Below are 46,844 nucleotides of genomic sequence, written 5' to 3'. Positions count from 1 at the left end.
GTTCTACAGGCCGCAGATGCGTCGCTATGCGACGCAGCGAAATTGGACTCTGACCCCAATTTTTATTCCCGGCGGAACTCACTTCGCGTTTGCAAAGCAAACGCTGCGTTCAGACAGCCGCCGTGAGTCAGTCAACGAAGCGCGCTGCGCGCGCCTGCCACCCGGCCAATCACCTCAGGCGCCCTGTCCAACTGCGCGCCACGGCCCGCCCGCGTGCGGCTTTGCAATGACGATGGCAGCGCGCCACCGCTGGAGTGCTGACAGGGTGGTTGTCGCGGCAGGGCACCGCCTGCCGCGACGCGCGGCGCAGAAGCGAAGACGCAACTGAACACTTCCGCCCCACACCCGACCCCCTATAATCCCGCTTTACCACCTCCACGGAAGCCACCTTCCGTACCTGACATGACCAAATTCGTCTTCGTCACCGGCGGTGTGGTGTCCTCCCTGGGCAAGGGAATCGCCTCAGCCTCCCTCGCTGCGATCCTGGAATCGCGAGGCCTCAAAGTCACTCTCATCAAGCTCGATCCGTACATCAACGTCGATCCGGGCACGATGTCGCCGTTCCAGCACGGCGAGGTGTTCGTCACCGACGACGGGGCGGAAACCGACCTGGACCTGGGCCACTACGAGCGCTTCGTCACCACGCGCATGCGCAAGGCCAACAACTTCACCACCGGCCAGATCTACAAGAGCGTTCTGGAAAAAGAACGCCGCGGCGACTACCTGGGCAAGACGGTGCAGGTCATTCCGCACGTCACCAATGAAATCCAGGAATACATCCGGCGCGGCGCCGGCCTGGCGACGCCGAACGAAGTGGACGTGGCCATCGTGGAAATCGGCGGCACGGTGGGCGACATCGAGTCCCTGCCCTTCCTGGAAGCCGTGCGCCAGATGGCCCTGAAGCTCGGGCCGAACAACTCGGCGTTCGTGCACCTGACCTACGTGCCGTTCATCACGGCGGCCGGCGAACTCAAGACCAAGCCCACGCAGCACACGGTGCAGAAAATGCGCGAGATCGGCATCCAGCCCGACGCGCTGCTGTGCCGGGCCGACCGCATCATTCCCGAGGACGAGGCCGAGAAGATCAGCCTGTTCACCAACGTGCCGCGCTGGGGCGTGATCAGCATGCCGGACGTGGACATCATCTACAAGGTGCCGCGCGTGCTGCACGAGCAGGGCCTGGACGGCCTGATCTGCGACAAGCTGCGCCTGAACACGCCGCCGGCCAACTTGAAGCGCTGGGACGACCTGGTGCACGACGTGCAGAACCCGCAGGGCGAAGTCACCATCGCCATGGTCGGCAAGTACGTGGACCTGTCGGACAGCTACAAGTCGCTCAACGAGGCGCTGCGCCACGCCGGCCTGAAGAACCACGTGCGGGTGAAGATCGACTACATCGACTCCGAAACCATCACGCCCGACCGCGTGCAGCAGTTCGCAAAATACGACGCCATCCTGGTGCCGGGCGGCTTCGGCAAGCGCGGCATCGAAGGCAAGATCGCGGCGGCCCGCTTCGCGCGCGAGAACAAGGTGCCGTACCTGGGCATCTGCCTGGGCATGCAGGTCGCCACCATCGAGTACGCGCGCGACGTGGCCGGCCTGCCCGGCGCCAACAGCACCGAGTTCGAGCCCGACTGCCCGCACCCTGTCATCGCCCTCATCACCGAGTGGCAGGACAAGGACGGCAGCATCCAGAAGCGCACCGAAAGTTCCGACCTGGGCGGCACCATGCGCCTGGGCGCGCAGAGTTCCGACGTGGCCAAGGGCACGCTGGCGCACCAGATCTACGGCGAGGTGGTGACCGAGCGCCACCGCCACCGCTACGAAGCCAACGTGCACTACCTGGACCGCCTGCGCCGTGCCGGCCTGGTGATCTCGGCGCTGACGCAGCGCGAGCACCTGACCGAAATGGTCGAGCTGCCGCGCGACGTGCACCCCTGGTTCATCGGCGTGCAGTTCCACCCCGAGTTCAAGTCCACGCCGTGGGACGGCCATCCGCTGTTCAACTCCTTCATCAAGGCGGCCAGCGAGCACCAGGCGGCAGGCAAGACGACAACCCTGAAGGCCGTGGCCTGACCATGAAACTGTGCGGCTTCGACGTGGGCCTTGACCGGCCCTTTTTTCTGATCGCCGGACCCTGCGTCGTCGAATCCGAACAGCTGCAGCTCGACGTCGCCGGGACGCTGAAGGAGATCACCAGCGCCCTGGGCATCCCGTTCATCTTCAAGAGCAGCTACGACAAGGCCAACCGCTCCTCGGGCACCAGCTTTCGCGGCCCCGGCAGGGCGCGCGGGCTGGCGATCCTGGCCAAGGTCAAGCAGCAGCTGGGCGTGCCCCTGCTCACCGACGTGCATGCCGAAGACGAGATTGCCGAGGTCGCCGCGGTGGTCGACGTGCTGCAGACGCCCGCCTTCCTGTGCCGCCAGACCGACTTCATCCGCGCGGTGGCGCAGTCCGGCAAGCCGGTCAACATCAAGAAGGGCCAGTTCCTCGCGCCGCACGACATGAAGAACGTGATCGACAAGGCTCGGGCCGCCGCGCGTGAAAAAGGCCTGCCCGAAGACAGCTTCATGGCCTGCGAACGCGGCGCCAGCTTCGGCTACAACAACCTGGTGTCGGACATGCGCTCGCTGGCGATCATGCGCGAGACCGGTGCGCCGGTCGTGTTCGACGCCACCCACTCGGTGCAGCTGCCCGGCGGCCAGGGCACCAGCTCGGGCGGCCAGCGCGAGTTCGTGCCGGTGCTGTCGCGCGCCGCGGTGGCGGTGGGCGTGGCCGGCCTGTTCATGGAGACGCATCCCGACCCCGCCAACGCGCTGTCGGACGGGCCGAACGCCGTGCCGCTCAAGCACATGAGGCCGCTGCTGGAAACGCTGCTGGAGCTGGACCGCGTGACCAAGAAGAACGGGTTTTTGGAAAGCCATTTCGCCGCATAGCCCGTTCGGGCTGAGCCTGTCGAAGCCCTTCGACAGGCTCAGGGCGAACGGTGAGTTTGATAACTTCGAGAGAACTGCAGATGAGTGCAATCGTTGACATCGTCGGCCGCGAGATCATGGATTCGCGCGGCAACCCCACCGTGGAATGCGACGTGCTGCTGGAGTCGGGCACCATGGGCCGCGCGGCCGTGCCTTCGGGCGCGTCCACCGGCGCCCGCGAAGCGATCGAACTGCGCGACGGCGACCCCAAGCGCTACGGCGGCAAGGGCGTCCTAAAGGCGGTGGAGCACATCAACACCGAGATCTCCGAGTCCGTGCTGGGCCTGGACGCCTCCGAGCAGGCCTTCCTGGACCGGACGCTGATCGACCTGGACGGCACCGAGAACAAGGGCCGCCTGGGCGCCAACGCCACGCTGGCCGTGTCCATGGCAGTGGCCCGCGCGGCAGCCGAGGAATCCGGCCTGCCGCTGTACCGCTATTTCGGCGGCATGAACGGCTGCCTGCTGCCGGTGCCGATGATGAACGTGGTCAACGGCGGCGCGCATGCCAACAACAACCTGGACCTGCAGGAGCTGATGATCATCCCCGTGGGCGCGCCCAGCTTCCGCGAGGCGGTGCGCTACGGCGCCGAGGTGTTCCATGCGCTCAAGAAGATCATCGACGGCAAGGGCATGAGCGTGGCGGTCGGCGACGAAGGTGGCTTTGCCCCCAACGTGGCCAACCACGAAGCGGCCATCCAGCTGATCCTGCAGGCGATCGAGGAAGCCGGCTACCGCCCCGGCGAGCAAATCGCCCTGGGCCTGGACTGCGCCTCCAGCGAGTTCTACAAGGACGGCCGCTACAACGTGGAGGCCGAGGGCCTGAACCTGGAAGCCGGCGAGTGGGTGGGCGTGCTGGCCAGCTGGGTCGACAAGTACCCGATCATCAGCATCGAGGACGGCATGGCCGAAAACGACTGGGCCGGCTGGAAGCTGCTGACCGAACGCCTGGGCAAGCGCGTGCAGCTGGTGGGCGACGACCTGTTCGTCACCAACACCAAGATCCTGCAGGAAGGCATCGACAAGGGCATCGGCAACTCGATCCTCATCAAGATCAACCAGATCGGCACGCTGACCGAAACCTTCGCCGCCATCGAGATGGCCAAGCGCGCCAACTACACGGCCGTGATCAGCCACCGCTCGGGCGAGACCGAGGATTCGACCATCGCCGACATCGCGGTGGGCACCAACGCGGGACAGATCAAGACCGGCTCGCTCTCGCGTTCGGACCGCATGGCCAAGTACAACCAGTTGCTGCGCATCGAGGAAGACCTCGGCGACGTGGCGCAGTACCCCGGCCGCGCCGCGTTCTACAACCTGCGCGGATGAGTTTTTCGCGCTGAGCGATGTCCAACCGCCTCGTCGCCGCCCTGCTGGTCGCGCTGCTGCTGGTGCTGCATGCCCAGCTGTGGTTCGGCCGCGGCAGCGTGCGCGAGGTGACGAAGATGGAACAGAAGCTCGCGCAGCAGAAAATCCAGAACACCCAGGCCCAGCAGACCAACGAGCGGCTCGGCGCCGAGGTGCGCGACCTGCAGGAGGGCCTGGAGATGGTGGAAGAAAAGGCACGGTCCGAGCTGGGCATGGTCAAGCCCAACGAGATCTACGTGCAGATTTCCAAGTAGGGCCGGCACATGAGGATCGCCCTGCTCGGCGCCGAGAGCACGGGCAAGACCGCCTTGGCCGAGGCGCTGGCCGGGCATTTCAATGCCGCCGGCAGAACCGCTGCCGCCGTGCCCGAAGTGCTGCGCGAATGGTGCGTGCAGCACGGGCGCGAGCCGCGGCCGCAAGAGCAGCTGGCGATCGCGCGCGAACAGGAGCGGCGAGCCGATGCGGCCTCGGCGCGCGCGCAGGTCGTGATCGCCGACACCACGGCCCTCATGGTCGCCATCTACGCGGCGATGCTCTACGAAGACGACCCGCTTTACCGCTTCGCTCTCGAGAGCCAGCGGCGCTACGACGCCACGCTGGTGATGGGACTCGACCTGCCCTGGGTGGCAGACGGCCTGCACCGCCAGGGACCGCAGGTGCGTGAAGACGTGGATGGATGCCTGCGCGCGGAACTGGCCCGCGCCGCCGTGCCGTACCCCGTGATCTACGGCGACGGCACGCAACGGCTGGACAGCGCGCTGGCCGCACTGGATGCGCCCGCGAAAACGAAAACGGCGTCTCCGCGAGGAGACGCCGCCTGGGTCTGGAGCTGCGAGAAGTGCAGCGACCCGGAGTGCGAGCACAAGCTCTTCAGCCGGATGCTGCGGCCGCGCTAACGCGGCCGTGACTTCAGCTGGCCGTCGCCGCAGTCTTCTTCTTGACGACCTTCTTGTGGTGGTGGCTCTTGGCCTTCTTCTTGTGGGTGCTCTTCTTGGCCGGCATCGCGCCGCTGGACGGCATGGCGGGGGTCGAGGCTGCGCCGGTGGTGGCCGGCGTTGCGGGCGTGGCGGGGGTTGCAGGCGTGGCCTGGGCGAACACGCCGGCGGCGGCCAGGGCGACAACGAGCGTCACAACGAGCTTTTTCATGGGGAGACAGTCTTTCGGGGAGGAAGCGGGGCCGCACCGTGCAGCACCGTCTGTGTGAACAACGCGCCAGGCAAGCGCGGGTTTGACGGAATCGAGCCCGCCGCGATGTCGGACAAACCTTCCGTCGAGCAGATTAGCGTGCTACTGCACGGCCGAGCTGACCGGCGGCTGGTCGCCAGGCGCTTTGAAGATCCGCGCGGCGTCCACCGCGTCGAAGCGGTAGTGCAGTCCGCAGAAGTCGCACGCCACATCGATCTCGCCGCGCTCCGCCAGGATGTCGTCGGCTTCCGGTTGGCCGAGCCCGCGGATCATGCCGGCCACGCGCTCGCGGCTGCAGGTGCAGGCGAAGCGCGGCGTCTGCGGCTCGAAACGCAGCAGCTTTTCTTCCCAGAACAGCCGCCGCAGGATGGTGTCGACATCGAGCTCCAGCAGTTCGTCGCGCTTGAGGCTGGCGGCCAGGATGGCGATGCGGTTGAAGTCCTCCATCAGGGCCTCTTCGTCGTAGCCTTCCTTCAGCCCCGCGCGATTGGCCTCGCCATCCAGCGGCAGCCGCTGGATCAGCAGGCCGGCGGCGACCTTTTCGTCGGCCGCCAGCACCAGGCGCGTGTCGAGCTGCTCGGACTGGCGCATGTAGTGCTCCAGCACCGCGCTGAGCTCGTCCACGCGCTCGCCCTCGGGGCCGCGCAGCGGCACCACGCCCTGGTAGGCCTGCTGGCCGGGCCGCCGGTCCTTGGGGTCCAGCGTGATGGCGCAGCGCCCGCCGCCGCCGGTGTTCACCATGTCGGTCAGCCGGGCGTTGGCGTCCACCTCGCCCACCACCTTGGCGGTGACGCGCAGCGCGAGGTCGGGCTGCACTTCGGCCACAGCGACCTTGACCGGCCCTTCGCCAAAGATCTGCATGATCAGCGCGCCGTTGAACTTGATGTTGGACTGCATCAGCGCACCGGCGGCCGCCATTTCGCCCAGCAGCCGCGCCACCGGCTGCGGCCATGCGCCGGTGCTTTCGTTGGCCTGGCGGCGCGCCAGGATGTCGGTCCAGGCGTCGTCCAGGCGCACGATCATGCCGCGCACGGGGATGCCGTCGAACAGGAATTTATGGAGTTCGGACACGGAAACTGCTAACCGATCTTCTTGAAAGTCGCGGCGAACAGCCGCGCGTTGTCCACATAGTGCTGCGCGCTCTCGGCGAGCTTGCGCGCGGACTCGGCGTCCAGCGTGCGCACCACCTTGGCCGGAATGCCCATGATCATCGAGTTGTCCGGAAATTCCTTGCCCTCGGTCACCACGGCGCCGGCCGCCACGATGCAATTGCGGCCGATGCGCGCATTGTTCAAGACCACTGCCTGGATGCCGACCAGCGTGTTGTCGCCGATGGTGCAGCCGTGCAGCGTGACCTGGTGTCCCACCGTGACGTTGTCGCCGATGGTCAGCGGCACGCCGATGTCCGCGTGCAGCATCGACAGATCCTGGATGTTGCTGTTGCGGCCGATGCGGATGGTGTCGCAGTCGCCGCGCACCACGGCGCCGAACCACACGCTGGCGTTCTCGCCAAGTTCCACCTCGCCCATCACCTGTGCCGAGTCCGCCACCCAGGCGCCCGCGCCGAGCTGCGGCGATTTGCCGTCGATTTCGTAAATTGCCATGTAAGTCGGCCGTGGAAGCTGGGGAAATAGAATTGTAGGGATGGACTTGCGCACGCGGGCTCTACAGGTGCTTTGCGAAACCGACCCGGCCGCCAAGGTGGTGCTGGCGCGCGCGCTGGCTGAACAGGCGGCTACGCTCGCCATCGCGCCGCAGGCGCCCGAAGCCGGCGCTCCCCTGCCCGGCCGCCCGGCCACGCCGCAGCTCATTCACCCGGCCAAGGTCCCGCGCCGTTCACCGTTCAAGCCCGAGGGCCTGGCCGCCCTGCTGCACGCCATCGCGCACATCGAGTTCAACGCGATCAATCTGGCGCTCGATGCGGCCTGGCGTTTCGGCGGCATGCCGCGCGCGTATTACCTCGACTGGATCCGCGTCGCGGCCGAAGAGGCATTCCACTTCACGCTGCTGCGCGAGCACCTGGACTCGCTAGGCTACGCGTACGGCGACTTCCCCGGCCACGACAACCTCTGGTCGATGTGCGAGAAGACGAAGGGCGATGTGACCGCGCGCATGGGGCTGGTCCCGCGCACGCTGGAAGCCCGCGGACTCGATGCGACGCCGCAGATCCAGCACAAGCTTCGGCAGGTGAACACCCCGGCCGCGCTGCGCGCCGTGGACATCCTGGACGTGATCCTGCGCGACGAGGTCGGACACGTCGCGATCGGGAATCGCTGGTACCGGTTCCTGTGCGAGCGGGAGGGCCTGGAGCCGGTGGCGCACTACGCCGTGCTGATGCAGCTGTACGCGGGGCCGCGGCTGCACCCGCCGTTCAATACCGAGGCGCGCAGCCGGGCGGGCTTCACGGACGAAGAGATGGCGGCGTTGGCCCGCGAGGCGGATCACAACCGGTAGGCAAGGCCGGCGCTGACGTAGTTGTTCGAACTGCGCTGCGCGAACGGACTGCGCGCAGCATCCCCCCGCAGCTGCCGCCGCTCGACGCTGCCCACCACGACCCACTTCGGGGCGAGGTCGACAGACCAGAGCACCCCGAAACTTGTGTTCAGGAGGCCGCTGCCTGCCTGGTAGGCCGGCAAGTGCGTGGCGGCGGCTTGCTGCGCGTCCACTCCGTAGTACGCCTGCGTCGACTTCGTGTCGGCCCATACGGCCTGGCCGAACACGCCCGCGGAGAAACGCCCGCTCTGGAACGCGCCGGCGCTCAGGCGGAAGTCCACCTGCGTTCCGAGGTCCGCGTCGATGTTCCTGCGGGCGCGCGTGAGAAATGACAAGGGCACCGGGCCCAGCTTCGTGTCCCACTCCAGGTGGACGCCGACGGACGCTCCGCGGTCGATGTCCGCCGCATTGCGCGCCCGCAGGAAGTCGGAATGGCTCGACAGCCGGCCCGGCTCGTAGGCGATCTGCGCGCCGACATTGAGGCCGGGCATCAGCTCCGTGCGGACACCTCCTTCGAGGACGCCTTGCGTCGAGCGCACGAACAAGGGTGCGCCGAGGTAGCGGATCACGGGCACGATTTCGACGCGCTGCGTCTCGGAGCCGTCATATCCCGGCGCGGAGCGCAGGCCCAGGCCGAGCAGCGGCGTGTTTGAAAGTTCGGCGAATGCGCCGAGCGGCAGGGCGCACGCCAACGCCAAGGTGCCCAGGCGAAGAAAGTGAACCGGTCGAAGTCGTTGCGGAATCATGTGTGCCTTTTTTGAAACGCGAACACACGAAGTATGTGCTGGCCCAAGCCCGAATCGCACCTTTCTGTGTAGGATAGGTTCGGCATCCTCGAAATTCCCACTTCTACATTCGTGTCCGTCGCACGAACTTTGGCACGACCATGGCCCCTTTGTTTCGCGAGGCGATCGCCGGTTTATCTTTGCTGCTGGCGTGCAGCGCGTTTGCCCAGGTGGCCGAGGCGCCCGCGCCGGAAAAGCTTCGCGACTGGCGGGTGCCGGCCATGGAGATCATCGGCTTCGACTTCCTGGTGAACCGCGTCAACCACTGCTGCGGCACGGACCGGCAGGACTACGCGGTCAGTGTCGGCTCCATCCGCCGCAACCTGCGCGGCAGCTGGGACGTCGACGCCGACCCCTTCAACGTGAACCAGCTCGGGCACCCGTACCAGGGGTCGATGTATTACGGCTTCGCGCGTTCCTCGGGCTTCGACTTCTGGGAATCGGCCGGCTTCGCCCTGGGCGGTAGCGCCCTCTGGGAAATCGCAGGCGAGCGCACGCCGCCTTCGCGCAACGACATGATCTCCACCGGCATCGGCGGCACGTTCCTGGGCGAGTCGCTGTTTCGCATGGCCCACCTGCTGCTCGAAAAAGGCGGCGGCATGTCGCCCTTCTGGCGCGAGACGGCGGCTGCGGTCGTGTCGCCCTCCACGGCGTTCAACCGGCACCTGCAGGGCCGCGGCCCGGATTCGATCTTCAGCAGCCGCGGCGCCGAGTACTACAGCCGCCTGCAGGTCGGTTTCATGGGCACCGCGGAAAACACCCAGGGAAATTCGGGGGTCAACCTCAAGCGCGGTGAACTGCAGGCGGACTTCGCGCTCGATTACGGCATGCCCGGCAAGGAAGGCTACGTGTACAGCCGCCCCTTCGACCACTTCGCTTTCCAGGCCACCGCGTCGAGCGCGAACGGGGTCGAGAACGTGATGACGCGCGGGCTGCTGGCCGGGCGCGACTACAAGGCCGGCTCCAACTACCGCGGCGTCTGGGGCTTGTACGGAAGCTACGACTACATCTCGCCGCAGATCTTCCGCATCTCGAGCACCGCGCTCTCGCTCGGCACCACGGGGCATTGGCGCGGCGAAGACGTGGTCGTCCAGGGCACGGCGCTGGCGGGACTGGGCTATGCGGCCGTCGGCACTGTCAACAGCATCTCCGCCGCGCTCGACCGCGACTACCACTACGGCTTCGCGCCGCAGGCTTTGGTCTCCGCGCGCGTGATTTTCCGCGACCGCTCGTCGCTCGACCTGACCGTGCGGGACTACTTCGTTTCCGACGTCGCCGCGAACGCGCGCAAGGGCCACGACAACATCGCGCGTGCCGACATCGCCTACACCTGGCGCATCAAGGACCAGCACGCCGTCACCGTCAAGTACCTCTGGAACCGCCGCGACGCCCGCTACCCGGACATCGGCGACCGCAGCCAGAGGCGCGGCACGTTCGGCATCTTCTACACCTTGCTGGGGCAGGAGCGGTTCGGCACGGTCGACTGGAAGTGAATCGATCGGGCCAAGGGCTGCGACTGATCGGGTAAGCTTTTAGCCCCGCCATCCACGCTGCCGTCCGCGATCCACGCGGCACCCCAGGACAAATGCATCTCGGCCATCGCCCCACGACTGCGACCGTTGCACCTGTCGCCGACGCGGCATCGCCCGGGCACGCCGCCGGAGCGTTCATGCTGTCTTCCTTGCAGGCCGGCACCCGCGCACGAAAGTTGGCGCTGGCAGTCGTGTTCGCATCGATCGGAGCGTTTGGGCTGCTGGCGCCCTACGCGACGGTGCCGCTGGTGCAGCTGCCCATGTTCATTCCGATCATCCAGACCGCGATGATCGCCAATGACATCATGACCGCGACGCTCCTGATCGGCCAACTGCGGGTCACCAACAGCCGTGCATTGCTCGTGCTTGCCTGCGGTTACGCGTTTTCGGCGCTGATGGCGCTGGTCCACATGCTGAGCTTTCCGGGCGTCTTCGCCCCGGACGGGCTGTTGCATGCCGGCCCCCAGACCACGGCCTACCTGTTCCTGTTCTGGCATGGCGGCTTTCCGGTTTCGCTCATCGCCTACGCGCTGCTCAAGGAGCGCCCTTGCGCCGCCGCCGCCCCACGCCATGTCTTGCGGGCCATGGGGCTGACCTTCGTCGTGGTCGCGCTGCTGGCCGTGTTGGCCACCGCGGGCAGCAATCTTTTGCCGCCGATCATGGACGGCAACCGGTTTTCGTCCGCTTCCGCCGTCATGCGCTTCCTGCCATGGCTTGTCGTAGCGGCGGCGGCGGCGGTGCTATGGCGGCGCAAGCCGCATTCGATTCTCGATCTGTGGCTGGTCGTCGTGACCGCGGCCCTGTTCTTCGAGATCGGCCTGGCCGCGATTTTCAACGCGGGCCGCTACGACATCGGCTTCTATGCCGGCAGGGTGTACGCCCTGCTTGCATCGACCTTCGTGCTGATCGTGCTGCTCACCGAACAGGCCAAGCTGTACGCCGGCCTGATCACCGCGCAGGAGACCGCGCGGTCGGAATCGGCGCTGCGCGAAAACCAGGAGGTGCTCAGCCTTGCCATGCAGGCCGGCCGAATGGGCGCGTGGAGCCGCGACCTGGTGAACGACACCGTCTGGTGGAGCCGCGAACTCGAGGAGATCTTCGGCCTGCCGGCCACAGCCTTTGCAGGAAACCGGCAAGCCTATCTGGAACTGGTGCACCCCGACGATCGCGCCGCCGTCAGTGACGGCGTGGCGCAGGCGCTGGCGCAGCACCAGGACTACGCGGTCGAGTTCCGCTTCAGGCACGCCTGCGGCGAATGGCGCTGGATGGATGGCCGCGGGCGCCCGGTCTACGACGACGAGGGCCGGGCGCGGATGCTGTTCGGGATCGGCATCGACATCACCGCGCGCAAGCGTGGCGAGGAAGCGGCAAGGGACATCGAGACCCGCTTCCGGGTCATGGCGGACGGCATGCCGCAGCTCGCCTGGATGGCGCGGCCCGACGGATGGATCCATTGGTACAACAACCGCTGGTACGAATACACCGGCACCACACCGCAGGACATGGAAGGCTGGGGCTGGCAGTCGGTCCACGATCCGCAGGTCCTGCCCGCTGTCATGGCCCAGTGGCAGGCGGCGATCTCCACCGGCGAGCAGTTCGAGATGGTGTTTCCGCTGCGCGGCGCCGACGGCCTGTTCCGGCCTTTTCTCACCCGCATCTCGCCGCTCAAGGACGCCGACGGCGCTGTGATCCACTGGTTCGGGACCAACACCGACATCACGGTCCAGCGGCAGGCGGAAGAGGCGCTGCGCATCGCCGACAGGCGCAAGGATGAGTTCCTGGCCACGCTGGCGCACGAGCTGCGCAATCCGCTGGCGCCGATCCGCACTGCGGTGGCGGTGATGTCGAGAGCCTCCGGCCTGCCCGAACGCGCCGCATGGGCGCTGCAGATCATGGACCGCCAGTCGCGGCATCTGACCCGGCTGGTCGACGACCTGCTGGAGGTCTCGCGAATCACGCAGGGCAAGGTCCAGCTTCGCCGGGAACGCGTGTCGCTGCAACAGGCTTTGCGCGATGCGATCGACGCGGTGAATCCGGCCCTGGAAGCCGCGGGTCATGCGCTGATCGTGGCGTTGCCCGGCGAGCCGCTGGAAGTCGATGCCGACCTGACGCGCATCACCCAGGTGTTCTTGAACCTCCTCAACAACGCCGTGAAGTTCACCCCGCGCGGCGGCACGGTGTCGGTGGGCGCGGTTCGCGAAGGCGACACCGCGAAGGCCTGGGTGCGCGACAACGGGATCGGCATCGCGCCGCAGCATGTGGACGGGATTTTCGGGATGTTCTCGCAGGTCGAGGCGGCGATTGAACGCACCCAGGGCGGGCTGGGCATCGGGCTGGCCCTGGTTCGGGGGCTGGTCGAACTGCATGGCGGCACGGTGCAGGCGCGCAGCTTCGGCGTTGGCAAGGGAAGCGAATTCATCGTGTGGCTTCCGCTGCCGCAAGACGCACCCAGCGCCGCGCCGCCGAACAGCCCCATGCCCACTGCGAACGGCTTCGCGCCCAGGCGCGTTCTCATCGTCGACGACAACGTGGACGCCGCGGCCAGCCTGCGGGCGCTGCTGGAGATGGCTGGCCACGAGGTCAGGGAGGCGCACGACGGCGTGGCCGGCGTGCATGCCGCGTCAGACTTCTCTCCGGACCTCGTGCTGCTCGACATCGGCATGCCGAGGATGAACGGCTACGAAGCCGCCTGCGCCATCCGAAAGCAGCCCCACGGCCACCCGGTTTGCATCGTCGCGCTGACGGGTTGGGGCCAGGACAGCGACAAGGCCCTGTCGCGGGGAGCGGGGTTCGACCACCACCTCACCAAGCCGGTGGATTTCCAGGCGCTGGAGGCGTTGCTCGCCGGGACCCCGGCGCCCGGGAATCGGCCTACTATCTTGATTCATGCGTCCTCACCTGAAGCGAACGGAACCAACTGACTGATATCTCCACGGGGTGGCCCCTCGGCTCAGGCGGCATGGCCGCGCGGGTGCGCCACCACGACTGGTCGAACACGCCGCTCGGCGCGATCGCGCAATGGCCGGCGAGCCTGCGGGTTGCCGTCGGCTCCGTGCTGGATTCGCCGCTGCCGATGATCGTTCTGTGGGGTCCGCAGTTGATCCAGGTCTACAACGACGCCTATCAACCGATCCTGGGGAAACGGCACCCGGCCGCGCTGGGGCAGCCGACCCGCGAGTGCTGGCCGGAAGTGTGGGCCTTCAATGAACCGATCTACCGGCGGGTCCAGGACGGTGGCGAACGGGTCCACTTCGAAGACCAGGAATACGTCATCGAACCGTCCGGCGTGCCGGAATCGAGGGTTCTTCACCGTTACCTACACGCCAGCCCGGGATGAGTCGGGACGGGTTCACGGCGTGACCGTGATCGCGATGGAGACGACCCAACGGGTGCGGCTGGAGCGGGAACGCCGCGAAGTGCACCAGGAGCAGCGCCGGCTGAACGCTCAATTGGTCGCCAATGTGCAGCGGCTGCAACTGCTGGATCAGCACCGCGCGTTCCAGCTGGCCTTGGCCGACGGTCTGCGCACGCTCAGCGCCCCCGAGGCCGCGATCGACCTGGCCAGCGCCCTACTTGGCCGCCATCTGGACGTGTCCCGGGTGATGTACGCCGAGGTCGACGAGTCGGCCGGGACCTTCACTATCCGGCGGGATTGGACCGCCCGCGGTCTGGTCAGCATTTCGGGCGAGGCCCGGCAGCTCAACGACTTCGGGCCGGAGATCATCGCTTCGCTGCGCACGGGCCATGCGATGGTGGTCGACAGCATCGCGCTCGATTCGCGAACGGCAGCTTTTGCCAGCGCCTACGAGGCGATCGATGTGCGGGCCAACCTCGCCATTCCGCTGGTCAAGTCCGGCCGAATGCTCGCCATCCTTTCCTTGCAGAACGCGCAGCCCCGGCATTGGACGGCCGAGGAAGTCGAGTTGTCGGCGGAGGTGGCCGAACGCACCTGGGCCACGGCCGAAGCCGCCCGGGCGCAGGCCGACCTGCGCGCCGAACGCGACCAAACCCAAAACGTCTTCGATAGCATGATGGAGGGCTTGGCCATCCTGGATCGAGACTGGACCGTGATTCGAATGAATGCAGAAGGACTGCGGCTCGGCCGGCGCACCAGCGGCCAGGTGATCGGACGCAGCCACTGGGACGTCTGGCCGGAAGCCGTGGGCAGCGACCTCGACCGGTTTTACCACACGGTGATGGAAACGCGAATCGCGGGCGCCATGGAATACCGGCATTCCTTTTCCAGTGAGCTGCACGTCTGGTTCGAGGTCCGCGCGCATCCCACCCCGGAGGGCGGTTTGGCCATTCTCTACCGCGACATCGACGAACGCAGGCGGAGCCATGAAAGGCTGCAAACATCCGACCGCCGCAAGGACGAGTTCCTCGCCATGCTGGCCCACGAGCTGCGCAACCCTCTGGCACCCATCAGCGCGGCAGCGCACTTGCTCAACGTCGGCCAGATCGACGAGGCCCGGGTCCGGCGGACCAGCGAAATCATCGGCCGCCAGGTGCAGCACCTGACCAGTCTGGTGGACGATCTGCTGGACGTTTCGCGCGTCAGCCGGGGCCAGGTTGAACTGGAGCAGGTGCCGCTGGAGATGCGCGCCGTGGTGGTCGATGCGGTCGAACAGGTCACCCCGCTCATCCAGCAGCGCGGTCACCACTTGGTGCTGCACTTGGCGCCGGGGCCGGCGCCGGTGTCGGGCGACGCCAAGCGCCTGGTGCAGGTGATTGCCAATCTCCTGGCCAATGCCGCCAAGTACACGCCCGAAGGGGGCAACATCCGGCTGGCGATGCAGATGGAGCAGGAACAGGTCGTGTTGACCGTCCAGGACGACGGCATCGGCCTGGACGCGGACCTGATCCCGCACATCTTCGAGCTATTCACCCAGGCGGAACGCACCTCCGACCGCTCCTCCGGCGGCTTGGGCTTGGGACTTGCACTGGTGCGCAGCCTGGTGGAACTGCATGGCGGCAAGGCCAGCTGCACCAGCGCCGGCCTGGGCTACGGCAGTGTCTTTACCGTCATGTTGCCGCTGCTGGCCGCCGACGAGGCCGCATCCCATGCCGTGCCGGCAGTTCTCCGGCCGGTGGCTGTGGACAGGCCGCTGCTGATCATGATCGTGGACGACAACGTCGACGCGGCGCTCACGCTGGCAATGCTCCTCGAGGAGCTGGGCCACCGGGTCATCGTGGAGCACGGCTCGCGCGCCGCGCTGGAGCGTGCGCGCACCGAGCATCCTGACGTCTGCCTGCTGGACATCGGCCTGCCGGAGATCGACGGCAACCAGCTGGCCCGGCAACTTCGCGCCCGCAGCGAAACCGCTGCCGCGACCCTGATCGCGGTGACCGGCTACGGCCAGGAGCGGGATCGCAGTAATTCGCTGGCGGCCGGCTTCGACGAGCACATGGTCAAGCCGCTGGACATCGATCGGCTGGAAGCGCTGCTGATGGTGGTCGTTCCGCGCTGAAGCGGCCCGGCGCGCCGGCGGGTCTGGAGCTCGCCACGAGCGAGTGCTTGAATGCAAACCGGGGCGAAATCGCCGACGGCCGCGCCGAGGAGGAGGAGGAGGAGCGCATGAACGCCACGACCGCAGCGCAGGACAAGGGGCTTGCGCGACCTGATACAGGCGGGCGCGCTCTCGCGCTGGGCTTCCATTTCGGGCGCGGAGGCAGCAGCGGGATGGGATCGCAAACCTCGCCCGGGCTGGCGGCGCTGCTGTTCCTCCGGCCTGCAGCTGGGCTACTGGAGCGATCGGGCTGGCCCGGCAGGAGAAGAAGACGATGCTGCGCATCCAGCTGGTCGTCTCGGCGCGCACCTTGCGCGCCTGCTCACGCCGGACAACCTGTCGCTGATGCGCGGCTGGACTTGAGTCCCGCCGCGCAGATCAGCGCTTGCCGCCAACGCGGGCGCCCTGCCCGCCGCTGCGCTTGGCGTAGCCTCCACCGCCGCCTGGGCGATGGTGCGCCGGACGGCCGCCCGGCTTGGCTGCATCGAAGCGCGGCGCGTGGGCCGGGCGATCGCGCGGCTCCAGGCCCGGGATCACTTCGGCCTGGAAGCGCTGGCGGCTGAAGGCCTCGATGTCGCTGATCTTGCGGCGGTCGCGGAATTCGGCGAAGGTGACAGCCAAGCCGTCGCGCCCTGCACGGCCGGTGCGGCCGATGCGGTGCGTGTAGTCCTCGCTCTTCATCGGCAGGCCGAAGTTGAACACGTGCGTGACGGTCGGCACGTCGATGCCGCGCGCGGCCACGTCGGTCGCCACCAGGATCTGCACCTGGCCCTGGCGCAGCGCCATCAGGCGGCGGTTGCGCAGGCCCTGGGGCAGCGCGCCGTGCAGCGCGACGGCCGCGAAGCCTTCCTGCTGCAGGTCGTTGGCGAGCGCGTCGCACTCGATCTGGGTGCTGGCGAACACGATGGCCTGGTCGATGGCGGCGTCGCGCAGCCAGTGGTCCAGCAGCTTGCGCTTGTGCTGCAGGCTGTCGGCCCAGAACAGCACCTGCTTGATGTTGGCATGCTTGTCCTGCGGCGAATCGACCTGCACGCGCTGCGGGTTGCGCATCACGCGCGTGGCCAGCTGCTGGATGCGCGGCGCGATGGTGGCGCTGAACATCATGGTCTGGCGGCGGTCGGCCGTCAGGCGGTGGATTTCGGCCAGGTCGTCGGCAAAGCCCAGATCCAGCATGCGGTCGGCTTCGTCGACCACCAGGAACTGCACGCCTTCCAGGCGGATGGAGCCGGAGCGCTGCAGGTCCAGCAGGCGGCCCGGGGTGGCGACCACCAGGTCGGCGCCCTGCAGGCGCTGGATCTGCATCTGGTAAGGCATGCCGCCCACCACGTTGGCGACGCGCAGGCCCCTGCAATGCTTGACCAGGTCGATGGCGTCGTGCGCCACCTGCTGCGCCAGTTCGCGCGTGGGGCACAGGATCAGGGCGCCCGGCTCGGCCGCCTTGGAGTTGCGTGTGCTCATCGGGTTCTTGCGCACGGGCTTCTTGGCCGGCGCTTCGCCACGGGCGACTGCTTCGGCAGCGGCGCGCTGCTGCGCTTCGACCGCTTTCGCCTGCTGGTCCAGCAGGGTGTGCAGCACGGGCAGCAGGAAAGCGGCGGTCTTGCCGCTGCCGGTCTGGCTGGAGACCATCAGGTCGGTGTAGACGGCGGCGCCGGTGCCTTCAGGCTGGGCCATGGCCAGCGTGACGCAGCGCTCCTGCACGATGGTGGGCTGGGTGAAGCCCAGGTCGGCCACGGCGGCCAGCAGTTCGGGGGCAAGGCCCATGGCGGCGAAGCCGTTGGGCTTGGCGACAACGGTTTCCGTCGCGATGTCCGAGGCGATGTCCGACGCGTCCGAGGTGATGATGTCGGAAGTGGAAAGTTCAGTCATGAATGCTCACAGCAGCGCCTGCGTGGTGCAGCGCCGTCATTGGATGGTTGGAAGACATCAACCATCAAACGACGTCGGGACCGGAAGGCCCCGCGGCTCATTCGTTGAGCCAGTGTGAGAAGGCAGATGCGCGAAACATTGGCCGCGTTGTGCAGCCAAGCCCACGAGTATCGCAGATTGCGGGATAACCCTCAAGCCCCAATTGCGCCGCGCAGCAATTCAGGCTGCGGCGCTTGGCTCATCCGGATGAAATGCTCGCGGTAGTGCGCCAGCTCGTCGATGGACTCCTGCACGTCGGCCAGCGCCGTGTGCTGCTGGCGCTTCTTGAACGACGCGTACACGTCGGGCCGCCAGCGGCGCGCGAGTTCCTTGAGCGTGCTCACGTCCAGGTTGCGGTAGTGGAAAAAGGCTTCCAGCTTCGGCATGTACTTCACCAGGAAGCGCCGGTCCTGGCCGATGCTGTTGCCGCACATCGGGCTGGCCTGCTTGGGCACGTAGCGCGCGAGGAAGTCCAGAATTTCCCTTTCGGCCTGCGCCTCGTCGATGGTGGAGGCGCGCACCTTGTCGGTCAGGCCGCTCTTGCCGTGCGTGCCCTTGTTCCAGTTGTCCATCAGATTGAGCTGTGCCTCGCTCTGGTGGATGGCGAACACGGGACCTTCGATGCGCGGCTGCAGGTCGGGGCCGGTGACGATGACGGCGATCTCGATCAGGCGGTCGCGCTCGGGGTCCAGGCCGGTCATTTCGCAGTCGAGCCAGACCAGGTTCTGGTCGCTCTTGGCCAGCGTGGGCGCAGTGGATGGGGAGGAGTCCACGGGAAGTTCTGACATCTTGGGATTGTCGCCGATGACCTAACATACGCAGGATGCATTCCGCTTCCATCCTGAGCCTGGTATTCGCCGCCGCATTGCTGTGCGGGCTGGTCGTGAAGTTCTGGCTGGCGACCCGGCAGGTGCGGTACGTGGCGGCACACCGCGACGCCGTGCCCGCGCGCTTTCGCGAGTTCGTCAGCCTCGCCGCGCATCAGAAAGCCGCCGCTTACACCATCGCTAAGAGCCGCATCGGCCTGGTCGACGTCGCATTCAATGCAGCCGTGCTTCTGGGCTGGACGCTGCTGGGCGGCCTGGACGCGCTCAACCAGGCGCTGCTCGCATGGCTCGGGCCGGGCATGCTGCAGCAGCTGGCGCTGATCGCCGCCTTCACGGCCGTCGGCGGCCTGCTGGAATTGCCGCTGTCGCTCTACCAGACCTTCGTGCTGGAACAGCGCTTCGGTTTCAACAAGATGACCTGGAAGCTGTGGCTGGCCGACGCGGCGAAGGGCACCGTGCTGGGCGCACTCATCGGCCTGCCCATTGCCGCCCTGGTGCTGTGGCTGATGGGCGCGGCCGGCACGCTGTGGTGGCTGTGGGCCTGGGGCGTGTGGACGGCGTTCAACCTGCTGCTGCTGGTGGTCTACCCGATGTTCATCGCGCCACTGTTCAACAAATTCCAGCCGCTGGAAGACGAGACCTTGAAGGCGCGCGTGACCGAGCTGATGCGCCGCTGCGGCTTCGCGGCCAAGGGCCTGTTCGTCATGGACGGCAGCAAGCGCAGCGCGCACGGCAACGCGTACTTCACCGGCTTCGGTGCCGCCAAGCGGGTGGTGTTCTACGACACGCTGCTGGCCAAGCTCTCGCCCGACGAGGTGGGCGCGGTGCTCGCGCACGAGCTGGGCCATTTCAAGCACAAACACATCACCAAACGCATCGTGCTGATGTTCGCCGTGATGCTGGCCGGCTTTGCATTGCTGGGCTGGCTGGCCACGCGCAGCTGGTTCTACCAGGGCCTGGGCGTGCAGCCCGGCATCGCCGCGCCGAACGATGCGCTGGCGCTGCTGCTGTTCGCCATGGTCGTGCCGCTGTTCAGCTTTTTCGTCTCGCCGCTGCTGGCACAGCTGTCGCGCCGCCACGAATTCGAGGCCGATGCCTTTGCCGTGACGCAGACCAGCGGGCGTGACCTGGAGACCGCCTTGCTCAAGCTCTACGAGGACAATGCATCCACCCTCACCCCCGACCCGGTTTATGTGAAGTTCTACTATTCACATCCGCCAGCCTCGGAACGGCTGGCACGCCTGGGAGCTGCCGCATGACCACTTCGATGCTGAAAACCAGGGACTGGTCGCAAACCAGGCGCCGTGCGCTGACGCCCACCGAAGTGGTGATGCGCCTGGCGGCGGCGCCGGGCTGGAAACTGAGCGGCGACGGTGCCAATGCCGCGATCGAGAAAACATTCAACTTTGCCAACTACCACGAGACCATGGCTTTCGTGAACGCGGTCGCGTTCGTCGCCCACCGGGAAGACCACCACCCTGACCTGTCGGTGCACTACAACCGCTGCGTGGTGCGCTTCAACACCCACGACGTTGGCGGCATCTCGGAAAGCGATTTCGAATGCGCCGCCCGCGTCGACGCGCTGCTGCAATGAGGCAATACCGTTTTGACTGAACCGCAACACCAGGGCCTGGTGGTGGCCGGCCACGGCCGCCACGTGCTGGTGGAAACACCCGAGGGCGAGCGCCTGATCTGCCATCCGCGCGGCAAGAAGGGCGCGGCGGTGGTCGGCGACCGCGTGCAATGGCAGCGCACCGGCGACGAAGGCGTAGTCGAGAAGGTGCTGCCGCGGCGCAACCTGTTCTTCCGCCAGGACGAGGTCCGCACCAAGTCGTTCGCGGCCAATCTCGACCAGGTGCTGATCCTGGTGGCGGCCGACCCGGATTTTTCCGAAAGCCAGCTGGCGCGCGCGCTGATCGCCGCCGAAGCCGAGCGCATCGTGCCCGTCATCGCGCTCAACAAGAGCGACCTGGTCGATGCCTTCGCGCGCGCCTGGGGCCGGCTTGGGCCTTACCAGCGCATGGGGTACGGCGTGCTGCCGCTGTCGCTGCGGCTGTCCAAGGACGTCGATCGCGAGCACCTGCTCGCGCACCTGAAGGGCAAGACCACGCTGGTGCTCGGCCCTTCGGGCGCCGGCAAGAGCACGCTGATCAACCTGCTGGTGCCCGGCGCGCAGGCGCAGACCGGCGAGATCTCGCAGGCACTGAACTCGGGCAAGCACACCACCACCAGCACCAGCTGGTACTGGCTGGACGCCGAGCGCAAGAGCGCGCTGATCGACTCGCCCGGCTTCCAGGAGTTCGGACTGCAGCACATCGAGCCGATGCAACTGGCCGCCTGCATGCCGGACCTGAAGGCGCATGCGACGAACTGCAAGTTCTACAACTGCACCCACCTGCACGAGCCCGGCTGCGGCGTGCTCGCGGCCTTGCAGGCCGGCGGGCCCGATGGCGTGCATCCGAACCGCCACCGCATTTATGCCGAGCTGTTCGCCGAACTGTCGGCCCAACCGAACTACTGAGCCGCGGACCCTCTTGCGAAGCACCCGAGGCAGCCCCAACTTCGGGAGCAAGCCCAGGAGATCTTCACCATGAGCGACACGCTGCACGTCGTCTGCCCCCATTGCCAGGCCACCAACCGGGTGCGCCAGGACGACCTGGGCCGCGCGCCCGATTGCGGCCAGTGCCACCAGGCGCTGTTCACCGGCCATCCCGTGCAGCTGGACGCGCAGGGCTTCGAGCGGCACGTTGGCCGCAGCCAGGTACCGGTGCTGGTGGACTTCTGGGCGCCGTGGTGCGGACCGTGCCGCACGATGGCGCCGGCTTTCGAGCAGGCGGCCGCGGCGCTGGAACCGCGCGTGCGGCTGGCCAAGGTGAATACCGACGAGGCGCAGGCGCTGGGCACGCAGCTGAACATCCGCAGCATCCCGACCCTGGCACTGTTCGTGGACGGCAAGGAGATCGCGCGCCAGCCCGGCGCGATGGGCGCCGCCGACATCGTGCGCTGGACGCAAGCGCAGCTGCAGCGCGCACGCTAGCGCGCGAAGAAGATCAACCGAGCAGGTTGGCCAGCGTCAGCAAGGCCAGCAGCACCATCCACAGCACGACGGAGCGCCACACCAGGCCCACCACGCTGCGCAGGTGCCCGATCTCGGCCTCGCGCCCCGGCGTGCTCTCAGAGTCGGCCACCGCCTCGGCCACGTCGGCGTCGAAGGGTTGCGAGGCACCGCTTGGCGCGAACGCGGGCTTGAGCGCTTCGCCGCCCAGGCGCACGCCAACCGCGCCCGAGGTCGCGGCCAGGATCACGCCGTCGTTGTCGTTGGGAAAGCGCTGCGAGTGGTTGCGCCAGCAGTCGATGGCTTCCTCGAAACTGCCGACCACGGCGAAGGCCATCGCCGTGGTGCGCGCGGGCAGCCAGTCGATCACCGCCCATGCATTGCCCGAGGCGGATTGCAGCGCCTGGCTGGCCGGCTGCAGCTGCGTGTGGCTGCGGTGCTTCCAGTAGCGCACCACGAACTCGCTCATGCGGTAGAGCACCGCGCCGGCCGGCCCCAGCCCCAGGGCCGCCAGCACGCAATACCAGGTGAGCACGCCGAACACGTGGCGGTGCGCGGCCAGCACCGAATACTCGATGACGTGGCGCACGATCTCGCTGCGCGGCAGCTCCGAGGCATCGACCTGCTGCCAGTTGGCGAGCAGCTCGCGCGCACGGACTTCGTCGCCGGCGTCGAGCGCGTCGCGGATGTCGGTGAAGTGGTGGCTGAATTGCCGGAAGCCCAGCGTGACGTACAGCACCGCCACGCTCCACAGCACGGCAGCCACCCAGCCCAGCGTGTGCAGCAGCAGCATGTGCAACCCCAGCACCGCTAGCGCGGGGCCGGCCACGGCCAGGGTCCAGGCCACCCAGCCGTGCTGCGGCTTGCCGGCGTCGAAATTGCCGCTCACCCAGCGCGCCCAGCTGCGCAGGCCGCTGTGGATCGGGTTGCGCGCGCCCAGCGGCCGCACCTGTTCGATCAAGAGCGCGAACAGGATGGCGAAAAAACTCATGCGGGAATGATAGCCGCCCCATCCGCCTCTCCCGCCGCGGGAACGAGGTGGATCAGGCCGCCAGGAACCGGTACAGGTTGCGCAGCATGCCGGCGGTGGCGCCCCAGACGAAGCGCTCGGTGTTGCCGTCCATGTAGGGCATGGAGAACCACTCGCGCCGCCCGCCCGCCAGCTCCATGGCGTGCCGGCGGTGGTGCGCGGGATTCATCAGGAAGTCCAGCGGCACCTCGAAGGCATCGGCCACTTCGCTGGTGCTGAGCGTCATCTGGTAGTCGGGCCGCACCAGCGCCACCACCGGCGTGATGATGAAGCGCGTGCCGGTGGTGTAGGTCGGCAGGGTGCCGATCACCTCGGCCAGCTCGCGCGCCAGGCCGATCTCTTCATGCGCCTCGCGCAGCGCGGTGTCGGGGTCGTCGACGTCGGTGTCGTCGCACTTGCCGCCGGGAAAAGCCACCTGCCCCGAATGCGTGGACAGGTGCGTGGCGCGCTCGGTCAGCAGCACCATCGGCCGCTGGCGTGTCACCACCGGCACCAGCACCGCGGCGCGGGTGGGCTGGCGATCACTGAACTTGGGCTCGGCGCGCACCTCGGGCTCCCAGGCCGGCGGATCGGCGAAGCGCCGGCGCAGCGCGGCCGGCGTCAGCGCCTCGCGCGGCACCGCAGGCAGGTGCGCGTCGGTGCCGACCACCGGCACGGCGCGGGCATCGAAATTCGGCAGCTGCGACAGCGGCGTCTGGGGCGTGGGGTTGATCGGCATGGTGCAAAAAGAAAAACCGCCGCAAGCCTTGCAGGCCGGCGGCGGCGTTCCGGGAACAGGTGCTTATTCGGCGGCCGTTGCTGCCGCCGCGGCAGCTGCTGCAGCAGCAGCTGCGACGTTCTTGGAGGACATGGCCAGCTTTTCCTTGATGCGGGCCGACTTGCCGCTGCGCTCGCGCAGGTAGTACAGCTTGGCGCGGCGCACGTCGCCGCGGCGCTTGACTTCGATGCCGGCGATCAGCGGGCTGTAGGTCTGGAAGGTCCGCTCGACGCCTTCGCCGCTGGAGATCTTGCGCACCGTGAAGGCGCTGTTCAGGCCGCGGTTGCGCTTGGCGATCACAACGCCTTCGTAGGCCTGCGCGCGCTTGCGGGTGCCTTCGACGACGCTGACACTGACGATCACCGTGTCGCCGGGGGCGAATTCGGGGATCTTCTTGCCCAGGCGGGCGATTTCCTCTTCTTCGAGGGTCTGGATCAGGTTCATGCTTACCTCTGGCGATCTTGCCCGCGCGACACTGAAGGTCCTGGCTTCGCATCGCGCGGTGCGCGGCGGCTTGGACGGCCGGGTAGAGGATCGAAAAGCCCTCGATTATAGCAACTCAGCCCAGGGCAGCCAGGAAAGTCTCGTCGCCGCGCGTCAGCCGCCCTGCAGCACGCGCTGCGGCGATCAGGTCCGGCCGGTGCCGCACCGTGAGTTCCAGCCGCTGCCGGCGCCGCCACTGCGCGATCTGCGCATGGTGGCCCGACATCAGTTCAGCCGGCACCCCCTCGCCCTGCCACTCTTCGGGCCGGGTGTAGTGCGGGCAATCCAGCAGGCCGTCCAGCGCCGGGTTGAAGCTGTCTTCCTGGTGGCTGCCGGCGTCGTTCAGCACGCCGGGCTGCAGCCGCGCCACCGCGTCCAGCAGCGCCATCGCCGCGATTTCGCCGCCCGAGAGCACGAAGTCGCCCAGGCTGAGCTGCACGTCCACGTGCTTGTCGATGAAGCGCTGGTCGATGCCCTCGTAGCGGCCGCACAGCAGGATGGCGCCGGCGCTTGCCGACCAGTGCTCCACGCCAGCGTGGTCGATGCGCGTGCCGACAGGGGAGAACAGCACCACCGGTGCGGGCCCTTCGACAGGCTCAGGGCGAACGGGGGTTTCCTCCGCGCGCACGGCGGCGCGGTCGGCGCGCACCGCGGCCAGGCACTGCGCCAGTGGCTCGGCCAGCATCACCATGCCGGGGCCGCCGCCGAACGGGCGGTCGTCCACGCGGCGGTAGTTGCCCCCGGCGAAATCGCGCAGGTTCCACAGGCGCACCGCCACCTGCCCGGACTCGAAGGCGCGGCGGGTGACGCCGGACTTCAGGAACGGCTCGAACAGTTCGGGAAACAGGGTGACGACGTCGAAGCGCATGGCCGGCCTGTCCGCCTAGTAGTCCGGCTGCCAGTCCACCGTGATGCGCCGCGCCGGCAGATCCACCTTGTCGACATAGACGGCGACGAAGGGAATCATGCGTTCCTGCAGCTTGCCGGCCTCTTCGTAGTCGACCACCAGCACCGTCTGCGGACCGGTGGAAATCAGTTCGCGCACGGTGCCCAGCGCGACGCCTTCGCGGTTCACCACGTCCAGGCCGATCAGGTCGATCCAGTAGTACTCGTCTTCGGCGGCCGTGGGAAAGCTGGAACGCGGCACGAACACGCGCGCGCCCTTGAGCGCCTCGGCCCCGGAGCGGTCTTCGATGGCATCGCAACGCGCAACCACGGAGTCGGAATGCTCCTTGGCTTCGCGCACGCGCATCAGCACCGTACCGGCAAAGGTTTTGATGCCTCTGTCGGACGGCTGCAGGTACCAGCGTTTGGAGGAGAACAGCGCCTGCGGGTCGGCGCTGTGGGGCAGGACCTTGAACCAGCCCTTGATGCCCCATGCATCCGCGATGCGCCCGACTTCGATGGCGTCCGCCGGTAGATCGGCGGACTCCAGGCCGGCGGGCAGCGCCGCTGCCGGACGGTCGGGCGGCATGGCTGCTTAAGCCGTCTTGGGCTGGGCTTGCTTGAGAATGCGCTCCACGGTGGGAGACGCCTGCGCGCCCACCGAGCGCCAGTAGGTCAGGCGGTCCTGCGCGATGCGCAGGCCCTCTTCGCCTTCCTTGGCGATCGGGTTGTAGAAACCCAGCCGCTCGATGAAGCGGCCGTCGCGGCGCACGCGCTTGTCGGCAACGACGATGTTGAAGAACGGGCGCGCCTTGGCGCCGCCGCGGGAGAGTCGAATGACGACCATTGATTTATCCTTCGGGTGGACGGGGCGTTGGCCCCGGAATTCTCCCAGCGTTGAGACACGCAACATGGCCACCCGGCCAGCGACACGCTGAAAAGCCTTCGATTATAACGTTTGCCGCCATGCCTACCATTCGCGCCAGCCAAGAGCACGACATTCCCGCCATCGCGGCCATCTACGGCCACCATGTCCTGCACGGCACGGGCACCTTCGAAACCGTGCCGCCCACCGAGGAGGACATGGCCGCGCGCCGCGCCGACGTGCTCGGCAAAGGCCTGCCCTACCTGGTCCTCGAGGAAGACGCAAACGTGCTGGGCTTCGCCTACTGCCAGTGGTTCAAGCCGCGCCCGGCTTACCGCTTCTCGGCCGAGGATTCGATCTACCTGCACCCCGATGCCGCCGGCAAAGGCCTGGGCCGCCAGCTGCTGGACGCGCTGTGCGCGCAGGCCGAGGCGCTGGGCCTGCGCAAGCTGATCGCGGTGATCGGCGATTCGGGCAACGCCGGCTCCATCGGCGTGCACCACGCGGCCGGCTTCACCCCCGCCGGCACCCTGACCTCCTGCGGCTGGAAGTTCGGCCGCTGGCTGGACATCGTGATCATGGAGCGTACCGTCGGCGACGCCGACCGCACCCCGCCGGAAGACGGCGCATGAAGCGCAAGACCTGGGCCGCGTGGCTCGCCCTCCTCGGTGGGCCGGTGGGCCTGCACCGCTTCTACCTGCACGGCCTGCGCGACCCCTGGGGCTGGGCGTTGTTCGTGCCCACCGCGCTCGGCATCTACGGCATCGAGCGCGTGCAGGCCTTCGGGCAGGACGACGTGGCCAGCTGGCTGCTGGTCCCCCTGCTCGGCTTCACCATCGCCGGCTGCTGCCTGACCGCCATCGTCTACGGGCTGATGACGCGCGAGAAGTGGAACGCCCGCTTCAACCCGCACCAGCCGCAGGACGCCGCGCCCGGCGGCACCAGCTGGCTCACCATCTTCGCCGTCGCCATCGCGCTGATGATCGGCGCCGGCGTGCTGATGGCCAGCATCGCCTTCAGCTTCCAGCGCTATTTCGAATTCCAGGTCGAGGAAGGACGGCGGATCAGCCAATGAGCGACGACGCCACACCCGCGTTCACCATCCGCGCGCAGGAGCCCGCGGATGCCGCAGCCGCCGCCGCGCTGGTCGGCCGCATCGGCGTGGTCGAAGGCACGCTGCAGATTCCCGACATGCCCATCTCGTCCCGGCTGGACTACCAGCAGCGCATTGATCCGCGCGACTGCAAGCTGGTGGCGATGACCGCCGCCGGCGAGATGATCGGCCTGGCGGGCCTGCACAGCGTGCAGCCGAGCCTGCGGCGCAACCATGTGCGGCTGCTGGCCATCGCCGTCGCTCCGCAATGGCAGGGCCGCGGCGTGGGGCGGCAGCTGATGCTGCGCCTGATCGACTGGGCCGACCGCTGGGCCGGCGTGCTGCGCATCGAGCTGAACGTGCACGCGGACAACACCAGCGCCATCGCGCTCTACCGCAGCCTGGGTTTCGCCGAGGAAGGCCGGCACCGCGCCTATGCGCTCAAGGACGGCCGCTACATGGACGGCCTGTCCATGGCGCGTCTGCATCCCAGCCCGCCGCAGCTCGGCGGCTGAATCAGAACACCTGCAGGCTCACCCAGTAGGCGATGGCGGCGACGAAGGCCGCCGCCGGGATGGTGAAGATCCAGGCCCACACGATGTTGCCGGCCAGGCCCCAGCGCACCGCGCTGGCGCGCTGGGTGGAGCCGACGCCGACGATGGCGCCGGTGATGGTGTGGGTGGTCGACACCGGGATGCCCAGCGCGGTGGCCAGGAACAGCGTCAGCGCGCCGCCGGTCTCCGCGCAGAAGCCGTGCACCGGCTTCAATTTGGTGATCTTCTGGCCCATGGTCTTGACGATGCGCCAGCCGCCGAACATGGTGCCCATGGCGATGGCGACGTAGCAGGCCGCGATCACCCAGAACGGCGGGAGGGCCGCGCCCTGCGCCACGTAGCCGGTGGCGATCAGCAGCATCCAGATGATGCCGATGGTTTTTTGCGCGTCGTTGCCGCCGTGCCCCAGGCTGTACGCGCCGGCCGAAACCAGCTGCAGCCGGCGAAACCACCGGTCGATCTTCGAAGGGCGGGCGCGGCGGAAAATGCGCGCCACCAGCACCATGATGATCGAGCCCAGCAGGAAGCCCAGCACCGGCGACACGAAAATGAAAAGCACGGTCTTCCAGACACCGGAGGCAATGAGCGCGCCCGCGCCCGACTTGGCGATCACCGCGCCGACGATGCCGCCGATCAGCGCGTGCGATGAACTGCTGGGGATGCCGTAGTACCAGGTCAGCACGTTCCAGAAAATCGCGCCGATCAAGGCGCCGAACACCACGTGGGTGTCCACCACGCCGGGCTCGACGATGCCCTTGCCCACGGTGGCGGCCACGCTCAGGTGGAAGATGAACACCGCCACCAGGTTGAAGATGGCCGCGAACACCACCGCCTGCGCGGGGCGCAACACGCCGGTGGAGACGATGGTGGCGATCGAGTTGGCCGCGTCGTGGAAGCCGTTCATGAAATCGAACAGCAGGGCCACGACGACCAGCAGCACCACGACCCAGAGGGCGGCTTGCATCGTTTGCATGGAAATCCTCCGCTCAGGAATTCTCGAGCACGATGCCTTCGACGACGTTGGCCACGTCCTCGCACTTGTCGGTGATGGTCTCCAGCAGCTCGTAGATGGCCTTGAGCTTGATCACCTCGCGCACGTCCGGCTCCTCGCGGAACAGCTTGCTCATGGCCGAGCGCATCACGCGGTCGGCGTCCGACTCGATGCGGTCGATCTCCTCGCAGGTCTTCAGCGCCGCCTCGGCCGAGTTGCCCTCGGACAGCTTGCCGATCAGGGCCACCGCGTCCTTCACCCGCTCGCAGCAGCGCACGCTGAGCTCGGTCAGGCGGGTGATCTCCTCGGTCATGTGGCGCACGTCGTACAGCGCCATGGTCTCGGCCGAGTCCTGGATCAGGTCGGCCACGTCGTCCATGGTGTTGATCAGCGTGTGGATCTGCTCGCGGTCGATCGGCGTGATGAAGGTCTGGTGGATCAGCCGGTTCACGTCGTGCGTCACGCGGTCGGCCGCGCGCTCGGCGTTGTCCACTTCACGGGTGTATTGCTCGCGCAGGTGCGGGTCGTTGTAGTTCGCCACCAGCTGCGAGAACGCGCGCGCCGCCTCCACGATCTTGTCCGCATGCTGGTTGAACATTTCGAAGAAATTGCCTTCGCGAGGCAGCAGCTTGGCGAACAGCATGGGGGAGCTCCAATGTGACGGTTTCGTGACTGCGGCGAGTGTAACTGCCGCCTCCTGCCTCACGCGTTGCGGAATATGAAATAGGCGGCGCCCACCATGCACAGCCCGGCCCACAGGTAATCCAGTTTCAGCGGCTCCTTCAGGTAGTACACGGAGAACGGCAGGAACACCGACAGCGTGATGATTTCCTGCATGATCTTGAGTTGCCCGACGCCACCAGCAACAGGATGGCCTGCATCGAAAAGGAAAGAGAGTTGATCGCGCCCATGGCGGCATTATCCGAAGGCTTGGTCTACCTGGACGAGCACCTGCTGGTCCTCGACAAGCCCGCCGGGCTGCTGGCCGTGCCGGGGCGCGGACCCGACAAGCAGGATTGCGCCATCGCCCGCGCGCAGCGCCTGTGGCCCGACGCGCTGGTGGTGCACCGGCTTGACATGGCCACCTCCGGCCTGCTGCTGATGGCGCGCAGCGCCGAGATGCAGCGGCGCCTGGGCCTGGCGTTCGAGCAGCGCCAGGTCGGAAAGCGCTATGTGGCGGTCGTGGCCGGTGCGCTGCGGAACACCACCGATGCCGCCGGCTGGGACATGGTCGATCTCCCCATCGGCGCCGACTGGCTGGCGCGGCCGCTGCAGCGCGTGGACCACGCCGGGGGCCGGCCCAGCCGCACGCGCTGGCGCGCCCTCGCCTACGACGCGGCGTCGGACAGCACGCGGGTCGAACTGGAGCCGCTGACCGGCCGTTCGCACCAGCTGCGCGTGCACATGCAGGCGCTGGGCCATCCCATCGTCGGCGATCCGCTGTACGCCTCGCCTGCCATCGAGGCGCGCGCGCCGCGCCTGCTGCTGCACGCGGCCGGGCTGCAGCTGATGCACCCGGCCACCCGCCAGCCGCTGGTGCTGCAGAGCGCCGTTCCGTTCTGAGCGGGTCTTACACTGCGCGGATGAACGCACCCCTGACGATCCTCACCGGCGCCTCGCGCGGCATGGGCCGGGCCATGGCCGAACAGCTGCTGGCCGCCGGCCACCAGCTGCTGTGCATCGCGCGCAAGCCCGCCGCCGGCCTGGCCTGCGAGCAATGGAGTGCCGACCTGGCCGACGCGCCGGCCGTCGCCGCGCGGCTGGATGCCTGGCTGGCGCAGCGCGCCGCGGACAAGCCCGCTTCCGTCACGCTGATCAACAACGCCGGCACCATCCCGCGCATCGCGCCGCTGGGCGGCGTTGCCGCCGACGACCTCGCCCATGCGCTGCGGGTCGGCCTGGAAGCGCCGATGCTGCTGACCGGCGCCTTCCTGCGCGCCACCGCCGGCTGGGCCGTGCCGCGCAAGGTGCTCAACATCTCCTCGGGCCTGGGCCGCCGCGCGATGGCGTCGCAGGCCGCGTACTGCGCGGCCAAGGCCGGCATGGACCATTTCACCCGCTGCGTGGCGCTGGAGGAAGCGCAGCAGCCCAACGGCGCGCGGGTGTGCTCGCTGGCGCCGGGCGTGATCGACACCGACATGCAGGTGCAGCTGCGCGGCGCCGACCCGCGGGACTTTCCCGACCGCGGCAACTTCGTCGGCATGAAGGAACAGGGCGCGCTGGTCTCGCCGCACGACGGCGCGGCGCGCGTGCTGGCCTACCTGGCGCGGCCCGATTTCGGCAGCAACCCGGCCGGCGACGTGCGCGACTGATCCTTCTTCAGGCCTTGCGGCCTGAGGCGGCGGCGGCGGGCGGCCGGAACGCCTCCAGCACGCGCGACAGGTTGGACAGCGCCTCCTTGCGCATGCGCGCCGGCTGCGGCTCCTGCGCCAGCAGCTCGGCCGCCTCGCACAGCATGCGCGCGATCATCCGCCCGGCCAGGCGCGCATCGCCGACGTCGAGCTCGCCGTCGGCCTTCAGCTTTTCCATCACGCGCACCATCGGGCCGATCACGTACTGCTCGCCGATCGCGCCCGCGCGCTCGACGCCGAGCGCCGCCGGCGCGTCGCGGATCACCAGCTGCTGGTAGTCGTGCTCGGTGCAGATGTCCAGGTAGCTCTCGCAGGCGGCGCGCAGGCGCAGCCACAGCGTCTTTTCCTTGACGGCGCGTGCGTTCATCCGCGCGGCCGCCTGCTGCTGCAGCTGGACCACCAGCGCCTCCAGCAGCGCCGCCTTGTCCGCGAAGTGGTGGTACAGCGCGCCCTTGGTCACGCGCGCGGCGGTCACCACCGCTTCGGTGCTGGTCTGGTGGTAGCCGGTGGAGACGAACAGCCCGCGCGCGGCGTCCAGCAGCGCGCCGCGCGTGCTGTCGGTGTATTCCTCGCGGCGGCTGCGAGGCGGGGTGAGCGGGGGCTCGGAAGCGGCGGCGGCGGCCTTCGGTTTGACGGGCATCGTTCCGATGGTACTATCCGTACCGTTGGTATGTAATTAATCAACGGTACGCAACGCGGCGCCCGCCGCACCGATGGAGCATCGCCATGGAATCCCCTTCTCTCTTTTCTTCCGCCACGTCCTCGCAGCAGTTCGAAGCCGCAGCCGACTGGGTGCGGCGCTTCGCCGCCCGCTGGAGCACGCCCGACCCGCAGGCGCTGCGCGACCTGATGCACGAGGACACCCGCAACCTGATCCCGCCGATGGAGCGCCCGGGCAGCCGCGAGGAGGTCGTCGCGCACTTCCAGTCGATGCTGCAGCGCGTACCCGACCTGCGCCTGGAGGTGGCGCGCTGGGCCGTCGCCGGCGACGCGGTGTTCGTCGAATGGGATGCGCACGCCACCGTGCGCGGCGCGCCGCTGCACTGGCGCGGCGTGGACCGCGTGATCCTGCGCGAGGGCAAGACCGTGGAAAGCCAGGCGTTCTGGGATACGCAGCGCCAGGCGCAGGACATCGCGCGCGCACTGAAGGAGCACGCATGATCCGCACCGCCGTTTCCCTGGCCGCCGCGGCGCTGCTGCTCGCCGCCTGCGCCGCGCCCACCGCCACCACCTCCGCGGCCGGCGCCTCGCAGCTGTGCTGGGTCGAATTCAGCCGCGGCGAAGTGCCGGGCGCGCTGGGTGCCGCCGGCGCCACGCGCGCGGTCTGGCCCAACACCGCCTCGGGCCTGCTGGTGCGGCATCCGCGCGGCGACGTGCTGATCGACGCCGGCTGGAGTGCCAACGCTCTGGCCGAAATGGCGGAGCTGTCGCCGCAGAAGCGGCCGATGGCCGAGCGCGTCATCGGCGGGCTGCAGTGGCGGCTGTCGGCGCCCGAGGCGCTGCGGCGCGCCGGCCATGCGCCGCAGTCGCTCGCCTGGATCCTGCCCACGCACACGCACTACGACCACATGGGCGGCGCCGCCGACCTGGCGCCCACGCCGGTGCTGGTGGCGCCGGCCGAGCGCGCCTACCTGCAGGCGCAGCTGCGCACGCCCGACGTGGTCGCGGCCAGCAACATCCGTGCGGTGAGCCCGCGGCTGCGCGACATCGCGTTCAGCGCGCGACCATATCTGGGCTTCGACAGCTCGTTCGACCTGCACGGCGACGGCTCGGTCGTCGTCGTTCCGCTGCCGGGCCACACGCCGCGCAGCGTCGGCGTGTTCGTGACCCTGGGCACGCGCCGCGTGTTCCACATCGGCGACGCGGCCTACGTGTCCGAAGCCATCGAGCGCGGACTGCCCAAGAGCGCGCAGCTGCGCGCGTTCGCGGACGACGACGGCCCGGCGACCGATGCCGCCGTGCGGCGCCTGGCCGCGTTCCACCGCGAACATCCGGAGATCGCCATCGTTCCCGCGCACGACCGCGAGGCCTGGCAGGCGCTGTTCGGCGACGCCCCGCGCTGCATCGCGGCGAACAGCGGCGGATGAACGCGCCTCAGCCGCCCTGGAAGCCGTCCGCGCGGTAGGTCAGCACCAGCGTGTCGCGGTGGCCGGCGGCGTCTTGCGGCTGGATCGGCGTGGACTCGTGGATCACGCGCTCGTCGTCCACCAGCAGCAGGCTCCAGGGCTCGGTAAGCGTGAAGCGCTGGCCGGCCGGGCCGTCGGCCTGGAACACGCGGGTCTCGCCGCCCTTGATGCCGGTGCGGCCCACCAGGAACACCGCCACCATGTCCACGCCGTCGCGGTGCGCGCCTTCGGGCGTGGGCCGGCCGATGCCGCCTTCGGTGTCGATGCGGAACTGGTGCGCTTCCACGTACCAGGGCCGCGCGCCCTTCAGCTGCGAGCTCACGCGCGCCACTGCGCGCAGCAGGCAGCGCCAGGCCGTGTCGTCGGCCACGGCCGGCGGGATCGGATCGAACCAGCGCTGCATGCCGCCGTGCAGCGCGTTGTATTCCACCGGCTGCCAGTGCGCGCGGTGCGGCGCCGGCGTGACCCGCTCGCCTTCCACCACGAAGCAGGAATGCCGGCGCCGGCGGTACTTGCCGCCGTCCTTCAGGTAGTTGTCCGGCGGCAGGTCGTCCCAGGCGCCGCGCAGCCGGTCCAGCTGCTGCATGTCGCAATCCGACAGCTGCGCCACGCCCTGCGGGCTCAGCACCGCGTAGCCCTGCTGGCGCATCACGGTGGGCAACTGCTCGGGATAGGTGTAGGCGGGACTCAGCATCATGGCGCCGAGCTTAACGCGCCGCCGCCGCGCCTTCTCGCACCGGGACGCTCAGGCCTCGACCTTCACGCCCTTCCAGAACGCGATGCGGTCCTTGACCATCTCGGCTTCCGGCTTGGGATCGGGGTAGTACCAGGCGCACTCGGGGTTGAGTTCGCCGTTGACCAGCAGCGAGTAGTAACTGGCCGTGCCCTTCCACGGGCACACCGTGTGGTTGTTGCTGAAGCTCACGTACTCGTGCTTGAGCGCGCTCGCCGGGAAATAGTGGTTGCCCTCGACCAGCACCGTGTCGTCGCTTTCGGCCACGACCACGCCGTTCCAGATTGCTTTCATCTCTCGTCCTCCAGGCGGTGATGCCTCATGGCGCGTGCAGCCAGTGCACGCTGAACAGGCGCTCCGGATCGGTCCAGACCGGCCCGGGGCGGAAACCCGCGCGCACCGCCAGCGCGCGCAGGCCGTCGATGGTGAACTTGTACGAGTTCTCGGTGTGCAGCGTCTCGCCCTCGGCCCAGTCGAACGCGCGGCCCGCCAGCGTCACCGATTGGCGCCGCATGCTTACCAGGTGCATTTCGATGCGCGACTGCGGCGCGTTGTAGAACGCGTAGTGCGCGAAGCCGGCCAGGTCGAAGTCGGTGCCCAGCTCGCGGTTGGCGCGCGCCAGCAGGTTGAGGTTGAACGCCGCCGTCACGCCCTGCGCGTCGTTGTACGCGGCATGCAGCACCGCCGGGTTCTTGACCAGGTCGGCGCCCAGCAGCAGCGCGCCGCCACCCAGCACCTGGGCGGCCACCTGCAGGAAGTGCAGCGCTTCATCCGGCGTGAAGTTGCCCAGCGTGGAGCCCGGGAAAAAACCCACGCGCTGGCCTGCGCCGGGCAGCGGTGCCGGCAGCAGCAGGCGGCGCGTGTAGTCGGCCGCGACCGGCTGCACGTCCAGCCCGGCGTAGTCGCGGCGCAGCAGCGCGGCGGCATCGGCCAGGTGGTCGCCGGAGATATCGATCGGCAGGTAGCGCGCCGGCCGATCGAAGGCATCCAGCAGCAGCCGCACCTTCAGCAGCGAGCCGGCACCGAATTCGACGATTTCCGCGCGCGGGCCGGCCAGCTTCGCGATCTCGCCGGCCTGCTGTTGCAGGATGCCGAGTTCGGTGCGCGTGGGGTAGTACTCGGGCAGCTCGCAGATGCGGTCGAACAGGCGCGAGCCTTCTGCGTCGTAGAAGTATTTCGGCGAGATGCCGCGCGGCCGGTGCGCCAGCATGGCGGCCATGTCCTGCGCGAAGGCGCCGTCGTCCGGCTGCGCGTCCTGTGCTTGCGGCGCGCCGTCCTGCCGCTCCATCAGTTGGCCCGCGCGCATCATGCGTCCCGGGCCAGCCGCAGGCCGCTGAACTGCCAGCGGGTGCCCGGGGGAAAGAAATTGCGGTACGTCGGCCGCGCATGGTCCGGCGGCGTGGCGATGCTGCCGCCGCGCAGCACCAGCTGGCCGACCATGAACTTGCCGTTGTATTCGCTCACCGCGCCCGACAGCGGCCGGAACCCGGGGTACGGGTCATAGGACGAGCGCGTCCACTGCCACACGTGGCCGCTCATCTGCGAGATGCCCGGCAGGCCATACGCGGCTTCCCATTCGAATTCGGTCGGCAGCCGCGCGCCCGCCCATTGCGCATAGGCCGCGGCTTCATAGAAGCTCAGCTGGCTGACGGGTGCCGCCGCATCCAGCGGGCGCACGCCGTCCAGGCCGAACACCTGCCAATCGTCGGACGGCGCGCGCGCATCGCCGGGCGCGAGCCAGTAGGCCGGTGCTTTCCAGCCCTGCTGCTGCACCGCGGCCCAGCCGTCGGACAGCCACAGCATGGGCTGTTCGTAGCCGCCGTCGGCAATGAATCCGGCGAACTCGCCGCAGGTGACCAGCCGGTCCGCGATCTGGTAGGACGGCAGCAGCCTGCTGTGCCGCGGTGTTTCGTTGTCGAAGGCGAAGGCCTCTTGCGCATGGCCGATCTCGACCACGCCACCCGCACCGTCCAGCCAGCGCAGCGCGGGCACGCCCGCGGCCAAGCGCAATGCCGGCGCGTCCGCTTTCCGGTAGGCCGGCAGCAGCGGGTTGCACGACAGCATGTGCAGGATGTCGGTGAGGATGAGTTCCTGGTGCTGTTCCTCATGGTGCAGCCCCAGCTCGACCAGGCGCGCGGCGGCGCTCCAGGCGGCGTCATCGGCTTGCGTGAGGAAGCGCTGCATCGCCGCGTCCACATGGGTGCGGTACACAAGCACCTCATCCACGCTGGGCCGCGTGAGCAGGCCGCGCTGCGGCCGCGGGTGGCGCGGACCGAGCGATTCGTAATAGGAATTGAAGAGATGGAAATAGCGCGCGTCGAACGGCGTGTAGCCCTCGGCATGCGCGGAGAGCACCACGGCCTCGAAGAACCAGCTGGTGTGCGCGAGGTGCCATTTTGTCGGGCTCGCGTCGGGCATGGACTGCACGCACTGGTCCTCGGCGGACAGCGGCGCGGCAAGCTCCCTGGTGCGGGCGCGCACCTGCGCGAAGCGCAACGCCAATGCCTGGCGCGCGGAGTCGCGCACGGAGGATCTGGAAACGACGGACGATGGATTTGCTGACATTCTGCCGAGGCTTGTTGTTATGGACGAGCAGAGACACGCGCCCCTGCGGGAACCGTCGTTCCGCAGCGGCAATTCATTACAGCACAGGCGAATTTTTTTAGGGCGCGCCGGGGCTTACACCCGTGAGTGCCGGTTCGCCTCGTTGACCGTGATCCAGAACTCGTAGACCTTGGCCATCTTGCGGCGCAGGTCGTCGAAGTCGATGCTCTTGCGCACCACGCTGTTGGCGCCGGCTTCGTAGCAGCGATCCAGCTCGGCCTTCTCGGCCCCGGCCGACAGCATCACCACCGGCAGCGCGGCCGTGTGGACATTGGCGCGAATGGCCTTGAGCACGGTCAGTCCGTCGACCGCGCCCATCTTCATATCGAGGATCACCAGCCTGGGCTGGTGGCGCGTGTCGCGCTGCGCGTGCGGCCCGCGCGCGAACAGGTAGTCCAGCGCCGCCTCGCCGCCCTCGGCCGTGACGATGCGCGCGCGGTCGGTGCAATCGGCCAGCGACGCGACGATCAGCTCGCGGTGGTCGGGGTTGTCGTCGACCACCAGGATGAGCGGCTCGGTGCCGCCCGGCGCCTGTCCCGTCATACCCCGCCTTTCGGATGCGTCGGGTCGACCCACAGCACCTGCTCGGGTTTTTCGGCCGGCTCGATGTCCAGGTTGATCGCCACCGCCTCGCCGTCGCTGCGGCACAGCACGCACTCCAGCGGCTCGGTCGGGCTGGCGTTGATCTCCTGGTGCGGCACGTAGGGCGGCACGTAGATGAAGTCGCCCGGCCCGGCTTCGGCGGTAAATTCGAGGTTGTCGCCCCAGCGCATGCGCGCGCGGCCGCTCACCACGTAGATCACGCTCTCCAGGTGGCCATGGTGGTGCGCGCCGGTCTTGGCATTGGGATGGATGCTGACCGTGCCGGCCCACAGTTTCTGCGCGCCCACGCGCGCGAAGTTGATGGCCGCGCGCCGGTCCATGCCGGGCGTCTGCGCCGTGTTGCCGTCGAGCTGGTTGCCGGGCACCACGCGCACGCCGTCGTGCTTCCAGCGGGCGTCGCCTTCCTGCGGATGGTCGTGCGCGTCGCCGTGGTCGTGCGGATGGTCGTGGGAGTGGTCGTGGGCCATACAGCCAGCCTACACCACCGCTGGCATCCGTCAACACGGCAGACCCGCAGGCCTCATCGGGCACCTCGGCAGCAGCTTCGGTTGAAACGCTCCTGCACCGCGCGTCGCGACAGGCGGTGCCCGGCATGGACTCATACTGCGGCGGTCGGCGCTGCGCGCCGACTTCGCTGTGCTGATCGGGCTGGGGCCGGCGCGGAGGAACTCACTGCGCGCTCTGCGAGCGCTCCGTTCAGACAGCCTCCGCAAGTCAGTTCACGAAGCGCGCAAGCGCGCCAGCCCCAGCCCGATCAGCACAGCCGCCGCAGAAATCGCCCACGCCGGGCACCGCCTGCCGCGACGGTCACAATGGAGGCACGCCACCGGTCGCGCGTCAAGATCGTCACAGCAAAGCCGCACGCGGGCGGGCCATGGTGCGCAGTTGGACAGGGCGCCTGAGGCGGTTGGACGGACGGCAGGCGCGCGCAGCGCGCATCGTGAACTGACTTCGCGGGGGCTGTCTGACCGGAGCGCTCGCAGAGCGCGTAGGGAGTTCCCCCGCGCTGCCGTCCGTCCAACCGTCTCAGGTCTGCCGGCGGCAAAGCCGCCGGACGCCCTGTCCGCGCGACACGGCCCGCCCGCGTGCGGCTTTGCCGCGTGGTCAAACCCCGTATCGCTCCCGCGCCAACCGAGCCCCCGCCCCCAGCGCCTCGAGCTTCCGGCGCGCCACCTCCCGGTCCATCGGCGCCAACCCGCAATTCGTGCAGGGCATCAGCCGCTCCCACGCCACGAACTGCAGCGCGCGGCCGATGGTGTCGGCCACCTGCTCGGGCGTCTCGATCACGTCGCTGGCAACGTCGATCACGCCGACCATCACTTCCTTGCCGTCCAGCAGCGCCATCAGGTCCGGCGGCACGTGCGAGTGGTAGCACTCCAGGCTCACCTGGTCGATGCTGCTCTTGGCGAGCGCGGGGAACACCTGCTCGTACTGGCGCCACTCCTCGCCCAGCGAATTCTTCCAGTCCACGTTCGCCTTGATGCCGTAGCCGTAGCAGATGTGCACCGCCGTCTTGCAGGTGAGGCCGCGCGCCGCGCGTTCCAGCGCCTGCACGCCCCAGTTTGCAGCGGCCTTCATGTAGACGTTGAAGGCCGGTTCGTCGAACTGGATGATGTCCACGCCGTCGGCCTGCAATGCCAGCGCTTCCTGGTTCAGCAGCTCGGCGAAGGCATGGGCCAGCTGCACGCGGTCGCCATAGTGCCGGTCGGCCACGGTGTCCACGATGGTCATCGGGCCGGGCAGCGTGAACTTCAGTTGCTTCGTGGTGTGGGCGCGCGCCAGCTGCGCCTCGAACGCATGCACGCGGCCCTTCAGCCGCAGCGGCGCAACCACCTGCGGCACCATGGCCTTGTAGCGGTCGTTGCGGATGCCCATTTCCACCTTGTGCGCGAAGTCGATGCCCTCGACCTGTTCCAGGAAGCCGTGCACGAAGTGCTGGCGCGACTGCTCGCCGTCGGTCACCGCGTCCAGCCCGGCATCCTCCTGCGCCTTGATCCACAGCAAGGTGGCGTCGGCCTTGGCTTCGCGCAGCGCGTCGCCGCTGGCCTTCCACTGCGGCCACAGCTTGTGCGTTTCGGCCAGCCAGCCCGGCTTGGGCAGGCTGCCGGCAATCGAGGTGGGGAACATCGCGTCTCCTGGTGTGAAGCCAGGATGATGGCCGATCTTCAGGCGCGCCGCGCCTTGGCTTTGGTGGGCCGGCCCGGCGCCTCGATCGGCAGGCGCGCTTGCGACTTCACTTCCTTCAGCACCACGCTGGAGCGCACGTGCGTCACGCCGGGCATCTTGAACACCGTGTCGTGCAGGAAGCGCTCGTAGCTCTTGATGTCGGGCATCAGCACCTTCAGCACATAGTCGGCTTGGCCGGTGGTGGACCAGCAGCTGACGATCTGCGGGCAGCCGGCGACCTCGCGCTCGAACTCAGCCACCTCCTCGCCGTTGTGCCGCGTGAGGTTCACCTCGGCGATCACGCACAGACTGAGACCAACCTTCTCGCGGTCCACCAGCGCGGTATAGCCGCGGATCACGCCGCTGGCCTCCAGCTCCTTGATGCGCTTCCAGCACGGCGTGCTCGACAGCCCGACTCGCTCGGCCAGCTGTTGCACCGTCTGGTGGGAGTCGCGCTGCAGTTCCATCAGCAGCACCACGTCCTGCTTGTCGATCCCATCCATTCTCTGGTTTCCTTGAATCTGTAGAAGGATTTTCTCCGGCGATTGTGGATTGGGGGAAAAGAAGAAGCAAATTCTCTCCGCGGCCCGGTACCCTCGCCGCCATGACCGCCACGTTGAAGCGCCCCGACTACAAGCTGTCCGACGCCCTGTGGGCGCGCGACGGCCAGATCTACCTCACTGGCACCCAGGCCCTGATCCGCCTCATGCTGATGCAGCGCCAGCGCGATGCCGCCGCCGGCCTGGACTCGCGCGGCTTCATCAGCGGCTACCGCGGCTCGCCGCTGGGCATGGTGGACAAGGCCGTGTGGCAGGCCGGCAAGAAATTCACCGAGCAGGGCCTGCGCTTTTTGCCGGCCATCAACGAGGAACTGGCCGCCACCGCCGTGCTGGGCACGCAGCGTGTGGAGGACGATCCGCAGCGCACCTGCGCCGGCGTGTTCGCCATGTGGTACGGCAAGGGCCCCGGCGTGGACCGCGCGGGCGACGCGCTCAAGCACGGCAACGCCTACGGCAGCTCGCCCCACGGCGGCGTTCTGATGATCGCGGGCGACGACCACGGCTGCGTGTCGTCGTCCATGCCGCACCAGAGCGACCACGCGTTCCAGTCGTGGCTTTCGCCGGTCGTCTCGCCGGCCTCGGTGGCCGAGTACCTGGAGTTCGGCCTGTACGGCTGGGCGCTGTCGCGCTACTCGGGCAACTGGGTCGGCTTCACCGCGCTGTCGGAAGTGGTGGAAAGCGGCAGCACGGTCGACCTGGACCTGACCCAGGCGCGCATGGCCACCTGGCAGGATGCGGCGACCATCGACGAGATCACCGGCTTCCAGCGCCCGCCCGGCGGCCTGCACTACCGCTGGCCCGACCTGCCCTCGCTCACCATCGAGGAGCGGCTGCACGCCAAGCTGGACGCGGTGCGCGCCTTTGCCCGCATCAACAGCATCGACCGCGACATCACCACGAGCCCGCAGGCCACGGTGGGCATCCTCACCGCCGGCAAGGCGCACCTGGACTTCATGGAAGTGCTGCGCCGCCTGGACATCTCCACCGAGGCGCTGGCCCAGCGCGGCGTGCGCATCCACAAGCTGGGCCTGACGTACCCGCTGGAGCCCACCCGCATGCGCGACTACGTGCGCGGCTTGGGCGAGGTGCTGGTGATCGAGGAAAAAGGCCCCATCGTCGAGGCCCAGCTGCGCGACATGCTCTACAACGCGGCCGAGCGGCCGGTGATCGTCGGCAAGACGGATGCCAGCGGCGCGCCGCTGGTCTCCGCGCTGGGCGAACTGCGGCCCTCGCGCCTGATCGAGATCGTCGCCAACTGGCTGGCCGCCAAATTCCCCGACCTGGACCGGCGCCACCTGGTGCGCGACTTCACGCCCCCTGACTTGCTGTCCAACGCGTCGGACAGCGTCAAGCGGCTGCCGCAGTTCTGCGCCGGCTGCCCGCACAACACCAGCACGCGCGTGCCCGAAGGCTCCAGCGCGCAGGCCGGCATCGGCTGCCACTTCATGGCCAGCTGGATGGACCGCGACACCGGCGGCCTCATCCAGATGGGCGGCGAAGGCGTGGACTGGGTTTCGCACGCCATGTTCACCGAAGTGCCGCACGTGTTCCAGAACCTGGGCGACGGCACCTACTACCACTCGGGCTACCTCGCCATCCGCCAGGCGGTGGCGGCCAAGGCCACACTTACCTACAAGATCCTGTTCAACGACGCGGTCGCCATGACCGGCGGCCAGCCGGTGGACGGCATCATCACGGTGGACGCCATGGCGCGCCAGGTGGAAGCCGAAGGCGTGAAGCAGGTCATCGTGGTGTCCGACGACATCGACAAGTACAACGCGCTCAAGGGCCGCTTTCCCGCCGGCACCGAGTTCCACGACCGCGACGAACTCGACGCCGTGCAGCGCCGCCTACGCGAGATGCCCGGCGTCACCGTGCTGATCTACGAGCAGACCTGCGCCGCCGAAAAACGCCGCCGCCGCAAGAAGGGCGAGCTGGTCGATCCGTCGATGCGCCTGTACATCAACGAGCGCGTGTGCGAAGGCTGCGGCGACTGCTCGGTGCAGTCCAACTGCGTGGCCGTGCTGCCCACCGAAACGCCGCTGGGCCGCAAACGCAAGATCGACCAGAGCGCCTGCAACAAGGACTATTCCTGCGTGAAGGGCTTTTGCCCCAGCTTCGTCGGCGTGGTGGGCGGCAAGCCGCGCAAGAAGGCCGGCGCGCTGACCGGCGGCGCGGGCGAGATCGCGCACCTGCTGGACGCGCTGCCGCGTCCGCCGCAGCACGCGTGGACCGGCCCCTACGACCTGCTGGTGTCCGGCGTCGGCGGCACCGGCGTGGTGACGGTGGGCGCGCTGATCTCCATGGCCGCGCACCTGGAAGGCAAGTCGGCCAGCGCGCTGGACTTCATGGGCTTCGCGCAAAAGGGCGGCAACGTGCTGTCCTTCGTGCGGCTGGCCGAGACGCCGGCGCTGCTGAACCAGGTGCGCATCGACACCCAGCAGGCCGACGTGGTGCTGGCCTGCGACGCCGTCGTGGGCGCCACGCCCGAGGCGCTGCAGGCGGTGCGCCACGGCCGCACGCGCATCCTGGCCAACACGCACGAGATCCCTGTGGCCGAGTCGCTGCATAACCCCGACGCCAGCCTGAAGATGCCGCAGCTGCTGGACAAGCTGCGCTTCGCCGCCGGCGCCGACCGCGTGGAAAGCCTGGACGCGCAGGCGCTGGCCGAAGCGTGGCTGGGCGACTCCATCCTGGCCAACATCCTCACGATGGGCTTTGCCTGGCAGCGCGGCCTGATCCCGGTGGGTCTGGAGGCGCTGACCCGCGCCATCGAGCTGAACGGCGTGGCGGTGGACACCAACAAGCTGGCTTTCTCACTGGGCCGGCTGGAAGCGCAGTCGCCCGGCGCGCTGCGCGACCTGCTGCGCTGGCAGCAGGCCGAACCGCCGTCGGACACGGTGGACGCCATCCTGGCGCGCGGCCGCGAACACCTCACGGCCTACCAGAACGCCGGCTACGCGCAGCGCTTCACCGAGTTCGTGGAGATGGTGCGCGCGCGCGAAGCGGCGCTGACCGGCGACCGCGCCCTTCCCTTCACCCGCACCGTGGCGCAGGCGCTGCTGAAGCTGATGGCCTACAAGGACGAATACGAGGTGGCGCGCCTGTACACCGACGGCCGCTTCACCGAGCAGCTGCGCGAGCAGTTCGAGGGCGACTTTTCGCTGCAGTTCTACCTCGCCCCGCCGGTCATGAGCAAAACCAAAAACGGCGGGCCGCCGCGCAAGATCCGCTTCGGCTCCTGGATGCACAAGGCGATGAAGGTACTGGCCGCAGGCCGCGTGCTGCGCGGCACGCCGCTGGACGTGTTCGGCCGCACCGAGGAACGCCGCCTGGAGCGCACGCTGGTCGAAAGCTACATGGCACGCATCCGCGGCCTGCTGGACGCGCTGGACGCGCGCCGCCTGCCGGTGGCCACCGAGATCGCGGCGCTGCCGCTCACCATGCGCGGCTACGGCCACGTGAAGCTGGCCAACGTGGCGATGGCGCGCGTGCGCGAAGCCGAGCTGCTGCACCGCTTCGACCCCGAGACCTACCCGCGCCCCGCCTCGCAGAAAAAAGCCGGCCAGATCCGCGGCATCGCCATCGTCGACCGCAGCAAGGCGGCCGCCTGATCACACCGGAGAGTTTCATGAGCACCGATTTGTTCGCCCGCCACCGGGCTTTGCTGGAGCGCGCCGTCCAGGCGCTGGACGCGCGCACCCACTGGAGCCCGTACCCGGAATCTCCCAGCCCGAAAACGTATGGCGAAGAGGCGGCGGCGCAGGGCCGCGCTGCCTTCCAGTCGTACCTGGGCAAGGACTTCCCGCTGAACCAGCCGGGCCAGACCGGCCTGCACGGCGGCGAGCGCTCGCCCTGGGGCGTGCCGCTGGACGTGCGCTATCCGGTCTGCGATCCCGAGCAACTGGTGGCGGCCGCGCAGGCTGCCATGCCGGCCTGGCAGCGCCTGGGGCCCGATGGCCGCGCCGGCATCCTGGCCGAGGCGCTGCAGCGGCTGAACCAGCGCAGCTTCGAGGTCGCGCACGCGGTCATGATGACCAGTGGCCAGGCCTGGATGATGGCTTTCCAGGCGGGCGGTCCGCACGCGCAGGACCGCGGGCTGGAGGCCCTGGCCGGCGCCTGGCGCGCGCAGACGGCGGTGCAGCGCGAAGCGCTGTGGGAAAAGCCGCAGGGCAAGGGCGAGCCGCTGCGCATGGCCAAGCGCTTCGAACCCGTCGGCCGCGGCGTGGCATTGGTGATCGGCTGCGCCACCTTCCCCACCTGGAACACCTACCCCGGCCTGTTCGCCGCGCTGGCCACCGGCAACCCGGTGCTGCTGAAACCCCACCGCGACGCCATCCTGCCGGCCGCCATCACCGTGGCCGTGCTGCGCGAGGTGCTCACCGAACAGGGCGTGGACCCCAATGTGGTGATGCTGGCCGTGGCGCCGCTGCGCAACGCCACGCAGGCGCTGGCCACGCACCCCGGCGTCCGCTCCATCGACTACACCGGCGGCAGTACCTTCGGCCAGTGGCTGATCGACAACGCGCGCCAGGCCCAGGTGTACGCCGAGCTGGCCGGCGTGAACACCGTGGTGATCGAGTCCACCGACGCCTACCGCGCCATGTTGAAAAACATGGCCTTCACCGTGTCGCTGTACTCGGGGCAGATGTGCACCACCACGCAGGCGTTCATTGTCCCGGCCGGCGGCATCGACACCGACGAAGGCCACAAGAGCTACGACGATGTCTGCGCCGATTTCGCGCAGGCCATCGACACGCTGCTGGCCGACCCCAAGACCGCGCACGCGCTGCTGGGCGCGATCCAGTCCGAGGACACGGTGCGGCGCATCGCCGACGCGCCGCGCCTGGGCACGGTAGTGCGTGCTTCGCAGCCCCTGCCGCACCCCGAGTTCGAGGCCGCGCGCGTGCAGACGCCGCTGCTGCTGGCCTGCGATGCGCGCGATGAAGCGGCCTACATGGAAGAACGGTTCGGTCCGATCAGCTTCATCGTGCGCGCGGACGACGCCGATGCGGCCATCGCGCTGTCCAGGCGCATCGCACTTGATCACGGCGCGCTGACCTCGGGGGTGTACTCCACCCGGCCGGAGTTCGTCGACGCGATGGTCGAAGCTTCGTGGGACGCCAAGGTGGCGCTGTCGATCAACCTCACCGGCGCCGTGTTCGTCAACCAGTCGTCCGCGTTCTCGGACTTTCACGCCACCGGCGGCAACCCGGCCTCCAATGCGTCGTACACCGACGCGGCTTTCGTCGCCAACCGCTTCCGCGTGGTGCAGCGGCGCTGGCACGTGTAGCGCCGCCGCCGTCGGTCAGCCCAGCGACTGGCCGATGGCGTCCTCCAGGATCGCGAGGCCCTGGTCGATCTCGGCGTCGCTCACCGTCAGCGGCGGCGCGATGCGGAACACGCCTGCCATGCCCGGCAGGTTGACGATGTTCATGCTCAGGCCCAGCACCAGGCATTTGGCGGTGATGGCCGCGCCCAGCTGCGGCGCGGGCGCCTTGCTCGCGCGGTCCTGCACGATCTCCATGCCCAGCAGCAGGCCGCGGCCGCGCACGTCGCCCACGCACTCGTAGCGCGCCTGGATCGCCTCCAGCCCGCGGCGCAGCCGCTGGCCGGCCTGCGCCGCGCGTGCGACCAGGCCGTCGCGCTGCACGATCTCGATCACCTTCAGGCCGACTGCCGCCGGCAGCGGGTCCGACACGTGCGTGGTGTAGAACAGGAAGCCGCGCTGGTGCAGCCGCTCCTCCAGCTCCGCGCCGACCAGCACGGCCGACAGCGGCAGCCCGGCGCCCAGGGTCTTCGACAAGGTCAGGATGTCCGGCACGATCTCGTCGCGCTCGAACGCGAACATCGCGCCGGTGCGGCCCAGCCCGGTCTGCGCCTCGTCCAGGATCAGCAGCATGCCGCGCTCCTCGCACTTGCGCTTCAGCGCGCGCAGGTAGCCGGGCGGCAGGTCGACGATGCCGGCGGCACTCAGGATGGGCTCCGCGATGAAGGCGGCAAGATTGCCGGTGGACTGGCAGTCCACCAATGCGAACGCGTAATCCAGTTCGGCCTGCCAGTCGGCGCGGCCATTGCGCTCGAAGCCGGGCCTGTAGGGGTGCGGCACGGGGATCGCGAAGGAGCCGGCGGCCGACGGCCCGTAGCCCTTGCGGCCCGCGCTGTAGGTGGCCGAGGCCGCCACGCCCGTCATGCCGTGCCAGGACCCCGCGAAAGCGACCACCTCCCAGCCGCCGGTGGCGAGCTTGGCCATCTTGATCGCCGCCTCGTTGGCCTCGCCGCCGGTGCTCAGCAGCATGCTGCGGTCCAGGCCCGCCGGCGTGATGTCGGACAGCCGCTCGGCCAGGTCCACCACCGGGCGGCTGAGCATGCCGCTGTACAGGTGCGTGAGGCTGCGCGCCGACTGCGCAATGACCTCGGCGATCTCGGGATGCGAGTGCCCCAGCACGGCGCTCATCTGGCCTGAGGTGAAGTCCAGGATGCCGCGCCCGTCGGCGTCGTACACGTACGCGCCCTGGGCCCGCTCGATGACCACCGGCGAGAAGCTGCCGCCGTAGCGCACCAGGTGGTTCGCGGCCCTGGCCCAGAACGCGAGATCGGAATTTTTGGAAGTCGTCATCGCATGGCTTTCATCGTTCGAAGTGGATGCGATGGTAGGAAGCCAAGCCGATGCGCGCCAACGAATCCTTTTGATCGCGGCAATGCGGCCGGCTGATGGCGGCGGCGGGTGGCATAGTGGCCTCCATGGTGCATCTCGACCTCGACCTGCTGCGGACCTTCGTCACCATCGCCGACACGCGCTCGCTCACGCGCACCGCCGGCGAAGTCGGCCGCACGCAGTCGGCCATCAGCATGCAGGTCAAGCGGCTGGAAGACGTCGTCGGCGGGCCGGTCCTGCACCGCACCAGCCGCGGCGTGGAGCTGACCGCGCTGGGCGAGCGGCTGCTGGCGCATGCGCACCGCCTGCTGAAGGACCACGACGCCGCGCTGGCCGACCTGACCGGGCGCGGCGTCTCGGGCGTGCTGCGCCTGGGCTGCCCGGAGGACTACGCGGTGATGTTCCTGCCGCCGCTGCTGCGCGACTTTTCGCGGCGGCACCCATTGGTGTCGGTGGAACTGGTGTGCGCGCCGACCACGCAGCTGCGCCGGCTGCTGGACGAGAAGCGCGTGGACATGGCGCTGGTGTCGCTGTCCACGCCCGACGCCGCCGACGAGGCGGTGGTGCGCAAGGAGCCGCTGGTGTGGGTGGGGTCGCCGCACCACGCGCTGGCTGCCAGCGAGGTGGTGCCGGTGGCGCTGTCCGAAGCCGGCGCGCTGGACCACCGCGCCGCCATCGGCGCGCTCACCGCCGCCGGGCGGCGCTACCGCATCGCCTTCGCGAGCAACAGCATGAACGGCCTTATTGCCAT

The 46,844-nt window shown here is 68.6% G+C and carries 47 protein-coding genes and 2 pseudogenes; 24 read left to right on the top strand and 25 right to left on the bottom strand.

Translation table 11 applies throughout. The annotated features are described in order from the left end of the window. Positions 1–402: 402 nt before the first annotated feature. The 5 genes from H0U68_RS04585 to H0U68_RS04565 all read left to right on the top strand — a co-directional run bounded on the left by H0U68_RS04585 (position 403) and on the right by H0U68_RS04565 (position 5,238). Positions 403–2,076 carry a CTP synthase gene (locus tag H0U68_RS04585; protein WP_296353128.1) on the top strand — a complete coding sequence of 558 codons (1,674 nt, stop codon included), beginning with the start codon at positions 403–405 and terminating at the stop codon, positions 2,074–2,076. Between the two features lie 2 nt (positions 2,077–2,078). Continuing rightward, entirely contained in the window at positions 2,079–2,936 is an 858-nt protein-coding gene (gene kdsA / locus H0U68_RS04580; protein ID WP_296353126.1) for a 3-deoxy-8-phosphooctulonate synthase, read from the top strand. An 80-nt stretch (positions 2,937–3,016) separates the two neighbouring features. After that, positions 3,017–4,303, top strand: a complete 1,287-nt coding sequence (eno, locus tag H0U68_RS04575) for a phosphopyruvate hydratase (RefSeq protein WP_296353125.1) — start codon at positions 3,017–3,019, stop codon at positions 4,301–4,303. A gap of 17 nt (positions 4,304–4,320) precedes the next feature. After that, positions 4,321–4,596 carry a septum formation initiator family protein gene (locus tag H0U68_RS04570; RefSeq protein WP_296353123.1) on the top strand — a complete coding sequence of 92 codons (276 nt, stop codon included), beginning with the start codon at positions 4,321–4,323 and terminating at the stop codon, positions 4,594–4,596. A 9-nt stretch (positions 4,597–4,605) separates the two neighbouring features. Next, on the top strand, positions 4,606–5,238 hold the full coding sequence (locus H0U68_RS04565; RefSeq protein ID WP_296353121.1) for an ATP-binding protein: 633 nt from the start codon (positions 4,606–4,608) through the stop codon (positions 5,236–5,238). 13 nt (positions 5,239–5,251) lie between these two features. Here H0U68_RS04565 and H0U68_RS04560 read toward each other — a convergent pair whose 3' ends face one another. The 3 genes from H0U68_RS04560 to H0U68_RS04550 all read right to left on the bottom strand — a co-directional run bounded on the left by H0U68_RS04560 (position 5,252) and on the right by H0U68_RS04550 (position 7,131). Then, positions 5,252–5,488, bottom strand: a complete 237-nt coding sequence (locus tag H0U68_RS04560; protein ID WP_296353119.1) for a hypothetical protein — start codon at positions 5,486–5,488, stop codon at positions 5,252–5,254. 141 nt (positions 5,489–5,629) lie between these two features. Beyond that, positions 5,630–6,598 carry an Hsp33 family molecular chaperone HslO gene (locus tag H0U68_RS04555; protein WP_296353117.1) on the bottom strand — a complete coding sequence of 323 codons (969 nt, stop codon included), beginning with the start codon at positions 6,596–6,598 and terminating at the stop codon, positions 5,630–5,632. Positions 6,599–6,606: 8 nt separating this feature from the next. Beyond that, positions 6,607–7,131, bottom strand: a complete 525-nt coding sequence (locus H0U68_RS04550) for a gamma carbonic anhydrase family protein (protein ID WP_296353115.1) — start codon at positions 7,129–7,131, stop codon at positions 6,607–6,609. 40 nt (positions 7,132–7,171) lie between these two features. Here H0U68_RS04550 and H0U68_RS04545 point away from each other — a divergent pair, with 40 nt between their 5' ends. Then, positions 7,172–7,981: a ferritin-like domain-containing protein gene (locus H0U68_RS04545; protein ID WP_296353113.1), complete on the top strand. Its 810-nt coding sequence runs from the start codon at positions 7,172–7,174 to the stop codon at positions 7,979–7,981. On the opposite strand, the gene H0U68_RS04540 is transcribed toward H0U68_RS04545, so the two are convergent. After that, positions 7,969–8,766, bottom strand: coding sequence for a MipA/OmpV family protein (locus H0U68_RS04540; protein WP_296353111.1), 798 nt, complete (start codon positions 8,764–8,766; stop codon positions 7,969–7,971). The genes H0U68_RS04545 and H0U68_RS04540 overlap by 13 nt on opposite strands. A gap of 140 nt (positions 8,767–8,906) precedes the next feature. On the opposite strand from H0U68_RS04540, the gene H0U68_RS04535 reads away from it, so the two are divergent. The 4 genes from H0U68_RS04535 (at position 8,907) to H0U68_RS04520 (ending at position 15,808) form a co-directional block, all read left to right on the top strand. After that, positions 8,907–10,298 carry a DUF3943 domain-containing protein gene (locus tag H0U68_RS04535; protein ID WP_296353110.1) on the top strand — a complete coding sequence of 464 codons (1,392 nt, stop codon included), beginning with the start codon at positions 8,907–8,909 and terminating at the stop codon, positions 10,296–10,298. A 176-nt stretch (positions 10,299–10,474) separates the two neighbouring features. Then, positions 10,475–13,258: a PAS domain-containing protein gene (locus H0U68_RS04530; protein ID WP_296353108.1), complete on the top strand. Its 2,784-nt coding sequence runs from the start codon at positions 10,475–10,477 to the stop codon at positions 13,256–13,258. 38 nt (positions 13,259–13,296) lie between these two features. Further along, positions 13,297–13,674, top strand: coding sequence for a hypothetical protein (locus H0U68_RS04525; RefSeq protein ID WP_296353106.1), 378 nt, complete (start codon positions 13,297–13,299; stop codon positions 13,672–13,674). 19 nt (positions 13,675–13,693) lie between these two features. Continuing rightward, a complete protein-coding gene (locus tag H0U68_RS04520) occupies positions 13,694–15,808 on the top strand; it encodes an ATP-binding protein (RefSeq protein WP_296353105.1) in 2,115 nt (704 codons plus the stop codon). Positions 15,809–16,360: 552 nt separating this feature from the next. Here the strand turns inward: H0U68_RS04520 and H0U68_RS04515 are convergent. After that, a pseudogene (locus tag H0U68_RS04515) lies at positions 16,361–17,713 on the bottom strand (DEAD/DEAH box helicase); the annotation flags it as partial. Between the two features lie 191 nt (positions 17,714–17,904). Further along, positions 17,905–18,540: an oligoribonuclease gene (gene orn / locus H0U68_RS04510; RefSeq protein ID WP_296353103.1), complete on the bottom strand. Its 636-nt coding sequence runs from the start codon at positions 18,538–18,540 to the stop codon at positions 17,905–17,907. A gap of 35 nt (positions 18,541–18,575) precedes the next feature. Between orn and H0U68_RS04505 the strand changes: the two genes are divergently transcribed. The 4 genes from H0U68_RS04505 (at position 18,576) to trxC (ending at position 21,616) form a co-directional block, all read left to right on the top strand. Continuing rightward, positions 18,576–19,838 carry a M48 family metallopeptidase gene (locus H0U68_RS04505; protein ID WP_296353101.1) on the top strand — a complete coding sequence of 421 codons (1,263 nt, stop codon included), beginning with the start codon at positions 18,576–18,578 and terminating at the stop codon, positions 19,836–19,838. After that, a complete protein-coding gene (locus H0U68_RS04500; protein ID WP_296353099.1) occupies positions 19,835–20,173 on the top strand; it encodes a 4a-hydroxytetrahydrobiopterin dehydratase in 339 nt (112 codons plus the stop codon). Before H0U68_RS04505 ends, H0U68_RS04500 begins: the two co-directional genes overlap by 4 nt. 12 nt (positions 20,174–20,185) lie before the next feature. Next, positions 20,186–21,100 carry a ribosome small subunit-dependent GTPase A gene (rsgA, locus tag H0U68_RS04495; RefSeq protein WP_296353097.1) on the top strand — a complete coding sequence of 305 codons (915 nt, stop codon included), beginning with the start codon at positions 20,186–20,188 and terminating at the stop codon, positions 21,098–21,100. Positions 21,101–21,169: 69 nt separating this feature from the next. Next, a complete protein-coding gene (gene trxC / locus H0U68_RS04490; protein WP_296353095.1) occupies positions 21,170–21,616 on the top strand; it encodes a thioredoxin TrxC in 447 nt (148 codons plus the stop codon). A 13-nt stretch (positions 21,617–21,629) separates the two neighbouring features. Here trxC and H0U68_RS04485 read toward each other — a convergent pair whose 3' ends face one another. The 6 genes from H0U68_RS04485 to rpsP form a co-directional block, all read right to left on the bottom strand. Beyond that, entirely contained in the window at positions 21,630–22,625 is a 996-nt protein-coding gene (locus H0U68_RS04485; RefSeq protein ID WP_296353093.1) for a CobD/CbiB family protein, read from the bottom strand. Positions 22,626–22,677: 52 nt separating this feature from the next. Continuing rightward, positions 22,678–23,382, bottom strand: a complete 705-nt coding sequence (locus tag H0U68_RS04480) for a CoA pyrophosphatase (RefSeq protein WP_296353091.1) — start codon at positions 23,380–23,382, stop codon at positions 22,678–22,680. Between the two features lie 63 nt (positions 23,383–23,445). Then, positions 23,446–23,865 (bottom strand): 50S ribosomal protein L19, encoded by a 420-nt coding sequence (gene rplS / locus H0U68_RS04475; RefSeq protein ID WP_296353089.1) that lies wholly within the window; start codon positions 23,863–23,865, stop codon positions 23,446–23,448. A 115-nt stretch (positions 23,866–23,980) separates the two neighbouring features. Beyond that, positions 23,981–24,772, bottom strand: a complete 792-nt coding sequence (gene trmD, locus H0U68_RS04470; protein WP_296353087.1) for a tRNA (guanosine(37)-N1)-methyltransferase TrmD — start codon at positions 24,770–24,772, stop codon at positions 23,981–23,983. A gap of 15 nt (positions 24,773–24,787) precedes the next feature. After that, the gene (gene rimM, locus H0U68_RS04465; protein ID WP_296353085.1) at positions 24,788–25,378 is read right to left on the bottom strand and encodes a ribosome maturation factor RimM; all 591 of its coding nucleotides are present in this window, start codon (positions 25,376–25,378) and stop codon (positions 24,788–24,790) included. A 6-nt stretch (positions 25,379–25,384) separates the two neighbouring features. Next, entirely contained in the window at positions 25,385–25,636 is a 252-nt protein-coding gene (gene rpsP, locus H0U68_RS04460) for a 30S ribosomal protein S16 (protein WP_296353083.1), read from the bottom strand. A gap of 119 nt (positions 25,637–25,755) precedes the next feature. Between rpsP and H0U68_RS04455 the strand changes: the two genes are divergently transcribed. Genes H0U68_RS04455 through H0U68_RS04445 form a run of 3 tightly spaced genes read left to right on the top strand, consistent with a single transcriptional unit; the run spans position 25,756 to position 27,262 of the window. After that, a complete protein-coding gene (locus H0U68_RS04455) occupies positions 25,756–26,286 on the top strand; it encodes a GNAT family N-acetyltransferase (protein ID WP_296353081.1) in 531 nt (176 codons plus the stop codon). Next, a complete protein-coding gene (locus H0U68_RS04450) occupies positions 26,283–26,729 on the top strand; it encodes a hypothetical protein (RefSeq protein WP_296353080.1) in 447 nt (148 codons plus the stop codon). Before H0U68_RS04455 ends, H0U68_RS04450 begins: the two co-directional genes overlap by 4 nt. Continuing rightward, positions 26,726–27,262 carry a GNAT family N-acetyltransferase gene (locus tag H0U68_RS04445; protein ID WP_296353077.1) on the top strand — a complete coding sequence of 179 codons (537 nt, stop codon included), beginning with the start codon at positions 26,726–26,728 and terminating at the stop codon, positions 27,260–27,262. Before H0U68_RS04450 ends, H0U68_RS04445 begins: the two co-directional genes overlap by 4 nt. Before the next feature lies 1 nt (position 27,263). Here H0U68_RS04445 and H0U68_RS04440 read toward each other — a convergent pair whose 3' ends face one another. The 3 genes and pseudogenes from H0U68_RS04440 to H0U68_RS04430 form a co-directional block, all read right to left on the bottom strand. Further along, entirely contained in the window at positions 27,264–28,274 is a 1,011-nt protein-coding gene (locus H0U68_RS04440; RefSeq protein WP_296353074.1) for an inorganic phosphate transporter, read from the bottom strand. A gap of 13 nt (positions 28,275–28,287) precedes the next feature. Then, positions 28,288–28,935, bottom strand: coding sequence for a DUF47 domain-containing protein (locus H0U68_RS04435; RefSeq protein WP_296353072.1), 648 nt, complete (start codon positions 28,933–28,935; stop codon positions 28,288–28,290). 59 nt (positions 28,936–28,994) lie between these two features. Beyond that, positions 28,995–29,147, bottom strand: a pseudogene (locus H0U68_RS04430) (DMT family protein); the annotation flags it as partial. Positions 29,148–29,201: 54 nt separating this feature from the next. On the opposite strand from H0U68_RS04430, the gene H0U68_RS04425 reads away from it, so the two are divergent. Both H0U68_RS04425 and H0U68_RS04420 read left to right on the top strand, forming a co-directional pair. Beyond that, a complete protein-coding gene (locus H0U68_RS04425; RefSeq protein WP_296353070.1) occupies positions 29,202–29,855 on the top strand; it encodes an RluA family pseudouridine synthase in 654 nt (217 codons plus the stop codon). Positions 29,856–29,875: 20 nt separating this feature from the next. After that, entirely contained in the window at positions 29,876–30,604 is a 729-nt protein-coding gene (locus H0U68_RS04420; RefSeq protein WP_296353068.1) for an SDR family NAD(P)-dependent oxidoreductase, read from the top strand. Between the two features lie 7 nt (positions 30,605–30,611). Here the strand turns inward: H0U68_RS04420 and H0U68_RS04415 are convergent, their stop codons facing one another. After that, complete coding sequence (locus H0U68_RS04415; RefSeq protein ID WP_296353067.1) at positions 30,612–31,283, bottom strand: TetR/AcrR family transcriptional regulator; 672 nt, start codon at positions 31,281–31,283, stop codon at positions 30,612–30,614. 86 nt (positions 31,284–31,369) lie between these two features. Between H0U68_RS04415 and H0U68_RS04410 the strand changes: the two genes are divergently transcribed. Beyond that, positions 31,370–31,804 (top strand): nuclear transport factor 2 family protein, encoded by a 435-nt coding sequence (locus tag H0U68_RS04410; RefSeq protein WP_296353065.1) that lies wholly within the window; start codon positions 31,370–31,372, stop codon positions 31,802–31,804. After that, positions 31,801–32,730, top strand: coding sequence for an MBL fold metallo-hydrolase (locus H0U68_RS04405; protein WP_296353064.1), 930 nt, complete (start codon positions 31,801–31,803; stop codon positions 32,728–32,730). Before H0U68_RS04410 ends, H0U68_RS04405 begins: the two co-directional genes overlap by 4 nt. A 7-nt stretch (positions 32,731–32,737) precedes the next feature. On the opposite strand, the gene H0U68_RS04400 is transcribed toward H0U68_RS04405, so the two are convergent. The 8 genes from H0U68_RS04400 to H0U68_RS04365 all read right to left on the bottom strand — a co-directional run bounded on the left by H0U68_RS04400 (position 32,738) and on the right by H0U68_RS04365 (position 39,378). Further along, positions 32,738–33,466, bottom strand: coding sequence for a 2OG-Fe dioxygenase family protein (locus H0U68_RS04400; RefSeq protein WP_296353062.1), 729 nt, complete (start codon positions 33,464–33,466; stop codon positions 32,738–32,740). Positions 33,467–33,514: 48 nt separating this feature from the next. Continuing rightward, positions 33,515–33,796 carry a DUF427 domain-containing protein gene (locus H0U68_RS04395; protein WP_296353060.1) on the bottom strand — a complete coding sequence of 94 codons (282 nt, stop codon included), beginning with the start codon at positions 33,794–33,796 and terminating at the stop codon, positions 33,515–33,517. Between the two features lie 25 nt (positions 33,797–33,821). After that, positions 33,822–34,808: an L-histidine N(alpha)-methyltransferase gene (egtD, locus tag H0U68_RS04390; protein ID WP_296353058.1), complete on the bottom strand. Its 987-nt coding sequence runs from the start codon at positions 34,806–34,808 to the stop codon at positions 33,822–33,824. Continuing rightward, positions 34,808–36,067, bottom strand: a complete 1,260-nt coding sequence (egtB, locus tag H0U68_RS04385) for an ergothioneine biosynthesis protein EgtB (RefSeq protein ID WP_296353057.1) — start codon at positions 36,065–36,067, stop codon at positions 34,808–34,810. The genes egtD and egtB overlap by 1 nt, the downstream gene beginning before the upstream one ends. A gap of 114 nt (positions 36,068–36,181) precedes the next feature. Further along, entirely contained in the window at positions 36,182–36,649 is a 468-nt protein-coding gene (locus H0U68_RS04380) for a response regulator (protein ID WP_296353054.1), read from the bottom strand. Further along, the gene (locus H0U68_RS04375) at positions 36,646–37,176 is read right to left on the bottom strand and encodes a cupin domain-containing protein (protein ID WP_296353053.1); all 531 of its coding nucleotides are present in this window, start codon (positions 37,174–37,176) and stop codon (positions 36,646–36,648) included. The genes H0U68_RS04380 and H0U68_RS04375 overlap by 4 nt, the downstream gene beginning before the upstream one ends. 637 nt (positions 37,177–37,813) lie before the next feature. Then, a complete protein-coding gene (locus H0U68_RS04370; protein ID WP_296353051.1) occupies positions 37,814–38,836 on the bottom strand; it encodes a methionine synthase in 1,023 nt (340 codons plus the stop codon). A 38-nt stretch (positions 38,837–38,874) separates the two neighbouring features. Continuing rightward, entirely contained in the window at positions 38,875–39,378 is a 504-nt protein-coding gene (locus H0U68_RS04365; protein ID WP_296353047.1) for an Lrp/AsnC family transcriptional regulator, read from the bottom strand. A gap of 101 nt (positions 39,379–39,479) precedes the next feature. On the opposite strand from H0U68_RS04365, the gene H0U68_RS04360 reads away from it, so the two are divergent. Both H0U68_RS04360 and paaN read left to right on the top strand, forming a co-directional pair. Next, a complete protein-coding gene (locus H0U68_RS04360; protein WP_296353045.1) occupies positions 39,480–43,049 on the top strand; it encodes an indolepyruvate ferredoxin oxidoreductase family protein in 3,570 nt (1,189 codons plus the stop codon). A gap of 17 nt (positions 43,050–43,066) precedes the next feature. Further along, positions 43,067–44,728, top strand: a complete 1,662-nt coding sequence (gene paaN, locus H0U68_RS04355; protein ID WP_296353042.1) for a phenylacetic acid degradation protein PaaN — start codon at positions 43,067–43,069, stop codon at positions 44,726–44,728. Between the two features lie 15 nt (positions 44,729–44,743). Here paaN and H0U68_RS04350 read toward each other — a convergent pair whose 3' ends face one another. Then, complete coding sequence (locus H0U68_RS04350) at positions 44,744–46,054, bottom strand: aspartate aminotransferase family protein (protein WP_296353040.1); 1,311 nt, start codon at positions 46,052–46,054, stop codon at positions 44,744–44,746. 125 nt (positions 46,055–46,179) lie between these two features. Between H0U68_RS04350 and H0U68_RS04345 the strand changes: the two genes are divergently transcribed. After that, a partial coding sequence (locus H0U68_RS04345) for a LysR family transcriptional regulator (RefSeq protein ID WP_296353038.1) occupies positions 46,180–46,844 on the top strand: 665 nt, incomplete at its 3' end.

Source organism: Ramlibacter sp. (assembly GCF_013697775.1).
Taxonomy (GTDB): Bacteria; Pseudomonadota; Gammaproteobacteria; order Burkholderiales; family Burkholderiaceae_C; genus Ramlibacter.
The sequence above is the reverse complement of the archived record's forward strand: the minus strand, read 5'-3'. Positions and strand labels throughout refer to the sequence as shown.

What these genes read in the sequence shown, in the direction of transcription:
- H0U68_RS04585 (WP_296353128.1), top strand. Translation starts at nt 403, where the DNA reads ATGACCAAATTCGTCTTCGTCACCGGCGGTGTGGTGTCCTCCCTGGGC.
- kdsA (WP_296353126.1), top strand. Translation starts at nt 2,079, where the DNA reads ATGAAACTGTGCGGCTTCGACGTGGGCCTTGACCGGCCCTTTTTTCTG.
- eno (WP_296353125.1), top strand. Translation starts at nt 3,017, where the DNA reads ATGAGTGCAATCGTTGACATCGTCGGCCGCGAGATCATGGATTCGCGC.
- H0U68_RS04570 (WP_296353123.1), top strand. Translation starts at nt 4,321, where the DNA reads ATGTCCAACCGCCTCGTCGCCGCCCTGCTGGTCGCGCTGCTGCTGGTG.
- H0U68_RS04565 (WP_296353121.1), top strand. Translation starts at nt 4,606, where the DNA reads ATGAGGATCGCCCTGCTCGGCGCCGAGAGCACGGGCAAGACCGCCTTG.
- H0U68_RS04560 (WP_296353119.1), bottom strand. Translation starts at nt 5,488, where the DNA reads ATGAAAAAGCTCGTTGTGACGCTCGTTGTCGCCCTGGCCGCCGCCGGC.
- H0U68_RS04550 (WP_296353115.1), bottom strand. Translation starts at nt 7,131, where the DNA reads ATGGCAATTTACGAAATCGACGGCAAATCGCCGCAGCTCGGCGCGGGC.
- H0U68_RS04545 (WP_296353113.1), top strand. Translation starts at nt 7,172, where the DNA reads ATGGACTTGCGCACGCGGGCTCTACAGGTGCTTTGCGAAACCGACCCG.
- H0U68_RS04540 (WP_296353111.1), bottom strand. Translation starts at nt 8,766, where the DNA reads ATGATTCCGCAACGACTTCGACCGGTTCACTTTCTTCGCCTGGGCACC.
- H0U68_RS04535 (WP_296353110.1), top strand. Translation starts at nt 8,907, where the DNA reads ATGGCCCCTTTGTTTCGCGAGGCGATCGCCGGTTTATCTTTGCTGCTG.
- H0U68_RS04530 (WP_296353108.1), top strand. Translation starts at nt 10,475, where the DNA reads ATGCTGTCTTCCTTGCAGGCCGGCACCCGCGCACGAAAGTTGGCGCTG.
- H0U68_RS04525 (WP_296353106.1), top strand. Translation starts at nt 13,297, where the DNA reads ATGGCCGCGCGGGTGCGCCACCACGACTGGTCGAACACGCCGCTCGGC.
- orn (WP_296353103.1), bottom strand. Translation starts at nt 18,540, where the DNA reads ATGTCAGAACTTCCCGTGGACTCCTCCCCATCCACTGCGCCCACGCTG.
- H0U68_RS04505 (WP_296353101.1), top strand. Translation starts at nt 18,576, where the DNA reads ATGCATTCCGCTTCCATCCTGAGCCTGGTATTCGCCGCCGCATTGCTG.
- H0U68_RS04500 (WP_296353099.1), top strand. Translation starts at nt 19,835, where the DNA reads ATGACCACTTCGATGCTGAAAACCAGGGACTGGTCGCAAACCAGGCGC.
- trxC (WP_296353095.1), top strand. Translation starts at nt 21,170, where the DNA reads ATGAGCGACACGCTGCACGTCGTCTGCCCCCATTGCCAGGCCACCAAC.
- H0U68_RS04485 (WP_296353093.1), bottom strand. Translation starts at nt 22,625, where the DNA reads ATGAGTTTTTTCGCCATCCTGTTCGCGCTCTTGATCGAACAGGTGCGG.
- H0U68_RS04480 (WP_296353091.1), bottom strand. Translation starts at nt 23,382, where the DNA reads ATGCCGATCAACCCCACGCCCCAGACGCCGCTGTCGCAGCTGCCGAAT.
- rplS (WP_296353089.1), bottom strand. Translation starts at nt 23,865, where the DNA reads ATGAACCTGATCCAGACCCTCGAAGAAGAGGAAATCGCCCGCCTGGGC.
- trmD (WP_296353087.1), bottom strand. Translation starts at nt 24,772, where the DNA reads ATGCGCTTCGACGTCGTCACCCTGTTTCCCGAACTGTTCGAGCCGTTC.
- rimM (WP_296353085.1), bottom strand. Translation starts at nt 25,378, where the DNA reads ATGCCGCCCGACCGTCCGGCAGCGGCGCTGCCCGCCGGCCTGGAGTCC.
- rpsP (WP_296353083.1), bottom strand. Translation starts at nt 25,636, where the DNA reads ATGGTCGTCATTCGACTCTCCCGCGGCGGCGCCAAGGCGCGCCCGTTC.
- H0U68_RS04455 (WP_296353081.1), top strand. Translation starts at nt 25,756, where the DNA reads ATGCCTACCATTCGCGCCAGCCAAGAGCACGACATTCCCGCCATCGCG.
- H0U68_RS04450 (WP_296353080.1), top strand. Translation starts at nt 26,283, where the DNA reads ATGAAGCGCAAGACCTGGGCCGCGTGGCTCGCCCTCCTCGGTGGGCCG.
- H0U68_RS04445 (WP_296353077.1), top strand. Translation starts at nt 26,726, where the DNA reads ATGAGCGACGACGCCACACCCGCGTTCACCATCCGCGCGCAGGAGCCC.
- H0U68_RS04440 (WP_296353074.1), bottom strand. Translation starts at nt 28,274, where the DNA reads ATGCAAACGATGCAAGCCGCCCTCTGGGTCGTGGTGCTGCTGGTCGTC.
- H0U68_RS04435 (WP_296353072.1), bottom strand. Translation starts at nt 28,935, where the DNA reads ATGCTGTTCGCCAAGCTGCTGCCTCGCGAAGGCAATTTCTTCGAAATG.
- H0U68_RS04425 (WP_296353070.1), top strand. Translation starts at nt 29,202, where the DNA reads ATGGCGGCATTATCCGAAGGCTTGGTCTACCTGGACGAGCACCTGCTG.
- H0U68_RS04420 (WP_296353068.1), top strand. Translation starts at nt 29,876, where the DNA reads ATGAACGCACCCCTGACGATCCTCACCGGCGCCTCGCGCGGCATGGGC.
- H0U68_RS04415 (WP_296353067.1), bottom strand. Translation starts at nt 31,283, where the DNA reads ATGCCCGTCAAACCGAAGGCCGCCGCCGCCGCTTCCGAGCCCCCGCTC.
- H0U68_RS04410 (WP_296353065.1), top strand. Translation starts at nt 31,370, where the DNA reads ATGGAATCCCCTTCTCTCTTTTCTTCCGCCACGTCCTCGCAGCAGTTC.
- H0U68_RS04405 (WP_296353064.1), top strand. Translation starts at nt 31,801, where the DNA reads ATGATCCGCACCGCCGTTTCCCTGGCCGCCGCGGCGCTGCTGCTCGCC.
- H0U68_RS04400 (WP_296353062.1), bottom strand. Translation starts at nt 33,466, where the DNA reads ATGATGCTGAGTCCCGCCTACACCTATCCCGAGCAGTTGCCCACCGTG.
- H0U68_RS04395 (WP_296353060.1), bottom strand. Translation starts at nt 33,796, where the DNA reads ATGAAAGCAATCTGGAACGGCGTGGTCGTGGCCGAAAGCGACGACACG.
- egtD (WP_296353058.1), bottom strand. Translation starts at nt 34,808, where the DNA reads ATGCGCGCGGGCCAACTGATGGAGCGGCAGGACGGCGCGCCGCAAGCA.
- egtB (WP_296353057.1), bottom strand. Translation starts at nt 36,067, where the DNA reads ATGTCAGCAAATCCATCGTCCGTCGTTTCCAGATCCTCCGTGCGCGAC.
- H0U68_RS04380 (WP_296353054.1), bottom strand. Translation starts at nt 36,649, where the DNA reads ATGACGGGACAGGCGCCGGGCGGCACCGAGCCGCTCATCCTGGTGGTC.
- H0U68_RS04375 (WP_296353053.1), bottom strand. Translation starts at nt 37,176, where the DNA reads ATGGCCCACGACCACTCCCACGACCATCCGCACGACCACGGCGACGCG.
- H0U68_RS04370 (WP_296353051.1), bottom strand. Translation starts at nt 38,836, where the DNA reads ATGTTCCCCACCTCGATTGCCGGCAGCCTGCCCAAGCCGGGCTGGCTG.
- H0U68_RS04365 (WP_296353047.1), bottom strand. Translation starts at nt 39,378, where the DNA reads ATGGATGGGATCGACAAGCAGGACGTGGTGCTGCTGATGGAACTGCAG.
- H0U68_RS04360 (WP_296353045.1), top strand. Translation starts at nt 39,480, where the DNA reads ATGACCGCCACGTTGAAGCGCCCCGACTACAAGCTGTCCGACGCCCTG.
- paaN (WP_296353042.1), top strand. Translation starts at nt 43,067, where the DNA reads ATGAGCACCGATTTGTTCGCCCGCCACCGGGCTTTGCTGGAGCGCGCC.
- H0U68_RS04350 (WP_296353040.1), bottom strand. Translation starts at nt 46,054, where the DNA reads ATGACGACTTCCAAAAATTCCGATCTCGCGTTCTGGGCCAGGGCCGCG.